Here is a 57,038-nt window from a genome sequence, read left to right on the forward strand (position 1 = left end):
GCGTAGGGTCCGGCCGTGGATCTGCTCCGGCACCTGCGGCACTTCGTGGTGGTCGCACACGAGTTGCACTTCGGCCGGGCCGCGGAGCTGCTCGGGATGGCCCAGCCGCCGCTGAGCCAGTCGATCCAGCGCCTGGAACGGGAGCTGACCGTCGAGTTGTTCGACAGGTCCCGCCGCCAGGTACGCCTCACCACCGCCGGTGAGCTGCTCCTCGGCGAGGCGGAGGAGCTGCTCGCCGGTGCGGGCCGGCTGCGCAGCCTGATGGGGCAGATCCGGGCCGGTGAGCTGGGCGTACTCCGGGCGGGTGTGCCGCCGGAGACGCCCGCGGTGACGCTGCGCGCGTTGCTGGACCGGCTCACCACCCGGGCGGCCGGCCTGGACGTGGAGCTGCACGAGCTGACCACCGCCGAGCAGACCCGGATGCTCACCGAGCGGACCCTGGACGTGGGGCTGGTGCACCACCCGGTGGCGGCGGACGGGCTGCGGTTCGGCGCACCTGTCGACGTACCCCTCGGGGTGTTGCTGCCGCGCGCCTCGCCGCTGGCCCGCGGCCGTGACGTGGCGCTGGCGTCGCTGGCGGGGCTGGATCTGGTGGCCGCGCCCCGGGCGACCGCGCCCGGGTGGCACGACCACCTGCTGACGGTGTGCCGGCAGCACGGTTGGCGTCCGGCCCGGGTGCGGCCGGCCCGCAACCCGGAGTTCCTCTTCGGGCTCGTGCTCGCCGGAGGTGCGGTGGCCGTGGAACCGGCGGCGGTGGCGCGTCGCGAACCCCGGATCGCCTGGCGACCGCTCTCCGACACCTCGCTGGTCAGACGCACCTCGGCGGCCTGGCCGGCCCGGTCGGCACACCCGGCGGCGTCGATGTTCGGGCAGCTCGCCGCCGAGGTGCTGGCCGATGCCGAGCCCGTCGCGCCCGTGCCGGCGTCGGTGCCGGCGGCCCGGCCCTGGCCGGTGCTCTTCGACACGACCGGGTGAACGTCTCGACCGTTGCGCTCGTCACCAGAGGTCGTGCGGTGAACGACACGTCCCCGCGGGTAAGGATGGAAGATCGAACACGAAGACGCGAAGGAGCCGCAGTGCCCAACACGATTCCCGACATCAGCCTGAACGACGGCACCACCATTCCGCAGCTCGGCTTCGGGGTGTTCCAGATCGAGCCGAAGGACACCGTCGCGGCGGTGACGACGGCCCTCGAGACGGGCTACCGGCACATCGACACCGCCGAGATGTACGGCAACGAGGCCGAGGTCGGCGAGGCGGTCCGCGTGTCCGGCCTCGACCGGGGCTCGGTGTACGTGACGAGCAAGCTGAACAACGGCTTCCACCGCCCCGACGACGCCCGCCGGGCGTTCGACTCGACGCTCGCGGCGCTGAAGATGGACTACATCGACCTCTTCCTGATCCACTGGCCGCTGCCGACCCTGTACGACGGCGACTACGTCTCGACCTGGAAGGTGCTGGAGGAGTTCCAGCGCGACGGCCGCGCCCGCTCGATCGGCGTGTCGAACTTCCAGGTGCCGCACCTGGAGCGGCTGGCCGACGAGGCGAGCGTCGTGCCGGCGGTCAACCAGATCGAGGCGCACCCGTACTTCACCAACGACGAGGTCCGCGCCTACGGCCGCGCGCACAACATCCCCACCGAGGCGTGGTCGCCGATCGCGCAGGGCAAGGTGCTCGACGACCCGACAGTTGTCGACATCGCCGAGCAGGTCGGCCGCACCCCGGCGCAGGTGGTGCTCCGCTGGCACGTGCAGCGCGGCGACATCATCTTCCCGAAGTCGACAACTCCGAAGCGGATCGAGGAGAACACCCGGATCTTCGACTTCGAGCTGGACGACGCGGCGATGGAGCGGATCACCAATCTGAACAAGGGCGAGGCCGGGCGGACCGGCCCGAACCCGGACACCTTCGCCTACGTACCCAAGTGACCTGAGCCGCCGGCCGCAGGCGGGCAGGTCCCCGGTGAGCGTGATGCCTCAGGGTCATCATGATGACCCTGAGGCATCACGCTGTTGCGGGCGCTCATGACCCGACGCGCTCGGCGATCCGGCGGAACACCGCGTGGGTCGGCGATCCGGGCTCGGCAACGTAGACGATCATCCGCTGGTCGGTCTCCGGCACCAGCAGGACGCGGCACTCGAACTCCAACTGCCCCAGGTCGGGATGCGGCACCCGCTTGACGACGGGGCGGCGTTCCGCGACGTCGTGCTCCGCCCAGAGCTGGGCGAACCGGGGTGCGGTGCCGAGCAACTCGGTGACCAGGTCGCGGATCGCCGGATCGGCCGGGTAGCGGCCGTAGGCGGCCCGCAGGTCCGCGACCGTGCCGCGCACGAATCGGATCACCTCGGCATCGGCCCAGTGCGCGCTGGTCGCCGGCTGCCGGAACGTCCAGCGGATCATGTTGCGGTCCGCGTCGGGCACCGCCGCGAGATCCCCCACGAAGTACGTGGCCAGGCGGTTCCAGGCCAACACGTGGTACGCGGCGTCGACGAGGTACGCCGGGGTCTCGGTCATGGCGTCGAGCAGGTGCCGCAGCCCGGAGGGCACCTCCCGGCTCGGGCCGGCGGTCGGTGGCGGATTCTCCCCGGCGATCCGGAACAGGTACTCGCGCTCGTCCCGGCTCAGCAGCAGCGCCCGCGCCATCGAGGCCAGCACCTGCCGGGACGGATGCGGCCCACGGCCCTGCTCCAGCCGGATGTAGTAGTCGATCGACATGCCGGCGAGCTGGGCGACCTCCTGCCGACGCAGCCCGGGGGTGCGCCTGCGTACCCCGTCCGGGAGGCCGACCTCGGCGGGGCTCAGGCGGGCGCGGCGGGTGCGCAGGAACGCTGCCAGTTCGTCCCGCCGCAGGCCGCTGCTCGTCATACCTCCAGCATGCCCCGGACCTGGCTCGCGAGGGTGGTACCGCCGGTCCCAGCCTCGGGCAGGCTCTCCCCCGGGGCCGCCGGCGCGGACAGGCTCGACGGCATGACGAACATGATCGCCCTGATCACCGGGGCCAACAAGGGGATCGGCTTCGCCACCGCCCGTCAGCTCGGCGCCCTCGGGATGACCGTGCTGGTCGGTGCCCGCGACGCCGAACGCGGTCGGGCAGCCGAGCGGGAGCTGCGCGACGGCGGCGCGGACGCCCGCTTCGTGCCGCTGGACGTCACCGACGCCGAGTCGGTGGCGGCAGCCGCGAAACTGGTGGAGACGGAGTACGGCCGGCTGGACGTGCTCGTCAACAACGCCGGCATCATCCTCGTCGACGGAGAGCGGGGGCTGCCCAGCGAGACGACTGTGGCGACACTGCGCGGGGTGTACGAGACGAACGTGTTCGGGGTGGCGACGGTGACCAACGCGCTGCTGCCACTGCTGCGCCGGGCACCCGCGGCCCGGATCGTCAACGTCTCCAGCGAGGTCGGCTCGATCGCGGTGATGACCGACCCGGCGAGCGCGCTGTTCGCGTTGACCTCCGTGCCGTACCCGTCGTCGAAGGCGGCGCTGAACATGCTCACCGCGATGTACGCGAAGGAGCTGCGGGACACCCCGATCAAGGTGAACGCGGCGAACCCCGGCTACTGCGCCACCGACTTCAACAGCCACCACGGCTTCCGCACCGCCGAGCAGGGCGCCGAGGTCAGCGTGCACCTGGCGACGCTGCCCGCCGACGGGCCGAGCGGGCTGCTCTGGGGCTTCCAGATGGACACCGGCGGCGGGTACGGGGTGCTGCCCTGGTGACTCAGCGCTTGACCTGGAGCGCACTCCAGCCTGCAGAGTGACCGGTACGCCCACCGGCAGGGCGCACGAGAGGAGATCCCATGCGGTACCGCACGATCGGCACCGACCCGGCGACCCGGCGCGAGGTAAGCGTGCTCAGCCTCGGCGCGATGCTCTTCGGCAGCGCCACCGACGAGGCCACCTCGTACGCGATCCTCGACCGGTACGTCGAGGCGGGTGGCACGTTCATCGACACGTCGGACAACTACGCGTTCTGGGTCGACGGCTCGCAGGGCGGGCAGAGCGAGGAGTTGCTCGGACGGTGGCGGCGCAGCCGGGGCGTCGGCACCGAGATCGTCATCGCCACCAAGCTGGGGGCCCGGCCACTGGCCCCGGGGACCAGCTACCTGGACAACGCCGAAGGCCTGTCGGCGAAGGTGATCCGCGAGTCGGCCGAGCGCAGCCGGGACCGGCTCGGTGTGCAACGGCTGGACCTGCTCTACGCACACATCGAGGACCGGACGGTGCCGCTCGCGGAGACCGTCGAAGGCTTCGCCGAGCTGGTCGCCGAGGGGACGGTGGGCCTACTGGGCGCGAGCAACCACCGAGCCTGGCGGGTGGAGCGGGCCCGCGCACTGGCCGCCGCCGCCGGCCTGCCGGGGTACGAGGTGCTCCAGTACCACCGCAGTTACCTGCCGAACCGCACCGACCTGGTCAGCGAGCTGGATCCGGACGGTGAGCCGGGCGGTGTCGGCGGTGACCTGCTCAGTTACCTGCGGGCCGAGCCCGAGCTGACCCTGGTGGCGTACTCGCCACTGCTCAAGGGGGCGTTCACCCGGGCGGACAAGCCGCTGGGCGCCGCGTACGACCTGCCCAGCGCGCCCCGGCGACTGGACGCGTTGCGGGACGTGGCCAGGCAGACCGGCGCGACTGTCAACCAGGTGGTGCTGGCCTGGTTGCTGGGCGGTGAGCTGCCGTCCATCCCGCTGGTGGGTGCCTCCTCGGTGGCACAACTGGAGGAGAGCCTGGCAGCGGTGGACCTGGAGTTGACCGCCGAGCAGCGGCACCGCCTCGACACCACCTGGTGACCCGCACCAGCCGCCCCGTCGACCTCAGCCCTCGGTCGGCGGGGCGGTCAGGTCGAGCTGCCAGTCGTTGGCACGCATCAGCCGCCCCGGCGGGTACTCGAAATCCGTCTCGCCGAGCAGCGTGAACCCGGCCTTGCGGCAGACCGCGTTCGAGGCGGGGTTGTCCACCGAGGGGTAGGCGTGGGCGTAGCGCCGGTCCCGTCGGGTGCGGGCCACGTCGACGACCGCACGCACCGCCGCGCTGGCCAGCCCCTGCCCCCGGTACGCGGGCAGCACCGCCCAGCCCATCTCGTACACCTGTTGCTCCCGCCACTGCCGGGCCCAGTACGCGACGCTGCCCACCCGTGACCCGTCCGGCAGGACCATGACGAACATGCAACCCTGGCCGTCGTCGGCGAAGTGCACGTAACGCTCGTGCCGGGCGAGCACCTGCTCGTCGCTCTCCGGGCCACCGGTGTGCTTGCGCGTCTGCGGGGTGTTGAGCCGCCGCAGCAGGTCGAGGTCCTCCTCGCGCCACGGGTCGATACGTACCTGAACCATCCCATCCCCTGTTCGTCGACCACAGTCAAGCCGATCCCGACCGACATTCCACCCCGAAACGCCGCCCGCTAGATCGGATCTAGCGGGCGGCTGGCCGCTGTCTCGCGCCTTGTGGGTGAAAGGGGGTGGCGATGATGACACCGTTACGGGTCACCGTGATCATCGGCAGCACCCGGGAGGGGCGGGCCGGCGACCGGGTCGCCCGCTGGTTCGTCGACCAGGCCGTGCGGCACGACGACCTGGCGGTGACTGTCGTTGACCTGACCGAGTACGACTTTCCGGGCCGTTACCCCGCCGAGCCGACCGCGTCCATCCGGGCGTTCGTCAGCGAGGTGGGGCGGGCGGAGGCGTTCGTCGTGGTCACCCCCGAGTACAACCACAGCTTCCCGGCGCCCCTGAAGCAGGCCATCGACTACGCGTACGACGAGTGGCAGGCCAAACCGGTCGGCTTCGTGGCGTACGGCTGTCGATCCACCGGCCGGCACGCGGTCGACCAGCTACGCACGGTCTTCACCGCCCTGCACGCGATGACGGTGCGCGACGTCGTCGGGATCGACCTGCTCGCCGGCGAGCCGACATCGCAGGACACTGACCAGGTGGGCCGCGACGCCAGCGTCCTGCTCGACCAACTCCGCTGGTGGGGTCTGGCCCTGCGCGAGGGCCGTGCCGCCCGCCCCTACGCCTCCTGACGACAACTGACGAAAGGCACGAATCATGAGTAGACGCAGCACCGGCCTGGCCATCGAGGCCGAGGGGCTCACCCGCTCGTTCGGGGAGACCCGGGCGTTGGCCGGGATCGACCTCCAGGTGCCCGCCGGCACCGTCTACGGCCTGCTCGGCCCGAACGGGGCGGGCAAGACCACAGCGGTCCGGGTGCTCGCCACGTTGCTGCGCCCCGACGGAGGCTCGGCACGGGTGTTCGGGCACGACGTGGTCACCGCCGCCGACCAGGTCCGTTCCCGGGTCAGCCTCACCGGCCAGTACGCCTCGGTCGACGAGGACCTGACCGGTACGGAGAACCTGGTGCTCCTCGCCCGCCTGCTCGGCCTGCGCAAGCCGGCCGCCCGGGAGCGCGCGGCGGCCCTGCTCGCCGCGTTCGGCCTGACCGAGGCGAGCGACCGCCAGGTGAAGAAGTACTCGGGTGGGATGCGGCGGCGCATCGACATCGCCGCGAGCATCCTCAACACCCCCGATCTGCTCTTCCTCGACGAGCCGACGACCGGCCTCGACCCGCGCAGCCGCAACCAGGTATGGGAGATCATCCGGGCGGTGGTGTCGCACGGCACGACGGTGCTGCTGACCACGCAGTACCTCGACGAGGCCGACCAGCTCGCCGGGCGGATCGCGGTCGTCGACCACGGGCGGGTGATCGCCGAGGGCACCCCGGGTGAGCTGAAGTCGTCGATCGGCTCCGGCACCGTTCACCTGCGACTTCGGGATCCCGGTCAACGGCCCCAGGCGGAGAAGCTGCTCCGGGAGGCACTCGACGTGCCGGTGCAGCTCGCCGCCGACCCGGTGGCGTTGACGGCCCGGGTCGGCGAGGCCGGCACCGACCTCGACGCCAGCGCCCAGGCCGCTCGTGCGCTCGGCGACCTGGCCCGTGCCGGCATCGTCGTCGACGACTTCTCCCTCGGTCAGCCGAGCCTGGACGAGGTCTTCCTGGCCCTGACCGACCACCCCGCCGTGCCGGCCGACGAGCGCGACGACGAACTGGAGGCAGCCCGATGAGCAACGCCACGACAACCACGACCGAACGGGCACCGACGGTCTACGTCCCCTCCGCCGAGGCGCTGGCGACAGTGCTCGCGCCCAGTGCCCGGCCGCCCCGGCCCAGCGCGCTGAGCGCGTCGCTCACCTTCGGCTGGCGGGCCATGCTGAAGATCAAGCACGTGCCTGAGCAGCTCTTCGACGTGACCGCGTTCCCGGTCATCATGGTGCTGATGTTCACGTACCTGTTCGGTGGTGCGCTCGCCGGCAGCCCCCGTGAGTACCTACAGTTCTTCCTTCCCGGCATCATGGTGACAAGCGTCGTGATGATCACCATGTACACGGGTATCGGCCTCAACACCGACATCGAGAAGGGCATCTTCGACCGGTTCCGGACGCTGCCCGTCTGGCGCCCGGCGGCCCTGGTCGGCATGATCTTCGGCGATGTGCTGCGCTACATCCTCGCCGCCCTGGTGATCCTGGGCCTGGGGCTGGTGCTCGGGTTCCGCCCCGCCGGCGGGGTGGTCGGTGCCGCCGTGGGGATCGGGCTGCTGGTGGTCTTCTCGTTCGCGTTCTCCTGGGTGTGGACGTTCTTCGGGCTGATCCTGCGCAGCGAGAAGTCGGTGATGGGGGTCAGCATGATGGTGCTGTTCCCGTTGACGTTCCTGAGCAACGTCTTCGTCGACCCGAGCACCATGCCCGGCTGGCTCCAGGCGTTCGTGAAGGTCAACCCGGTGACGCAGTTGGTGGCCGCGATCCGCGGGGCGATGAGCGGCGAGTCGGACCCGACGGCCACGATGTGGCTGCTGGTGTGGAGCGCCGGCTTCCTCCTCGTCTTCGGCACCCTGACCATGTACCGCTACAACCGCCGCTAACAGCCCCGCCACCCCGCCCCGCCCCCGCGATGGGGGTGGGGTGGGCAGCGCGGGGGTGGGGTCAGAGCCGCCAGGGCAGCGGCTCGGGCGGCAGGTATCGGCAGGTGCTGCCGGTGGAGACGGAGTCGCGCAGGTGGCTGGCGAGGGCCGGGTGCCGACCGTCGAGTTTGCGGAGCGTGTCCCGGATCCGCGCGGTCACCGTCTTGCGGGCCCGCTCGGCCTCGTCGCCCAGGCGGCGACTCCGCCCGGCCAGCCCCGCGGCGGCACGCAGCTCGTCGAGCAACGCACCCCGTTCGGCGTCCAGCGCGGCCACCTTCCGGTCGTCGTCGCGTGCGGCGGCCCGATCGATCTCCTCGTCGAGACGTGCCAGGTGCCGCCGATAGCGGGCCTTCGCCTCGTCGTCGAGGACCGGGTCGGCACCCATCCGCCGGGCGGCGACCAACTCCGGCCCGGCGGCCGGGTCGAGCAACTCCACGGCCGGCACGTCACTGCCCGGCCGACTCAACAGCAGGTGCAGGTCGTGCAGGCCCTTGGCGTCGGGCAGGTGCACCACGACACCGGCGTACGCGAGCTGCCAGACCGGCCCGTCGCGCCGAAACTCGTACCCCTCGACGGCTGACGCGGCTTGACCGGACGCGAAAGCCTGGCCTGGCGCGACGCCCTGGTGTGCGGTGGCGGTGGGCCCGGCCGCAGCGGTCGAGGTCGTGGCGAGTTGGCGGAGCACCTGCGTCATGCCGAGAGCTGTTGCTTCCTGGGCGGTGGTGGCACGCAGCGCGGCCAGCGTCGCGGCGTCGCCCGGGTGTCCCCGCCCGGCGATGGCATTCGCGAGGCCGACGCGGGCGATGAGCGACCAGGGGCGCGAGCCCAGCCGGTCGGCGGAGTCCCGGGCGGCCGTGAAGCCGGCGACGGCGTCGTCCCAGCGCTCCTGGGCGGCGTCGATCAGCGCCAGCCAGTGGTCCACGGGCCCGCTGATGTCGCAGCCGAAGAGCCCCACCGTCCACTCTCCACGGTGCGGGGTGAGCTCGGCCCGCGCGGCGTCGCAGCGCTCCGGGTCGGCGGACGCGGCGGCGACCTGCGCACGTAACCGCAGCCAGAGTGGCGACACCGGACGCGGGTACCGGATGGCGGCGGCCTCGATACCCGCGGTCAGCCGGAGTGCCGTGGCGTCGTCGCCACGCTCCGCCGCGGTGATGGCCCGCAGCAACTCCCGGTAGGGGTAGTCCATCGGGGCCAGGCCGTCCAGCAGGGTGTCGGCCTCGTCGTGCCGGCCCTGGAGCAGCAGCCGGGACCAGCGCAGGTGATGCCCCATGAACCCGAACTCGGCATGGCTCGGGTGGGTGAGGTCGGCGAACCTCGTGTCGGCCTCGACGAAGTCACCGCGGAAGGCCGCGATGATCCCGCTGTCGACGGCTACCGCGATCCGGTGCCGAGCGAAATCGTCCCGCCGGTCCACGCTGACGAAGGCGGTGAACTCCTCGTTGAAGCGAGGGTCGCCCAACTCCAGCAGCGCCACCCAGCGCAGCGAGGTGGCCCACAGCTCGGTCTCCCGGTCTGCCGTACGGCGGGCCACATCCCGGATCTCGGCGGTCAGCGCGGCGCGGGCCGCCGCGGTGCCCAGGCCCCAGGTGGTGTCGTGGCGGGCCCAGAGGCTGAACGTCAGCGCCTCGTCGTCCTGCCCTCGGCGGGCGATCGTCTCGGTGGCGGTGATCAGGTCGGCGATCAGTGTGCCGACCGTCGCCTCGGTGTCCGGTTCGCCGATCAGTTTCCGGTACGCGTCGTGCACCAACTCCGCCGCGTCGGCCGAGTCGACGGTCTCCACCTGGCGGGAGCGATTGACGATGAGGGCGACGCGGGCCAGCAACACCGGGTTGTCGAGTGTACGAGCCAGCGCCCCGGCCTCGGTGAGCAGTTGCCCGGCCTCCTCCCGGACGGCGTGGTGATATTGCGCCTCGCCGAACTCGACGAGGATCCGCACCCGTTGCTCCCGGTCCTCGACGACCTCCAGCGCTCGGCGGAAGTGCACCGCCGCCTCGTCGGTGCCGAGCCGGGCGAACGCGTCGCGCCCGGCGGCGACCAGCAGCGTGGCCCGCCGGGCCCGGTCGAGCGTGGGGCCGGCGAGGTAGGCGTGCCGGGCGAGGTCGGCGGGGATCAGCAGATCGGTCAGCTCCCGCAGGTCGTCGACCGCCCGGACGACAGTGCCGTGCCGGGCCTGCCGGTCGTCGTCGGCCAGACCGTCGTAGAGCGTCTCGCGGACCAGATCGTGGGCGAAGGCGAACCGGCCGCCACCCCTGGCGACCACCAGCCGGGCGGTCAACGCACGGTCGAGCAGCCTGTCGACCTGCGCCACGGGGGCGGTCACGCACGCCGCGAGGACCTGGCGGTGGAACTCCCGACCCAGGACGGCGGCGACGGTGAGCGCCTCGACCACGGGCGGGGGCAGTTGGGCCAGGCGACGTCGCACCGCCTCCCGTACGCCGGGCGCGATCGTGTCCGCGGCCTCGTCGGCATGCCACAGCCGGGCGGTCTGCTCGATGAAGAACGGGTTGCCGCCGGTACGCCGGTGCACCTCGTCGACGAGGTCGGCGTCGGGCTCCCGCCCGGCGGTCCGGGCCATCAGCGCGGCCACCTCGTCCCGGGAGAGGCCGGTGAGGGTGATGGTGGTGGCCTTCGCGACAAGCGGCATCAGCAGCGGGCGCAGCGGGTGCTCACCCGACTCGACCTCGGCGTCGCGGTAGGTGCCGATCAGCAGCAGGCGCTCGAACCAGGTGTGCTGGGCCGCGAAGCTCAGCAGCCGCAGTGAGGCCGGGTCGGCCCAGTGCAGGTCGTCGAGGATGACCACGACCGGCCGATGCTGGGAGACGGCGACCAGGGCGGCGGTCACCCCGTCGTACAGCGCGAACGTCTCCTGGTCGGTGCTGTCCCCACCCGGTTCGCCGCCGGCCCAGCCGGTGCGGCGGCCGGCCTGCTCCTTGCCGGTGTCGTTCTCGCCGAGCAGGGCCGCGAGGGCCGGTTCGGCGTCCGGTCGCGCCACCGCCCAGTCGTCGGCGGAGCGCCGCAGACCGCGCAGCACCTGCACCCACGGCCAGTAGCCGGGGGCACTGTCGGAATCCCAGCAGGCGGCACCGAGCACCAACGCGCCACGCTGCCGGGCCTCCCGCGCCGCCGACGTGACGAGGGTCGTCTTGCCGATGCCGGGCTCGCCGGTGACCAGGGCGAGGCCACCGTGGCTGGTGGCGGCCCGGTCCAGCTCGGCGCGCAGCAGAGCCGCGGGGTGATCCCGTCCGATGATGGCGTCGCCGCGCCGCACGTCCATGGTTTCCAGACGGTACTGGAACCCTCCGACGCCGAACGTCGAGATTTGACAGGGTTATAGCTAGCCGTTATCTATTAGCTGTCGATTCGAGGGGTGTGTCTGGGTGCAGGACGTGGTGCTGGCCATGCTGGCCAAGGAGCCGGCGCACGGCTACGAGCTGCGCAGCCGGATGCGCGACGCGCTCGGCCCGCTCGGCGAGGCGATGAACGCGGGTCAGATCTACGTGACGCTGGCCCGGCTGGCGAAGGCCGGGCTGGTGACCTCGGAGCGAGCCGAGGGCCTGCCGGACCGGCCCGACCGACGGGTCTACGCGTTGACCCCGGCCGGGCAGCAGCGGGTCGCCGGCTGGCTGACCGAGGTGAGCTGGCCGAAGCCCGACCTCACGGAGTTCCACCTGAAGCTGGTCGCCGCCGCGGCTGCCCGGCTGGCCGATCCGGTGGCTTTGGTGGACGCGCAGCGGCGTGAGGTGCTGCGCCGTCTGCGCGACGCGCAACGGGCGGCGTTGGAGCGGTCGGTGGATCCGGTCGCCGGGTTGCTGTTGGAGGGCGTCGTGCTGCGGCTGCGGGCTGATCTGGAGTGGCTGGAGGCGTGCGAGCGCACGTGGTCCGAGCGTGTTCGAGCGGGACGGAAGGCGGGGGCATGAGCGGGTCGACGGCGTTGCGGACGCGGGGGTTGTCCAAGTGGTACGGCTGGGACGACGCGCTGGTACGCGCGGTCGACGAGGTCGACCTGGAGGTGCCCGCCGGCCAGTCCCTGGCCATCATGGGGCCCAGTGGCTGCGGCAAGTCCACGCTGCTGCACCTGCTCGGCGGGTTGCAGCGCCCCACCGACGGTGAGGTGTGGCTCGCCGGTCGCCGGATCGACACGATGAGTGAACGGGCACTGTCGCGGCTGCGGCGCGACACCGTCGGTCTCGTCTTCCAGTCCTTCCACCTCATGGACGAACTCACCGCCGTGGAGAACGTGGAGATGGCCGCGCTGCTGGCCGGTCGGTCGCCCGGCCGTGCACGCCGCCGAGCCCTGCACCTGCTCGACCAGGTCGGGTTGGCCGACCGCGCCGCGCACCTGCCCTCGGCTCTCTCCGGAGGCCAGCGCCAGCGCGTCGCCATCGCCCGCGCGTTGAGCAACGAGCCGCAGGTGGTGTTGGCCGACGAACCGACCGGCAACCTGGACAGTGCCGCCACTCTGGAGGTGCTGCGGCTGTTCGAGGAGCTGCGCGACACCGGGCAGACCCTCGTGGTGGTCACGCACGACGCCCGCATCGCGGCGGTCGCCGACCGGATGATCTCCATGCGGGACGGGGCCTTCGCCGACGACAGCCTGTTCGCCAGCACCGGCACCGTCTACGGCGAGGCGCGCTGACGTGGCGGGCCGCCTGCTGCTCATGTGTCGACTGCTGACGCGGCACCTGCGTCGACACCGGGCCGAGAACGTCCTGCTGCTGGTCGCCATCACCGCCGCGACCGCGACGATGACCCTCGGCCTCACCCTCACCGAGCTCGTCACCCGCCCGTACGAGCGGACCCGGGCCGCCACCGCCGGACCCGACCTCGTGGTGGAGCCGGGCTTCACCGGTCCGCAGGCCCTCGACGCGCTCGCCCCGCTGGCGACCCTGCCCGGCGTCACCGAGCACAGTGGGCCGTACCCACTGGTCTTCCTGGCGTTGACCGCCCGCGACACGACGGTCCGGGTCATCGTCGAGGGCCGCGACCAGGCACCGGCCGCGGTCAACCGGCCGGCGGTGACCGACGGCACCTGGGTACGCCCCGGCGGCGTGGTCGTCGAACGCACCTTCGCCGACGCCCTCGGCATACACCTCGGCGACACGGTCAGCGTCGACGGCCACCCGCTGCACGTGACCGGGTTCGCGGTCACCGCCGCCCGGCCGGTGTACCCGCAGGTCCACTGGCACCTGCCGGGCGGGAACCTGGTGGAGAAGGGCGGCCTGGTCTGGGTCGACCACGGCGACATCGCCACCCTCGCCGGGGGCCAGCCGCTGTCGTACACCCTGAACCTCAAACTGGTCGACCGCGATGCCGGCGCCGGGGCCATCCGCCCGTCGGGCGGCGATCCCCGCTTCCGCGGCTGGAGCTTCCGGTCCGCGCAGGACATCGCCCACAGCAGCGGACGACAGAACCGGCAGGCCGAGACGGCGCTGGTGGTCGGCGCGTGGCTGCTGACCGGCCTCGCGGTGGTCGGCATCGCCGGCATCGTCGCGGGCCGGGTCATCGCCCGGCGTCGCCGGGTGGGGCTGCTCAAGGCCATCGGTGCCGGGCCTGGCGTGATCGCCGCCGTCCACCTGGCCGAGTACCTCGTGATCGGGCTCGCCGCCGCCGGGGCCGGGCTGGCCATCGGCTGGTTCGCAGCGCCCGTGCTGTTCCGTTCCAGCGCCGGATTCGTCGGCTCGGTCGGCGTGAACCCGCCGCTGCACGTGGTGGTCACCGCCACCGCGCTCGCCCTCGCGCTCGCCGTCGCGGCGAGCCTGGGGCCGGTGTTACGCGCCGCCGCCACCAGCACCATCGAGGCGTTGGCCGACGTTCCCACCCCACCGCGTCGCCGGCGGTGGACGATCTGGTTGTCGCGCCGGCTGCCCACCGCGCTGCTGATCGGGGTACGCATCAACGCGCGCCGGCCGCACCGCGCCCGCCTCGTCACCGTGAACACTCTGATCACCACGGCGGCGCTCGCCGCCGTCCTCACGATCCTGGCGCAGGACGACGATCCGTTGAACCTGGGCTACTCGGAGCTGCCCGACCCCCGCAACGAACGAACCCTCCAGGCCATGCTGATCGTCGCCGGGGTGGCCTGCTTCCTCGCGCTGCTCAACACCGTCGTGAGCACCTGGACCGCGGTCCTCGACACCCGACACCCACTGGCGGTCGCCCGCGCGCTGGGCGCGACCCCCGCCCAGGCCGGCCTGGGGCTGGCCGTGGCGCAACTGCTCCCCGCCATCCCCGGCGTCGCCGTCGGGATCCCCTTCGGCATCGGGCTGTACCTCTTCTTCGACGGCGAGCGATACCCGCCCGTCTCCTGGACGCTCAGCACAGCCGTTGGCGTCCTGGTCGCGGTCGCCACGCTCACCGCCGTCCCCGCTCTGGCCGCCGCACGTCGCCCGGTGGCGGACACCCTCCGGTCCACGGCGACCTGACCGGCAGATCGTCGCGACTGTCACACGAGCCACGCATCGCACCTCAACGTTACCTAACCATCCCTATTCAGCTAGGATAGGGAACGATGACGGAGGAAATGTTTTCAGTTGAGCAGGTGGCCGACCGGCTCGGCCTGCACGTCCGCACGGTGCGCGGCTACATCCGCTCCGGTCGGCTGCGGGCGGTGCGGATCGGCAAGCAGTACCGGATCGCCGCCCGGGATCTCGACGCGCTCACCGGACAGGCGTCCGCGCCCGCGAGCGTCCGCGGGCAGGCGGAGGTGTCGAGCATCGTTCAGGTCGACGGCGTCGACCGGGCCGCCGCCGACCGGCTTGGCACGCTCGTGCTCACCAGCGCCAACACCGGCCACGACCAAGCCAACCCACTGCGGGTGCAGACGGTGTACGACGAGCAACGCCACCGCATGAAGATCATCATCTTGGGCGACCCGGCCGCCACCGCAGAGCTGCTGCACCTGCTCGACGCCGTCCTCAATGCCGACAACGGCCTACTCGACCGGGAGGTCCACCATGCCTGACGAGATCCAGGAACGCGCCGGCGTACAGGTGCTGGTCTGCGACCCGACCGGCCCGACCGTCGCCACCGAGCAGGACGCACTGGACCTGATCGGCGCGGCCTTCCTCGGCGCCCGGGTGGTCGCCGTGCCAGCCAACCGACTCGACGAACGCTTCTTCTCGCTGGGCACCCGCTTCGCCGGCGACGTGATGCAGAAGTTCGTCAACTACCAGGTGCGGCTTGTCGTGGTCGGGGACATCTCCGCGCAGCTGGAGGGCAGCTCGGCGCTGCGCGCCCTGGTGCACGAGTCGAACCGGGCCGACCACATCTGGTTCGTCCCCGACCTCGACACCCTCGACGACCGCCTGCGTGCCGTGGCGTAGCCCTTCACCAGTCCTGGGCGACGGCCATTTCCACCGCGTCCGGCTCCACGCCCCGCGCCTGCGCCTGCTCGGCTGCCCAGCGCAGATAGGCCAGCCACTCCTCGGCTGACCACCCGTTCCGGCGGCCGACACCGGCCACGGCGGGGAGCAGGCTGGCCACGACACGGTCGAGGATCAGTGGCTGCACGCCGCCCACCCCACGCCGGTAGCCGACGAAATAGAGAACCTTCGTGACCAGGCCCGGCCCCAACCACGGCAGCCGCGCCTGGTCGGGGTTGCCGAAGCGACGGTACGCCGTGCGCAGCGCGGCCTCGTCGGGCGCTGGCGTGGACACCTCTTCCAGCGCGTACGCCAGGCGCTTGCCGTCCGGGTCGGCGTGAGCCCGCTCCCCCGGTAACCCCACACCTTCGGTCGCCTGCATGGTCGCCTCCCGCAGATCTCGCGCTCGCGGAACTCCGTGGTTCGGACGCTATGCACGGGCGCTCCCACCTGCCGCCCGCCGACGGCATATCGCGGTATCGATTGCCTGGGCGGGCCGCCAACAGCGACACCGCATCTCGGCAGGGTCAGGGGACGTCGCAGCATTGATCTACGGTGTTGGCGTGCTTCCCAGAAACGAGAAGATTCTCGATCAGGTCCGCGCCGAGGCGCTGCGCCGCGACATCCCCGCCGCCGAGGTGGAGCGTTGGCTGGGGCTCGCCCGCCCGTCTGCGCTCCTGACACAGCAGGGTGACGGGCCGGTCGTGGGCGCCATCCGTGGGCCCGTGCTGCTCCCAGCCGACGCGCAGGACCCCACGTTCCCCCTGATCGCCACCATCGACTGCGCTGCCCTTCCGGCAGACGTGACAGACCTTCCGCTACCGGCCGACGGCCAACTGCTGCTGTTCGGTTGGCCCGAGGAGGACGGCTACGGCCAGGTGATGTACGTGCCGGCGGGCGTGGCCGTCGATGAGCGAGAGCAGTATCCGCCGGGGTTCTCTCCGGACGACGAGGAGTGCGCCGAGGTCTACGCGGAAATCCCGCAGGGCGACCTGCACCTCACCGTCGACATCTCCCTGCCCTACGTCAAGACGATCCCGGGGCCGCCGTGGTCTCCGCCGTTGCCGGGCGATCCTCCGTTCGAGGAGCTGACCAAGGTGTGGCAGGACGTCCTGGGCGACGTGCCGGACGGCGCCTTCTCCTACCCGGGCCATACGACGCCGCTGCTGCTGGGCGGCTACGGCACTGACTGCAACGGTTTCAACCCCGCCTGGTTGGGCGCCAACCGCTCGGGCAGCTCCGGCGAGGACGGGCCACCCGACCATGGTGACTGGGTTCTGCTGGCCGAGTTTCACGGCGGCAGACAGGGCGGCGCGAGCATCCACTGGGTGATCCAGCGTGCCGACCTGAAGGAACGACGCTTCGACCAGGCTAGCGTCTTCGTCTACTGGAACCCGTGAGGCCGGACGAGCGCGGGCGGCCCTGGCCTGACGAGCGTGATGCCTGTGAGTCATCAAGATGGCTCACAGGCATCACGCCTGTCGGGGCGGCCGGCCGTTCGACGGGACGGCCTGCCGGCTACGCCGTGGCGCAGATGGCGTACGCCGTGTCGGACCAGTTACCGGCGAACGCGTCCTCCTCGTAGGCACCCGAGTCGACTGTCGTCGGGGCGGTCGCCGGGCCTCCGTTGGGCCGGAAGTCGTCCACGACGCCCTCGCCGGTGACACCGTTCAGCTCGTAGCCGGCGCCGGTCATCACCTTGCCGACCGGGCAGCCCGCGACGACGCTGCGGAAGTCGAGGGAGTTGTTGGCACCCACGGTGGTCGCACGCATCAGGCCCGCAAGCGGGTTGGCGCAGATCGCGTACGCGGTCACCGACCAGTTGAGCGCTGTGGCGTCGGCTTCGTAGGCGCCGAGGCTGACCGCGGTCGGTGCCGCGGCTACGCCGCCGTTGGGGCGGAAGTCGTCGACGACACCCTCACCGGTGACGCCGTTCAGCTCGTAACCGGTGCCGGTCAGCACCTTGCCGATCGGGCAGGCCGCCGTGGTGGAGTGGAAGTCGGCCGAGTCGCTGACGCTGACCGCGGAGATCCGCACCAGGCCGGGCAGCGGGTTGGCGCAGATCGCGTAGGCCGTCACCGACCAGTTACCGGCGAACGCCTCCGCCTCGTACGCGCCCACGGTGACGGACGTCGGTGCGGTGGCCGGGCCCCCGTTGGGGCGCAGGTCGTCGACGATGCCCTCGCCGGTGACGCCGTTCAGCTCGTAGCCCGTTCCGGTCAGCACCTTGCCGACCGGGCAGGTCGCCGTGGCGCTGTGGAAGTCGGCCGAGTCGCTGACGCTGACCGCGGCGATCCGCACCAGGCCGGGGACCGCGGCGGACGCCGGGCTCGCCGGGACGAGCACCGCCCCGACCGCGACGAGACCGAGCACGAGTACGGACGCTCGGGCTTGTTTCTTGGTACGCATGGTGTTTCTCCCGTCTGAGACCCCGGGCGGCGGGCGTGACGACGCCGTCGTCGAGGCCGTTGGTGATGACGGGTTCACGGTAGGTAGTCGCCTGACCAGGCATTATCTACAAACCGACTACGTCGCGTAACGGACCGATCGGCCTGCCGTCCACGTCGTGGCCGTTCCGACGATCGAGGGACAGACGTGATTGCCCGCGCTCGATAGCCTGGGGTCGAATCGTGCCAGTCGGCTCGGGAGGCCGCGTTGACCATGGAATCCGCGTCCACGACCGTCGACGCGTCGGAGTTCGTGGTGGGGTTGGCCCGACAGGTGAGCGGGCGACTGGCCCCGGACGAGTCAGAGGTCTTCGACGAGGTGGCCGAGTTGTGGCGCGCCGGGGCGGCGCGGGGTCGCACGCCCGGCAGCGCGGTCGGCTTCGGCATCGACGAGGCACTGGTGAGCGCGATCGTCCTCGAAGCGGTGGCGATGGCAATCCGGGAGATCCTGGGCCTCGGGGCCGAGGTGGCGAGGTCGCGGTGGCGGCGGTGGCGCGGCACCGAGCGGCGCGCCACGTCGGGTCGCGAGCTGGCCGGTACCGCACTGCCGGCGGTCGAGGGCCGGATCGTGGTGCCGGCGGCGCAGGTGGCCCGACTACGGGAGGTGTCGCGGCGGCACGCGACGGCCCTCGGGCTCGACGACGCCGCCGCCGCCCTCCTCGCCGACGCCCTCGTCGGGGCCATCCACCTGCCGGAGGCATCCTCGGATGACGACCGCTCCTGACGGCCGACCTCCACTCTGGACATCACGGATTGCGTTGCCCCGCAAGCGGAAAGTAGCCGTCTATTACTTTTGGGTAGGTGCGGGGGATGCTGCGAATAAATACCGCGTTCGCCCGAAAGTTGCGGTAGCTTGAGCCTCGCGCCCACCCGCGCATCCCTCACTCGGACGTGCCACCCCCGCCCGTCCGCGTCCACTTTCACCCCTCGTGGAAGGTCCAACGGCGGACATGGGCGACGGCCCCGTTGACGAGTTCGAACGGTACATACAGGATGTGACGGTTTCGACCGCGCTGCGGGACTGGGCGGCCGGGCGGGACGCCACCATCCGCCCCCCGAGCCATGGCACCCCGCTGCGGGGGCGCGGCGGCGGGCGGTTGATCCCGGTGGTCGTGGAGCAGAGCGACGGCCGGGACCCCGAGCAGCTGTACGTGAAGGTGTTGTCGGCCGGGCAGGCGAGCGAGGAGGCCGCCCGGCACCGCAGGGCGGTCGGCGTCGACGCGGGCTTCGCGGAGCGCCACCTGGTCCGCCAGCCGTACCCGCGATACCCGGTCGGCGACGGCCGGCACCTGATGTTCCAGGACGTCGCGCGCGGGGCGGAACGGGTCGTCCCGCTCGCCGAGGTGAGCGACGACCAGCTCAGGGACGCCTACCGCGCACTGCTCGACGGGGTGTGGGGGTGGCACCGCCCGGGGCGTCGGATCAGCCAGACAAGTGTCGGCCAGTTCGTGCGACAGGAGCTGACCGACGCCGGTGCCGAGGCCGAGGTGTCCGGGGCCGTCTCGGCACTGGGCCTCGGCGACCTCGCCGCCGACTGGTTATACGACCCGGCGCTCGGCCTGGTGCTGCCGAACCCACTCCGGTTCGCCGACGCCGGCGCGCTCTTCCACGACCACAAGATCGACAGGCTCAGTGGGGCGTCGCACGGCGACCTGCACGGGCGCAACGTGCTCTTCCCGTGTTCCTCGTCCGACCGGGTACAGGTCCGGAAGTTCTGCCTGGTCGACACGGACCGGTTCGCCGTCGACGCACCACTCACCCGCGACCTGGTCACCCTGCTCCTGGATTTCGTCCTCCCCGAGGTGGCCGGCGCGCCCCGCACCGCCCAGGCCGACGCGCTCCTCGCCCTGCTCGTCGACCCGAGCGGTCGTGCCTCGGACCGGCTGCCCGCGCTGGCGACGAAGGTGATCAAGGCCAGCCACACGGTGGGGTCGACGGTCGCCACGAAGGGCAACTGGGGGACGATCTGGCGCGCGCAGTACCTGCTCTCCCTGCTGAGCCACGCGCTGATCTGCTGCACCTACGAGGATGCCGGCCCCACCGGACGAGCCTGGTACTTCCGACTGGCCGCCCACGCGGCGCACGCCTACCGACAGGAGTTCCGGCCGGGGGTGGTGCCGCCACCGGCGGCCGGCCTGCCCACCCTGCCGGGCGCGGCACCGCACCTGGCGTCCCCGGCCAACGACAGGTCGGCCCGCTTCGACGCGGCGGGACCGCAGCCGAGCCAGCAGAACCGCGCGGCACCACTGGACCGGACGCCACTGGACCAGACGCGGCCTCCGCCCGCCCCGGAGGCACCGGCGTGGCCCTGGGGGTCGATCCCGATTCAGCAACGGCCGAGCCTCGGCGGCTGGCACGGTGCGCCGCGGCGTCCGACGGCACCCCCGATCTCCCGCCCCGGCGACGGCGGAAACCCGCCACGCTTTGCGTCCGGGGCGCTGTCGACGAGTGGGAACGCCCCCATCAGCAGCCGGCCGGGCGCGGCGACAGGGAACGCGGCAGGTGCCACCCGGGCCGGCGCGTCGGGATGGCCGCCGATCCGCGACGGCGAACGGCCCGTCAACCGACCGGCCCCGCGCTACGTCGACTCCGCCCGCACGAACGCGATTCCCCGGCCCCGCCGCCCCGCTGGTGAAGGCTCCACCGGGGTGCCGGCGGGCCCCGGCCGGATCAGCCGACTGCCGCCCAAGCTGCGGGCCGTCCTGGCGATCCTGCTCGGTGGGGTGTCGCTGACACCGCTGGTGGCGGTCTACGGCTCCGGGATCCGGGGGCGCGACGAGACCCCGGTCGCCCCGACGAGCGAGGCGTCACCCGGGGCCGTGCCGTCGGCCGGCAGCACCCCCACGTACGCCGGCAGCACCCGGCGTCTCGCGGATCTCGCGCTGACGGCCGCGGGGATCACGCCCACGGCCACCGAAGGGGCGTACACAGTGTCCTGTCTTCGGGTCTGGGCACCGGAGGACCTCGCGCCGGGCCTCGATCGCCGCAGGTACCGCGACGAGCAGTTGTGGTGGACCGCGGCACTGTCCGGGCACCGGATCGTCACCCTGGTCACCAGCGGTCGCCGCTCCGGCCAGCCCACGTCGTTCCGCTACGGCCTGGGCGAGCTGTCCGAGATTCCGCCGGTGCCCTCGGTGGACCCGGTGGAGTTGCGCCGGCAGCTCGCCGCGCAGTTGGGCGAGTTGCCACCGGAGCTGCGCAACGCGGCCGGGATGCTCAACGTGGTCGTGCGGATCTTCCGCTACCACCTGCTGAGCCCGCGTCAGATCTCGGCGCTGTTGTTCGAGTTGGCGGCGACGCCGGGCATCCAGGACCGGGGCGCGTACCCGGACTGGAACGACCGACCCGGGCTGGCGTTCAGCGCCGACGACAGCGAGGACCGCCGGGAGACCGTGCAGTTCGACGCGCACACCGGTGAGCTGCTCAGCCACGAGACGACCACGGTGACCGACAACCGGACCCTCGACTACGTGCTGTTCCTACACAAGGAACGGACCAACCGGACCACCGGCCCCGGCTGCGCCTGATCGTCACCCGCAGCGGCGCTGCACGTAGTTCGGCCAGTTGCGGTAGGGCGACGCGTCGCTGCGGACCCGGTTGCCCGCACCGACGTCGAAGAGCCGGGTGTCGTAGTAGTAGAACGAGACCGACCCACTCGTGAGGTTGTAGTGCGCCGACTCGATACGGTACTGCCAGTACCAGGTGGCGAGGCTCTGCCGGCCGCAGTCGGAGAGCCGACCCCGGGGATAGCCGTAGTTGGGCCACTCGTAGAAGCAGTACCAACCCGAGGGACAGTCGGCGGCGGCGAGCGCCCCGATCGGCCGCCGCAGGGTCACGACGAAGGCACCATCGTCGTAGCTGATCTCGTTGTCGTTGATCGCCTTACCGCCCGGGTGGGTAGCCAGATAATCCGCTATTTCCTGACTCCCGGCCGGAGCGGCTCCGGCCGGGCCGGGTGCCGGAAAAAGGATCAAAAGCCAGCAGAGTACGACCGCAAGCACGGCGAAAATGGGACGTGGAATGACCATTCGACACCTCGCGATGGATGGAACGCCCGTTCAGCGTATTGAGAGTCCTTGATTGATCGCCAGTTCTGATCTGTGCAGAATCCTGACAATGGTCTTTCGGGGCACCATCGAGCGGCCACCGCCAACACGTGAGACATCGCATTGACTTTGATGCATTGCCGCTAGCATTCGGGTATGCCTGCTCGCCGCTTCACCGCCGCTGTCGTCCTCGCCGCACTGGCGAGCCTGCTCGCCATCGACGCCGCCCGCGCCGACGGCCCGGCCATCAGCACCCCCGGCACCCCCACGGTGGTGGCCAACCAACCGCACCAGCTCACCCTCAGTTGGGCGCCCTCCACCTGGGTCGGCGATCCGGCCGCCGAACAGCCGATCAACTACGAGGTGCAGGTTCCGCTGGGCCCGCACTCGTACCGCTGGCTCGGTACGTCCACCGACACCACGATCACGCTGACCGACCTGGCACCCGGCACGACGTACCGGATCGCGGTTGCCGCCCGCGCACTCGGCGGCTACTCCGACACCTCGGCCGCCACGACAGTGCGCACCGCCAACGGCCGCGCGACGGTCAGCTACCTCAACCTCGACTGGTCCCCCACCAACAACCAGATCCAGCACGCCGTGAACGTCACCAACACCGGCACCGGGCCACTCGACCTGAGCACCGTGCGGGTGCGCTACCACCTGCGCTTCGAGGGCGCCAACACCTCACTGGTGGCCAACTGCGACTGGGCCGCCCTGGGCTGCGACCGGATTCGGCAGGCCGTGCAGTTCTTCGTCCCGCCGGCCGGGCCGCCCGCGTCGACCACACCCACGCCACCGGGCTACCCCATCCCGGGCACGCCGATCTACGGCTGGGTCGAGCTGACCTTCACCGACGGCACGCTGGAGCCGGGCGAGTCGACAGGCCCGATCCAGCTACGGCACCACCGGCACAGTTGGAGCGACATCGACGAGCGCGACGACCCGAGTTGGCTCGCCGCCACCGGCCAGTGGGCCGTCAACGAACGGATCACCGTGGACGTCGACGGCGTACGCGAGTTCGGCGACGTCTCCTGACAGCGAGCCGAGTCCGGCGGCCCTGTCCCGACGACCGTGATGCCGGTGAGTCATCAATATGACTCACCGGCATCAGCCATCCTGGCGACCCTCGCCTCAACCCGCGTACCTCATCTACCGCGCGATGCGGGCGGGCAGGCATCGCGCCCCCGACGGCGGCCGGCGAGGACGGCGGCAGCTCCCAGCACGACTCCGACCGCGAACACTGTGGCGCGACCCTTTACGGCCTCCCGCCCAGGCAACGACTCGGGGCCGGTGATCGGCACAGCCGCAGCGGGCTCGTTCATCGCCGGTCCTGCCGCGACTGCCAAGAGATATCGGCGATCAACGATCGCTGTGAAGCGCCGCGCGCGCCGGGACGTCTCAGCCTTCCTTCGCGGCCCACGCGCCTCCGCCCAGAATCGACGCCCCACCTGGCCCTTGAAGAACTGATCGGCGAGTGCCTCCAGGTGCGGCGCGCTGAGAACGTCCACCTCCCACATCAGCTGCCAGTGGGACACGATGAGGTTCGCGTAGACGTGCTTACGGAACCATTCCAGGTTGGTGGCGTCCTCGATCGGCCCCCAGCATTCGAGAAGCGCGGGTTCGTCGATGGCCATCTTGAGCAGATCGGTATGCAGGGCACGCAGTGCCACGATGTGCCGACGAGAGCAGCATGCCATTAGCGGGTGAACCGTTCGGGCAGGTGAATGCGATCGGCGGGGATGCCGTGGGCCAGCAGCCGTGACCGGGCACCGGCCAGCATCGCGGGTGGGCCGCACAGGTAGATGTCCTGGTCGGGTAGGTGGTGATCGAGGGCGATGGTCAGGGCGTCGCCCTGCTCGGCCGGCTCGGCGCAGGGGTCGGCGGAGAACGCCGGCACGACGGTGAGCCAGTCGTGGGCGCACTGCAGCTTGTCCAGGGCAATCGCGTCGTACAGGTCGAGGAAGGCGCGGGCGCCGACGACAAGCGTCACCCGCCGACCATCAGGTGCGGCGGCGACCTGCTCGACCAGGGCGCGCAGCGGCGCCAGCCCGGTGCCACCGGCGACGAGCAGCAGATCATCGGTACGCGCCGGATCGAGACTCAGCCCAACGTCGCCGGGTGGGCCGAGCCAGAGCTGCTCGTCGGGGCGTACCTCGTGGACCAGGTCGTGGGAGACGGTGCCGGCGGGTACCGCGCGGACGTGCAGCTCGACGGTGCCGTCCGCGCGTGGGGCGTTGGCCGGTGACAGCCAGCGCCACTGCCCCGGCTGGCGCGGCGTGCACACCGGGACCGCCTGACCTGGCTGGAAGGGCAGTCGTCGCCAGGGACGTACCGTCAGGATGGCGATGTCGGGCGACGGCCGCTCGTGGCCGATCACCTGGACGTGCCACCAGGCCGGGCCGTCGCCGACCTGCGCGGCAGCCTCGCGAATGGCCTGCGTGGCGCGCCCCAGGGCGGCCCTCCACGGAGCGGGCGGGCCGTGCCGAGCGACGGTGGCGAGCAGGGCGTCACCGACGGTGGTGGCATGCGGGAGCAGGTCAAAGTGACGGTACGCGCGGCCGAGCACCAGGAGCAGCGCCGCCCGGTGCGCCGGGTCGTCGACACCGACCGTGAGCTGGCCCAACGCGGTGAAGAACAGGGGCGCGTCACGGTGCCGGAGCAGGCCGGATCGGCGGTCTTCGAGGCTGCACCAGAAGTCGCCGGCGGCCCGCACGTCGACCGACGCCCAGGCGGCAGCCAGGCTCCGGTGTGTCGAGTAGTCGTCGTCGATCGAGGTGGGCATGCCGGCTCCGAGACGTTGACGGATCGAGGGGCACCGGGGCGGGCGGGGGACGGAGGTGCGCCGTTGAGGGCCGGCGCAACTCCGGGACAAGGCACCCGCCCCGGGCCATGCGTCCACCCTCGCGGGTTGGGGCAATCACGAGCTACAGCGTTCGAGCCGCCGAAATGGCGCATCAATGAGGCACGCACGTACCCGCTCCGTAGTCGCTCGGTTACTACAGTGGCAGCAAGCGGGAGGGAGCATCGTCGTGGCCTTGAAGCGGCACCGACTCTGTCATCGGCGCAAGGCAATGGGGCTCAGCCAGGAGCGGTTGGCCGGAATCCTCGGCGTCGAACGATCCGCTGTCGTCCGGTGGGAGAGCGCCGAGACGGACCCTCAGCCGTGGCATCGGAGCCGGATCGCCGACGCATTGCGAGTTACGCTCGAACAGCTTGACGAGATGCTCGTGGATGTGTCAGTGGCAACGCGCAGGGGGCGGATCATGGGAGAGGACACCCGCGATCCCGCAGCCGGGGTGGTTCCCTCAGACCTCCTGGCCGGGTTACGCACGTTCTTGACCAGCTACCTGCCTGACCGACCCTCTGAGCCAATCCGGCCACTGGTTGATGTGCGGCGCAGTGTCGGCAGAGTCCACAACCTCTACCAGCGCGCAAGCTACAGCTCTGCGGCAAGACTGCTGCCGAGCGTCCTCGCGCAGGCGACGGACCTGGCAACGAACGCACCTGGGGCGCACCGAGACCGAGCGTTTCAGTTGCTCTCCGCCGCATACATCGCGGCCTCGAAGCTCGCCGCGAAAGTGGGCGACGGCGAGAGTGCACTCATGGCGGCCGACCGGGCATCGACAGCAGCAGGACTCGCCGGGAATCGAGCACTGCTAGCAGTCGCCGCCTATCAGGCGGCCTGTGGACTTCTTCGTATTCCGGGACGGACGGACCAGACAGTAGAGGTGCTGGCAAGCAGCATCGATCGGTTGTCCTCCGAAGGGCCGGCGACTGATCCGGATCTCATCTCTGCGCACGGAGCACTACTTCTCCTGGCCGCTGTCGTAGCTGCCGGCACCGGCGAACAGAAGACAGCCGCTCGGCTCCTGAGTCAGGCCGAGGGGTTTGCCGCTGAGCTGGGATCGGACCGCAACCGCCTGTGGACCGCGTTCGGACCCACAAATGTCGCCATCCACACCGTCTCCGCTGCCGTGCGGGCGGGTAACCCGGACCAAGCCGTCGATGTGGCGCTGCGGCTCGACACTTCACGCCTGCCAGCCGTGCTCGTCGGCCGGCGGGCGCAGGTGCACGTCGACCTGGCGGCGGCTTCGCTGATGGGCGCCGCGGATCGGTCGGCTGCCGTATTGCACCTGCTCGAAGCGGAGAGGACAGCCCCAGAGGTGGTACAGGCCAACATCCAAGCTCGCGAACTCCTTCGCGATCTGCTCTCGAAGGAGCGGCGAGTCGCGACACCAGGGTTACGGCCGTTGGCCGAGCGAGCTGGCCTGCTGGTGTGAGCGAGCGCCCTGTGCTCCCGCCTGTGATTACGGCCGCACCACCTGTGCTGCGGATCAGTGAGCTGGCCGACCTCCTGATTGCCTACGACCGGGCGGTGAGTGTGTGATCGAGGGCTTGCAACTTCACCATCACAGCGCCGACGAGGCCGCAGGGATCCTCGATCAGCTTGTGGCCCTCTACCTTGAGGTCTACGCGCGTGGCGGCGAGTTCTACAGCGAGAATCGCTACCGCCGTCAGCTCGACCTCCACATGCAGCGGATCGGATGGGAGCTGGTCGCCGCCACAGTCGATGGCGCTTTGGTCGGCTACATCTACGGCTTCCCGCTACCTCCGGAGACGCGATGGTGGGAAGGCATCCACGAGCCTGTGCCGCCCGGGTTCACCGACGAGGACGGCACCCGCACCTTCGCGCTCAGCGAGCTGCTGGTCCACCCCGCCTGGCGCCGTAGGGGCATCGCTGCCGCACTGCATGACGAACTGGTCGCGGCCCGAGGTGAGCCACGAACCACGCTCCTGGCGCGTCCCGACAATGCTCCCGCTCACGCCGCGTACCGCTCCTGGGGTTGGACCAAGGTGACCACGCTCCAGCCGAGCTGGGAGAACGCGCCGATCTTCGATGTCCTGGTCCGAACACCCGCCCACAAAACCTCGGCCCTGGGCGGCAGAGTCGACACATGAGCGAGACGCGTGCCGCCCTGATCGTTATCGACATGCAGAACGGCTTCATCAACGACCGCAGCCGAGCCGTCATCCCAAAGGTCGTTGAGCTGGTCGAGCATTGGGAGGCGACCGGGCGGCCGGTGGTGTTCACCCGCTATCACAACTACCCCGGTAGCCCATTCCAGCGTTTGATCGGCTGGTCCTCGGTGCAGCACGCACCCGAGACGGAGATCGTGCCCGAGCTGGCGCACCATGCCGACCGTGCCCGAGCGGTAATCGACAAGCAGATCTACTCGTACTTCTCCTCCGAGGGTGCCGCGTTGACGGAACAGGAGGGGTGGACCGACCTGGTGTTCTGCGGCGTAGCCACGGAGAGTTGCGTGCTGAAGTCGGCGGTTGACGCCTTCGAGCGTGATCTCACGCCGTGGCTCGTGACCGACGCGTCCGCCAGCCATGGCGGACAACCCGCACACGATGCCGGCCTCCTGGTTGCGCGTCGGTTCATCGGTGCCGGGCAGCTCATCAAGATCGACGACGTTGGCGTCAAGCTCTGACAGGTGCAGCGCCGATGCGCTCGACTGCATGTGGTCCGACTCGGGCAGACTGCTGGCATGACGGAACGCCCGGTGTTGTATCTGGTCGTGAGCGCCGCAGGTCCGGCGGAACACATCGACGAGTTGGTCGACCTGCTGATCGCCGACGGGTGGCGGGTGTGCATGATCGTCAGCCCCACCGCCGCCGCGTGGCTCGACCGGGCGGCGTTGCAAGACAAGACCGGCTATCTGGTACGCGTCGAGTGGCGGATGCCCGGCGACCCTGAGCCGCACCCACCGGCCGATGTGGTGGTGGCCGCGCCTGTCACGTTCAACACGGTGACGAAGTGGGCGTTGGGCATCAACGACACGTTGGCGCTCGGTGTCCTCAACGAGTCAACGGGCGCGGGCCTACCGATCCTTGCATTTCCGCACGTCAAGGCGGAGCTGGCCGCGCATCCGGCGTATGCGGGTCACATGGCGGTGCTGCGCGGCGCCGGCATTGTCGTGGCCGAGGGGATGCCGCTGAACGCGGCCCACACGTCCGACCGTTGGGGTGTGGTCATCAAGGCGCTGCGGTTGCTTCGTCCAGCATGAGCGGACGGTTCTCCGAGGCGGCGATGACGGCGGCCATGCGGGACATCGCCAGCACCCTGGGCGTCTCGGCCGACGACGCCCAGTTGCTGCGACTGACCAACAACGCCGTCTTCGCGCTGCCCCGGGCCGGAGTCGTCATCCGGATCGCGCGGACCCATCAACTTCAGGACAGAGTGCGGAAGGTGGTCCGGCTTGCGCGCTGGTTCGCCGAGATCGACGCGCCGACGATCCGCCTGGCGCGAGACGTCGAGCAGCCAATCGAAGTTGGGGATCTCGTCGCTTCGGTGTGGCAATACGTCCCGCCGCAACCACCTACCCTCACGGCGGAGGACCTTGGCACGGTCCTGCGTAAATTTCACGCCCTCGGCGTGCCACCCTTCCCGCTGCCCGTCTGGGACCCGATTGGCGACGCAAGAAGACGGCTGGCCGACGCCGACGGGCTCAGCGAGCCCGACCGGAACTTCCTGGCCGACTGGTGTGACTGCCTGGAGCCGCAAGTCACCGCCCTCATCGAGCGCGGGACGCAGACGCTTATCCACGGGGACGCCCACGCAGGCAACCTGCTCAGAGAGACGTCGGGTCGAACGGTCCTCTGTGACTTCGACGCGACCTGCATCGGCCCCTGGCAGGTTGACCTAGCGGCGGTTGCGGTCGGCGAGGCACGGTTCGGAGGAACAGGGGGACACCACTCGTTGGCCACCGCGTACGGCTTCGACGTCACCTCGGACCCGTCCTGGCCGCTTCTCCGGCAAGCACGCGAGTTGAAGATGATCGCAGCCGCCGTGCCACTCCTGACGACCTCGGCGGCCGTGGCTGCGGAATTTGCCAACCGCCTTCACTCGGTGCAAGAAGAGAGCCATGCCAGGCCCTGGCAGCCATTCGCCGACCTCGTCACGCCTCAGCCCGAGCGGAAATCTCCCAAAACCACCACCTGAGGGCGAAGACCATAGCACTGGACGTCCTGCCGGCAGCCAGTCAGATCAACTCGGGGCGCATAAGCCGGCAGCTTTCACAGGTGCGCTCGAGCCTAGCCGCGTCACGGCACCCGACCGCGGCAACGCGGCAGTTCGTTCACGCCTACGACCGGGCGGTGAGTGTGTGATCAAGGGCCTTCGACTCCGCTATCACCGCGCCGACGAGGCCAACGGGATCCTCGATCAGCTTGTGGACCTCTACCTGGAGGTCTACGCGGGTCGCGGCGAGTTCTACAGCGAGGACCGCTACCGGCGTCAGCTCGACCTCCACATGCAGCGAGCTGGGTGGGAAGTGGTCACCGCAACTGTCGACGGGGCTTTGGTCGGCTACATCTATGGCTTCCCACTTCCTCCACAGACACGGTGGTGGGAGGGCATCCACGAGCCCGTACCACCCGGGTTCACCGAGGAAGACGGAACGCGCACCTTCGCGGTCAGCGAGCTGCTGGTGCATCCCGCTTGGCGGCGTCGGGGCATCGCGAGGGCGCTGCACGATGAGCTAGTCGGCAGCAGGGAAGAGCCTCGAACGACGCTCCTGGCCCGTTCTGACAATGTCGCCGCCCAGACCGCGTACCGCTCCTGGGGCTGGAACAAGATCAGCAAGCTGCAGCCGAGCTGGGAAAATGCCCCGATCTTCGACGTCTTGGTTCGCGACGACGCAGGGAGCCACACGTTTTGAAGTGAGCATCGGGGTGGTCCGGGCATCGAGGGTGCAGCGCAGGAGAAGGTTCAGCAATCGATCTCGAGTAGCACCCTTACCCAACACCACCTGACAGCTCTCTTGAGCATGGAGGTTAGCTCCGGCCAGGTGCACCAACCGGAGTTGATCCGCCGCAGCGCATTGATGATTCTGTCCGAGATCTGACACTGGGAACACCAATGAAAACGAACAAGGCAGGACGTAAGGTGCTCCAAGAATCGGGAGTGCAGCCGCGCAGTGGGTGTCCGGATGCTCGATTGCTGGCTATGGTGTTCGGACCGCAGTCGTCGCGACCTTAGGAATGGCGTGGGGATTCTCAAAGAAATGCAGCGGGCGCAGGCTCGCCAGGAGCGCGCCCAAAGGCAGGCTCAAGCCGCCGCTTACCGGCATCATCAGCACCTTCACCGCGAGGCAGATCGCGCCAGGAAGGCCGCAGAGCGCGCGTCAGCCGCGAATGAACGAGAGCGCAAGCGACTCTACGCCGAGGCGCGCATTGCCGAGGTCGCGGCAAACAACTCGGACCTGCAGGCGCGCATAGACGAACTCGACGGCTTGCTGTTGGCCACGCTTGACGTCGACGATCACATTGATTTTCGGCGGCTTCGTAAATCTGTGAAGCACCCACCCTTCCAGCCTGGACCCCTCGGCACTCCTCTGCCACCACCGGATTGGCGACGCTTCGAACCGATTGCTCCGTCTGGCATCGGGAAGCTATTCGGCGGCCAGGCCAAATATCAGCAGCAGCTCGCTCAGGCGCAACATGCCTTCGGGCAGGCTCAGGCGCAGTATGCAGCCGCAGAGGCCGAACGCCAGCGCCGGCTGGCCGTTGCACACCAGGAATACCAACAGGGACGAGCGAAAGTCGAAGCCGAGACCAAGGCACACAACGCCGAGGTTGATCGCTTTGCGGCCGCAGTGGCTGCCGGAGACCCCGCAGCGGTGGTGGATTATTTTGGGATGGTGCTCGGCAACTCGGTCTACCCCGACGACTTCCCCCAGCACTACCGCCTAGCTTACGTGCCCGAATCCCGGCAGCTCGTGGTGGAATATTACCTTCCAACGTTGGACGTGATTCCAGCTGTACGGGAGTACCGCTACGTCAAAGCGCGCGATGAGATCAGCACTGCGGCGCGTCCAGCGAAGGAAGTGAAGGAACGTTACGCAAGCACCGTGAGCCAAGTGACTCTACGGACCATCCACGAACTCTTCGAGTCCGACCGCACTGGGTTGGTAGACACAATCGTCTTCAACGGCATCGTCGACACAACCGACCCGCGCACCGGCACTTCCGTCCAGCCCTGCCTTGTGACACTCCGCACGACCCGAGAGGTATTCACTGCCTTGACTCTGCGCAGTGTCGAGCCAGCCGCTTGCCTGCAACACCTTAACGCCTCGGTGTCGAAGCGTCCCGAGGCCCTTGCGCCAGTTCGCCCGGTGCTTGAGTTCGACATGGTAGATAAGCGATTTATCGATGAAGTTGACGTGCTCGCCGACCTCGACCAGCGGCCAAACCTTTTACGGCTGACGCCGAGTGAGTTCGAGAGCCTCATACAAAACCTATTCGCCAAGATGGGCCTAGACACTAAACAAACGCGCGCGTCGCGGGACGGCGGCGTGGATTGCGTGGCCTTCGATCCTCGACCTATTTTCGGTGGCAAGGTCGTCATTCAGGCGAAGCGCTACCGCAATACGGTAGACGTTTCCTCCGTCCGCGACCTATTTGGGACCCTTCAGAACGAAGGCGCGTCTAAAGGCATCTTGGTTACAACAAGCGGATTCGGTCCAGCCTCATACGAGTTCGCCTCCGGCAAGCCACTAGAGTTGATCGACGGCTCGAACCTGCTCTATCTACTCGCCGAACACGGGGACGTCAAGGCCCGCATCGATCCAACCGACCTGGACTGATCCATGCCGGGACCATCCGGTCAGCCAAGCCAAACTAGGATTTTGCACTTCACTCACATCGAGAACTTGCCAGCCGTCCTCGCCGCGGGCCGGCTCTTCGCCGACAGCATGGTTGGCACCAGGCTGGCCAGGAACGTGGGCGCTTCCGATATCAAAGCCAGCCGCCGTCGACGAGCCGTCCCATGCCCTCCCGGTGGGGCGGTGGCCGACTACGTCCCCTTCTACTTCGCTCCGCGTTCACCGATGATGTTTCGTATCGCGCGGGAGCATCAGGATGGAACGCCGGGTTGCTACCCAGACGGGGACGATCCGCTGGTCTACCTCGTGAGCTCGCTCGAGAAGGTGCATCACGCCCAGTTGAGGTGGGTCGCAAGCGACGGCAACTGTGCCGCAACCTTGACAAGGTTCTCAGGAGTTCTGGACGACCTTGCTGAACTCGTCGACTGGGCGTTGATGAGCGAGCGGATCTGGAAGAACCTACCCGAAGACCCCGACCGAGTCCGGCGGCGGATGGCCGAGCTGCTGGTCTACCGTGAGTTCCCTCTCGATCTACTGGCGGGCTACGTCGTACGGACGCCGGCGCGACAGGAACAGCTGAGGCAGGTCTTACGGGATGCTGGCATTATCGACGCGTACGTTGATGTCAGACCCAGCTGGTACTACGGGTTCCGACGGGGGGAGGCACGCGAATGATCGTCATTGCGCACGGCAACCTGCTGACCGCTGACGTCGAGGCCCTGGTCAACACCGTCAACACCGTGGGTGTGATGGGCAAGGGGATAGCTCTGCAGTTCAAGCGTGCCTACCCGGCGAACTACGCCGCCTACCGGGCAGCCTGCACCGCCGGGGAGGTCAAACTAGGTCAGATGTTCCTGTTCGATTCGGCTCTCCTCGGCCCTAGACGCTACGTGATCAACTTCCCGACCAAGGGTCACTGGCGCACCAGTTCGAAGCTGACGGACATCAAGGACGGCCTCGACGACCTCGTTCGCGTCGTCCGTGACCATGGGATCTCCTCGCTCGCTGTGCCCGCGCTGGGATGCGGTAACGGAGGGCTGGACTGGGAAAAAATCCGCCCGTTGATCGAGCGGAGCTTCGCTGACCTACCGGAGGTTCGGGTTCTACTGTTTCCGCCGGAAGGTGCTCCCAACCCTGCGGATATGCCGGTGGCAACGACTAAACCTCCGCTGACTCCTGGCCGCGCCACCCTCCTCTGCGCCATCGACCGCTACCTCGATCGGGCAGGCGCGCTGGAGCCCCGGGATGGGGTGACCGTGCTGGAAATCCAGAAGATCGCCTACTTCCTTCAGGTTCTGGGGCAGCCGCTCCGGCTGAAGTTCAGCCGGGGACGGTATGGGCCTTATGCCGACAACCTGAACCAGGTTCTCGACCGACTTGAAGGGCATTACCTAACCGGCTTTGGCGACCGCAGCGCCCGGGTCGAAGAATTCCAGCCAATCCGCCTGACAGCCGGAACGACGGAGGCTGTGTCAGCATGGTTGGAACCGCACGGCTCACCAACAAGGCATTCGTTAGAGCGACTGGCTAGCTTGGTTGAAGGCTTCGAGGCGCCATACAGTCTCGAATTGTTGGCCACCGTGCACTACGCCGCTGAACTGACTCCTCCAACCAGCGAACTCAGTGAGTTAATCGAGCGAGTCCAGGCTTGGAGTGGCCGCAAGGCGCGGTTGTTCACCCCAGCACATATCCGGATGGCGTATGAACGCCTGCAGTCAGCAGGATTGCTCCCAGTGTTGGCCAGCAGCTAAGCAACTCGTGTTTCGGGTCCACTCCCCGGCGCCGTAGCTGCTTAGCTATGAGGATGACGGATCTTGAGCAGGGCGTCTACGAGCACCTCATCACCCGTGAGCTGGCCGACCGCCTTCAGCACGTCGATCCCGCCCTGGTCCAACACCACAGGCTCGACCCCGCCGACGCCCACCACACCCTCGCCCGCCACATAGCGGCCCTGGCCGCCCGCGCCTTGCAAGCCGTCCCGAGCGGCGACGACAAACTCCACCACCAGATCGAGCTGGCGAACCAGATCGCCAAGGCCATCGCCACCCTCAGCCCAAAGGCAGCGACAGCACAGGACCAGGTCACCGACGCCAAACACCTGCTCCACGCCATCGCCGCCCCACCAACCCCGCCCGCGCCACCTGCCTTCCCGCAGCGCCCCACCACTCCCCTCTCCACCGGCGCGCTGCTGGTCAACGGCCGGCACCAGCCCCGCATCGGTCACGAGGTCAACCACGAGATGGCCTCCGCCGAGAGCGTCGACCTGCTCTGCGCGTTCATCAAGTGGTACGGCCTGCGCATTGTCGAGCCGGCCATCCGTGAGCTGATCGCCCGTGGTGGCAGGGTCCGCGTCATCACCACCACCTACCTCGGTGCCACCGATCAGCGAGCGCTGGACCGGCTGATGGAGCTTGGCGCCGAGGTCAAGGTGTCGTACGAGACGAGGACGACAAGGCTGCACGCCAAGGCGTGGCTGTTCCGCAGAGCTAACGGCACCACCACCGCGTACGTCGGCTCGTCGAACCTGTCGAAGACCGCGCTTGTGGACGGCGTGGAGTGGAACGTCCGCATCTCGAACATGGAGCAGCCGCACGTCATCGACACGTTCACGGCGACGTTCGAGGACTACTGGAACGACCCGGCGTTCGAGGCGTACGACGCGACCCGGGACGCCGAGCGGCTTCGGCACGCGTTGAGCGGGGAGCGCCGCGACCAGGCGCCCACCGAGATCTCGAACCTGGACGTGCGCCCGTACCCCTACCAGGCCGAGATCCTTGCCGACCTGGACGCGGAGCGGTTGGTGCACGGCCGATGGCGCAACCTGGTGGTGATGGCGACCGGCACCGGCAAGACGGTGGTCGCCGCCCTCGACTACCGCCGGCTGCAACGCAACAACAGGGTGGATTCACTGCTCTTCGTCGCTCACCAGGAGCAGATCCTGCGGCAGAGCCTGTCGACGTTCCGGCAGGTGATGGGGGACGGCAGCTTCGGCGAGACGCTTGTCGCGGGTGAGAAGCCGAACGGCTGGAAGCATGTCTTCGCCTCCATCCAGTCGCTGCACCGCCGGGAGGTGGACCCCGAGGCGTACGACATGGTGATCGTCGACGAGTTCCACCACGCGGAGGCCCCGACGTACGCGCGGCTGTTGGAGCGACTGCGTCCGCGCGTACTCCTGGGGCTGACGGCGACCCCCGACCGGGCCGACGGCGGCGACGTGCGCCGGTGGTTCGACGGCCGTGCGGCAGTTGAGCTGCACCTGTGGGAGGCGTTGGAGCGGCAGTTGCTGGCGCCGTTCCAGTATTTCGGGCTGCACGACGACGTGGATCTGTCGCAGGTCACCTGGAAGCGCGGGCAGGGCTACGACCTGGCGGAACTCAACGTTCTCTACACCGGCAACCACGCTCGGGCGCGGTCGGTGCTGCGTGCGGTCGACGACAAGGTGGACGTCGGGCGGATGCGGGCGCTCGGGTTCTGCGTGAGCATCGGGCACGCGGAGTTCATGGCCGATTGGTTCCGACGGCACGGCGTCGCGGCGGCGGCGGTGACGTCAGGTGTCGACCGGGCGGCGCAGCAGGGGATGCTGCGGGACTTCAGGGCCGGCAAGCTGCGGGTGCTCTTCACTGTGGACCTGTTCAACGAGGGCGTCGACCTGCCGATGGTCGACACGATCCTGCTGCTGCGACCCACCGAGAGCGCCACGATCTTCCTGCAACAGCTCGGCCGTGGCCTGCGCCTGGACGACGACAAGCCCTGCCTGACCGTGCTCGACTTCATCGGCGGGCAGCACGCCAACTTCCGGTTCGACATGCGCTGGCGTGCCCTGACCGGGGTGAGTCGACGGGCGATCATCGAGGCGGTTCGCGACGACTTCCCGAGCCTGCCCAGCGGTTGCCACGTCGAGCTGGACCGGGTGGCAAAGGAGGTGGTGCTCGCCAACCTGAAGAGCGCGCTGCCCACCTCAAAGGCCGGCCTGGTGTCTGAGCTGCGGCAACTCGGCGACGTCAGCCTGGCGACGTTCCTGCACGAGACCGGTCTGGAGATCGAGGACGTCTACCGGTCGGCCAGCATCGGCGGCTGGACCGGGCTGCGGCGGCTCGCCGGCCTTGAGACGTCCGCGCCCGGCCCGGATGACCGGGAGCTGGGCCGGGCCATCTGTCGCATGCTGCACACCGATGACACCGACCGGCTGGAGCTACTGACCCAGGTCGCGGCCGGACCGCCCGCGCCAGGTCAGCAGGTGTACGCGGGCAACGGCCGCCTGCTGGACATGCTGCACTTCAGCCTCTGGGGGCCGAACGCACCCCTGGCCGGGCGCGACGAGCGGTTGACGCAACTGTGGAAGAACCCGGCGCGCTGCACCGAGTTGCGGCAGGTCGCCGAGGTGCTGCGGGACCGCATCCACCGGGTCACGCCGACCACCGCCCCGGGTGCCGTGCCGTTGCGGGTGCACGCCCGGTACAGCCGCAACGAGGCGTGTGCCGCCTTCGGGATGACCAACCCGGGCTCGCTGCGCGAGGGGGTGAAGTGGCTGCCCGACGCGGGTGCCGACCTGTTCTTCGTCACCCTGGTCAAGTCGGAGGCGCACTACTCCCCCACCACGATGTATGCCGACCGGGCGATCACCGACAGCCTGTTCCAGTGGGAGTCGCAGAGCACCACCTCGGCGGCGTCGGCGACCGGGCAGCGCTACACGTCCGGCGGCTCGTCGGTGCACCTGTTCGTCCGGGAGACCCGCATCGCCGACCGCGACCTGGGCGCACCGCCGTACCTCTACGCCGGCACCATGACGTACGAGTCGCACACCGGCGACCGTCCCATGCGCATCCTGTGGCAACTCCACCACGCCCTACCTGCCGACGTGTACGCCACCGCGCGGACGATCGCCGCCTGAGCCTTCCGCGCCACGCTGAACGCGCCCGGCCCGACGAAGCATCGAGCCGGGCGCGTCGAACGAGCTATGCGACGAAGCGTGCCCGGCGTCGGCGTCCGATCACGTAGACCACGCCGCCGATGAGCAGAAGCGCAGCGCCAATGCCGGCCACGGTCGCGGTTTGGGCACCGGTCACCGGCAGCCCGCCGTCGCCGCCGCCCGCGCCCGCGGGGGTGGTGGAAGAGGCAGGGGTCGGCACGACGGTCGTCGTGGCGCTGGGCGAGACGCTCGGTGAGACGCTCGGCGTGGCAGTCGGCGTCGCGGTGGGCCGAGACGTCGGGGTCGCCGTCGGCTGAGACTTGCAGTCAAGCGCACGCGCGGCGTACAGACCGTCGTTCAGGTATGCCAGGTAGGCATCGACGGCTTGCTCGTCGAGCACCTTCTGTGCGGCCGCTTTCACGTTGGGGCCAGCGCCCGTCATCGTCTGGCCCACCGAGATCCGCAGAGCAGTCAGCCAGTCTGTCTGCAAATCCTTCTTGAGGTACGCACGGAGCTCGTCCGGCGTGCCCTTCAGCCGCGCCTGGATCCTGTCCGGCAGGACGGGCAACGAGTCGGTCGCGGCCAGGATATCGGCGCTCAGTATCCGCAGCTGCTGATTCGTGGCGGTGTCCAGGTCGATGGTGACAAGCTCGCGAATGTCCTTGTACACCGTGCGCTCGACCGCCTGGCAGGCCGCGTTCAGGCCGGGCGCTTTGGTTTGTGCCATCGCCGGTGCCGCCGGAACCAGAAAAGCCAGCGCTATGAGGGCACCGGCCGTGAACTTCCGTCGCATGTGGATTTTCCTCCCCGTGTTGATCAAAGCATGGCGATATTACAGTCAGCCGGCGGAGAGGGATGCCCCACGGATCAGAGGAGTCGGGTAGGTCACCGGCACCCCGCCCGTCCAGCAGTCGCCGTTGAACGCCACCGTCTCCTCAATGGAGGCAGCGAACCCAGGTGGACCTGTCGACAGAACGGGCGGCTCGTCGGTGCACCTGTTCGTCCGGGAGACCGGGTCCCCGACCGGGACCTGGGCGCTCCGGCGTACCTGTACGCCGGCACCATGACGTACGAGTCGCACACCGGCGACCGGCCCATCCGGATTCTCTGGCGGCTCCACCACGCCCTGCCCGCCGACGTCTACGCCACCGCCTGCACGATCGCCGCCTAGTGCTGCTCTTGGAGTGGGTCAGGGACAGCGGTGTCGAATTGACTCGCCTCCTGCTGGCGCAGTGCGACTAGCTCGGTTGGTCGACGGCGCGGGCGTGTCGCCCGCCGGCCGGCCGCTCGTCCGCGTGGCCCGGCCACCACGCCTTGTGCCCGATCAGCGCGGTCAGCGCCGGGACGAGGAACATCGACATGACGAACGCCGACAGCACGATGCCGATCGCCACCGCGAAGCCCATCTGCTGAAGGAAGGAGATCGGCGCGAGCAGCAGCACCGCGAACGTGCCGGCCAGGATCAGTCCGGCTGCCGCGACGGTTGGGCCGGCGTGTTGCACACCGATGGCGGCGGCCTCGTGTGGTGCGTTGCCCTCCCGCGCTTCCTCGCGTAGTCGGGCGATCATCAGGATGTTGTAGTCGGTCCCGATCGCCACCACGAAGAGGTAGAGGATGATCGGCAACTGGAAGGTGACACCGGGCTCGCCCTGAAGCCCTTGGAAGAGGTAGACGGTCGCGCCCAGTGTGGCGGCGAAGTTGAGCAGCACCGCGATCACCAGATAGATCGGCGCGACCAGGCTGCGCAGCAGCAGCGCGAGGATGAGCGCGATCAGGCCGGCTGCGACCGGCAGGATCACCGAGAGGTCGCGGTTGTTCGCCGAGTTGATGTCCGCGAAGATCGCGGTGGTCCCGCCCACCAGCGCCCGGGTGCCGGGCGGCGCCGACGCGTGCACGGCATCGCGCAGGTCCTCGCGGACGAGGGTGATCGCCTTGTTGGCGACCGGGTTCTCGTTGAGCAGCAGATTGACTCGGGCCACACTCGGGTCGGTGCTGCGCTCCGGCGGCTGCGCCTGGCCCACACCCGGGGCTTTCGCTATGGCCGCGGCGAACTCGTTGACCTGCTGCTCGGTCAGTTGTGACCCGTTACTGGTGGTCAGGTAGACCTCGGTGGGGGCGAGCGCACCGGCGGCGAAGCCGCGCTGGAGGTCCTGCGCGGCCTTTGCCGACTCGGTGTCCTGCGGGAAGCCGGCGCTGAAGTCGTAGTCGGCCTTGTAGCTCAGCACGCCTGCGGCGAGCGCGACCAGGATGATGCCGGAGATCGCCGCGACAAGTGCCGGCCGGCGCCCGACGGTGCTGCCGAGCCGGTGCGAGATGGTGGCCTTGGGCGTACGCTGCCAGGCCTTCGACGGCCAGAAGACGTACCGGCCGAGCAGCGAGACGACCGCCGGGACGAGGGTGAGCGAGGTGACGAGCATGACGCCGACCGCGATCGCGAGCGCCGGGCCGAGCGAGCCGAAGAAGCCCAGGGAGGCGAGGAGCAGCACGAGGAACGCGACGATTACCGCTCCGGCGGCCGAGGTGATGACCTCGCCGACCCGCTGGACGGTGACGATCATCGCGGTGCGCTTGTCGTCGCCTGCGCGCAGCCGTTCCCGGTAGCGGAAGAGCAGGAACAGGATGTAGTCGGTGCCGATGCCGAACAGCACGATCAGCAGGATCGTCTGGAGGTCCTGACTGACACTGAGGTCGAATGCCTTGCCGGCGGCGGCGACGAGACCCGTCGTGATGCTCAGGACGACGCCGACGACCACCACGGGCAGCAGCGCGGCGACGGGGCTGCGGAAGATGATCAGGATCAGTCCGATGATCAGGATGATCGTCGCGATGCCGACCACGGCGAAGGCGTTGTTGAAGGTGTCCTCGTTGTCGACGAAGCTCGCCACGTCGCCGGCCACGCCCGCGGTCAGTCCGCTGTTCGCCAACTCCGGGCCGATGTTCGCTCGCAGATCGCGGACGGCGTCGAGCAGCGTTGGGTCGTCGGGGGTGGGGGCGTCGAGCCCGACGTTGACGATCTGCACCGACCTGTCCGGTGCCACTGCCTGCGGACCGGTCTGGTAGCCGGACGTGTCCGGGATGTTCTTGGCCTTGAGCGCCTGGGCGAGCTTGCCCACCGTCGACTCGTCCGCCGGCGTCAGCTTCTGCCCGTCGGCGCGCTTGACCACGATGACCGCGGTCGCGGTGGCCTGCTGTGGAAACGCCTTCTGCCCGAGTTCGGTAGCCTGCACGGACTCGTACGAGCGGGGCAGGAAGCTTTCCTGATCCGCTGAGGTGATGTCGCTGAGCGATGGTGTGGTGAGGATGATGGCTGCCGCCACCACCACCCACCCGGCAATCACCCACCACGCTCTGCCCACAACGAATCTGCCCAGCCGCTCGAACATGGTTCCCCCCGTGCGTTCGACACCACAGTCGTCTGGCCTGGAGCGCCCAGGGCGCGCGCCCCATCACTCTTCCGGATGGTCTTCGCTACCCGCTGTGCAGACTACAGTCGCCCGCCAAACCTTTCCGGATACTTGGCCGTCGAGGGTGGCGGGAGTTTCAGATGTCGGGGTGCGCGAGCACCGCGGGCATCAGCGATAAACGTGCCGACGTTGGACACCCGGCCCTCGATCAGGTAGCCGACTCACCCGCTGCGGTCGGCGAGGAGTTCGCGGGCGTACAGCTGCTCGACATGTCGGGACAACACGAGGATCGGCAGCCCAGGCAGCTACGTCCGGGCCGCCAGGGCCGGCGGCCGAGCTGGCCCGCGCTGTCGCCGGCGCGCTCATCGTTGCAGCGTCGCGGTAGCGTAGCCGTCCGGGTAGAACTGGTAGTAGTCGCGGTACCGGACCGTGAAGATGGTGGTGCCGCGCGGCAGCGAGTAGGTGAGGGTGTATCTGCCGGTGGCGTCCAGCTTGCCGCGCCAGAACTCCCGCTCGGCCCCGCCGTTGGTCGACGCGGTGATCCACCAGTAGTTGTCGTCACCGATGGGCGAACTCCACGTCACGGTGAGCTGCGCGGTCTGCTTGTCCTTGCCGCCCCCGAGCTGGGCGGTGACGGCCAGGTCGGTGACCGGCGGCGTCGGCGGGTGCGCCGGCCCGAAGGAGTGCAGCAGCTGAGTTTCCTGGTAGGGATCGGTCGAGGTGACCGCCCAGGCCCGGGTGCCGTCCCGGTTCACCAGCAGCGTGCCCGCCCAGAGGCTGTCGTCGCTGCGGAAGTCGACGGCGTACGTCGGGACCGTGCTGCCCTTGGCGTAGAGGTAGACATCGGCGGCACCGGAGGCGGTCAGGGCGCGGCCGATGGCGACGGTCGAGCCGTCCCCGGACCAGGCGGCGTCCTGCGGATAGACGCCGCTCGGATAGACGTTGGCGTCGGCGAGATCCGGCAGCCGGTACGAGTGGTGCTCGTACGGGCTGCCCACCGTCTCCACCACTTCGGTGCCGTCCGGGCTCACGGCGTAGTCGATGAGGTTGCTGCCGGTGTAGTCCCGCTGTGCGACGATCGTCGGGCTGTCACCGGAGACATCGATGACATACGTGGTGACGGGCGAGTACCCGGTGTCGCCGGCGACGAGGAGACCGGGCGCGCCGGGGCTGGCGTCGATGATCGGATGGTAGTTGGGACCCGCGGTGTAAACCACTGGCGAGGTTCCGGGCGCGGACCAGACCAGCAGACCGCCGGAGCCGATACCGGCGTCGATGAACCCGCCGACGACCTTCTCGCCAGTCGGTTCGACCGTGTACAGGTGGGCGCCGACGGGTGCGGGATAGCTGGCGATGATGGTGAGCGTGGCGGCATCCAACGCGATGATCCGGTTGAAGCCCTGGGCCGCGTACAGGAAGCGTCCGTCGGCACTGAGGACGAGGTCGGAAATGTCAGCGACCGCGGTGACCCGGGACAGCAGGCGGCCGTCGAGATCGGTCACCACCAGCGGCAGTGCGCCACCAACCCCCTGTGCGATGTATAGGCGGCCGCGCGCTTCGTCGAGCTCGATCGCCCGCAGGTCGTCCACCGGCAGCTGGACGCCGACGCTCTTCAGCACGGCCGGCTCGGCGGCGGCCGGGGCAGCTCTCAACAGCTCCCCAGCGCTGAGCCCGATCGCCGCGAGCACCCCGGACGCCAGCAGTTGGCGACGCCGCATGACACCTCCCCGTGTCGGCCAGCCGCATGCTGACGGCAAGGCGAGATCTTAGTACCGGGCTCCCTGCTGGCACTGTCCCGCACCGCTCGGCCCGCCCTACCGCAGCCGTCCACGGTGGGCGGAAGGGCGCACGAGCCGCCGCGCCCTCGACGCTGGCGTCGCATGACGCTGGCCGGGGGCGCGGCGATCGACAGGTGGGCTCCGATCGGAGCCGCACGACTCGCGGTTACGTCCTGCGGCTGGTCACGGGCTGGCGCAGGTCGGTGACGTGGTGGCTGGCGTGCCGGAGCCGAGGAAGCCGAAGCTCGTCGTCGCACCCGCGGCGAGCGAGCCGTTGTAGGAGACGTTGCGCACCGTCGCGGTTGACCCGCTGGTGCTCAGGGTGCCGCTCCAGACCTGGCTGATGCTCTGGCCGTTGTTCAGCTCCCACCTGACGGTCCATCCGTCGATGGCTGCGGTGCCGGCGGTCACTGTCACCTCACCCTGGAAACCGCCGGACCACGCGTTGACGGTGCGGTAGGTCGCGGTGCAGGTGGGACCGGCGGGTGGTGGCGTGGTGGGCGTACCCGTGGTTGGTGGGGCGGACGTGGGCGGTGCCGGCGGGCCGTCCGGCGGCACCAGGGGGCAGGTGGCGTTGTACCGCGAAACGCCGGTGCTGTCCGCCAGTGGGCAGAGGAACTGGGTGTAGCGGGTGTCGTTGTCCAGGAAGATCTTGAGCCAGGGGATCAGGAGTCGCATCTCGGTGGGGTTCGGCCTGGTGAACGAGAGGTGGTCGTTGCCGGCCAGTTCCGCCCAGGCATGTTCCACGCCGGCCGGCAGGGTGTTGTAGATGCCCTGCACGTAGGAGGGCGTGACCGTGCCGTCGTTCTGCCCCGACAGGAGCATGGTGGGGACCTGGGTGGTGGACATGTTCAGGTTGTTGCCGGGCGTACCGGGTGCGAGGCCGACCGCCGCCTTCAGGGTCGGCCTCCGGAGGGCGGCGAGGAGGGTTCCGGCGCCGCCCGCCGAGTGGCCCATGACGCCCAGCCGGTCGGCGTCGACCCGGTTGCGCAGCGGGCTGGTTCGGGTGAGGTAGTCCAGTGCGGCGAGCAGCTGGGTGGCGCGGGCGTCCGCGCCGTCGGTGCGGCTGTTGGTCTCGATGCCGATCACCACGAACCCGAAGGACGCCAGCCAGGGGCCCATCCAGGCTTCCTCGTTGGCGAACAGGGCGGAGTAGCCGGGAACGATCGCGACCGCGCCCCAGGTGCCCTGGCTGGTGTCGGTCGGGTAGTAGACGTACCCGCCGTTGAAGCCGTTGCCCGCGGGCACTGTCGCCTGCGCCGTGGCGAACGGGCCGCGGGTGGCGGCGACGCTGGCCGGGGTCGGATCCGGACCCCGTTGGTACGGGCTGTCGGCGGCGGCCGCATCCCGGGTCGTTGTGGCCAGCGCCAGGCCGAGGACCACCGCGAGCGCGGCCGTCAGCCATCGTGTGGGCTGCTTCATCGGCGACTGAACTGCTGGTTGGCCTGGCCGGTGCAGGTCCAGAGGACGAGCTTCGTGCCGTTGGCGGTGCCCTGGTTGTACGGGTCCAGGCAGAGGCCGGACTGCACGCCGGTGATGGTGCCGTTCGCGTTGACGTTCCACTGCTGGTTCGTCCCGCCGTGGCAGTCGTAGATGGTGACCTGGGTGCCCGGTGCGGTGCTGTTGCCGGCGGCGTCGAGGCACTTGTTGCCGTAGACGGTCAGCGCCTTGCTGGACGTGTACGTCCACTGTTGGTTCGTGCCGCCGTGGCAGTCCCACAGGTTCACCTGGGTGCTGTTGGTGGTGGAGTAGCCGGGGACGTCGACGCACCTGCCGGAGCGGGTGCCCACGAGCGTGGTGGTCTGTCCGCCGCCGCTGCCCGGGTTGCCGATGCTGCCGGGCACCGACTGCAACGCGCCGTACCAGCGGGCGGCCATCTTGTCGTAGCCGCCGGCGGTGGGGTGGACGCCGTCGATCAGGTCGGCGGTGGTGAGAGCGCTGTGCATGTCGACCAGGTGCACCCGCTTGCCGGCGTTCACCTTGCTCTGCACGATGCCGGGGATCGCCGCGTTGAAGGTGCGGTTGGCCGCCTCCTGGCCGCTGTTGGAGAGCGGAATGAGCTGCGCCACGAACACCTCGGCGGTGGGCACGGTGGTGGTGATCTTGTCGATCAGGGTGGAGAGCCGGTTCGGTGCGGTGCTCACGTTGTAGTTCTGCAGGATGTCGTTGGTGCCGATGTGCAGCAGGACGGTCTGCGGTCGTTGGGTGTTCAGCCAGCCGACGATGTTCGCGTCGATCTGGTCGATGCGCCAGCCGGGATGCCCCTGGTGGTCGTGGTCACCGAGGCTGGCCGGCCCGTTGAACTGCGACCCGACGAAGTCCACCGTGTACCGGGCGCTGGCGAGGCGCTGCCACAACCCGATGCGGTACCCGCCGGGCACCTGGGTGCCCTCGGTGATGGAGTCGCCGAGCGGCATCACCCGCACCCCGCCGTTGGATTCCGCGTTGGCCGGCCCGGTGGGTGTCACCACTCCGGCGACCACGACACCGAGCGCGGCGAGCGTCGCGAGCCATCGTGCCCTCGTTCGCATAGCTTTCTCCCCTGGATTGGTCGAGCTGGCCGAGGGCATGGGCCGACCGGGAGGGCCGCCACGGGCAGCCGGCAACCGTCTGAGAGCGGGGCCGGCCGGACCGAGCAGCCGCCGGCTGCCGGGTGTTTCACCCGGCGGGCGCCGATCGTCACATCGGCATGGCGTTACTGCCTCAGCACTGGGACGAGTGTGAGCGTTAACAGAGAAGAGTGTAGATTCCTCGGATTGATCTGGTCTACTGTCTGCCGCGCCCTCCGCTTGACCGCGCGTTAGGTTACGAGGATGGAGCAGCGGATCAGTCTGATCACCCTCGGCGTCTCGGACCTGGCGCGCGCCACAGCGTTCTACCAGCACCTCGGCTGGCAGGGCCAGGAGGTCGAGGAGACGGTCTTCCTCCAGGCCGGCGGCCTGGCCCTCGTGCTCTGGGGTCGCGACAAACTCGCCGCCGACGCCGGCATCGACGATCCGGGCACCGACGGCTTCCGCGGGGTGACCCTGGCCCAGAACGTCCGCTCCCGGGCCGAGGTCGACGAGGTGATCGCCACCGCGACCGAGGCCGGTGCCACGGTGACCAAGCCGGCTGCGGAGACCTTCTACGGCGGCTACGCCGGCTATTTCGCCGATCCGGACGGTCACCTGTGGGAGATCTCCTGGAACCCCGGCTTCACCCTCGCCGCGGACGGCACCCTGACCGTGCCCGACTTCAGCGCGATGGACTGAACACGCCGCGCGATAGCACGCCGCACGGAAGCACGCCGCACGGAAGCACGGAGCCACAGCCGGACGGAAGCACAGCCGATCAGGGCGCCGGTGACGGACAGAGCAACGGGTCCAGCAACAGAGGTTGCAGCGGATCCAGGCAGACGAGCACCAGCGCAGGCGAGGGCGAGGGCGACGCGGGCACGGTCGGTGAGACCGGTGCGGCCGGCGGGCTCGGGGCGGTGGACGGGTCCATCGTGGCCTCCGGGTCGGGCGTCGGACCAGCCGACGAGTCCGGAGCGACAGATGGCGTGGCGACCGGCGGCAGGGCCAGCACGATTGACGGCCCCACAACCGCGGAGACAGCCGCCCGCACCGCCGGCCGAGCAGGCGACGCGGTGGACGGCCGGCGCGGTGCGTCACGGTCGATCACCGCAACGCCGGCCTCGGGTGCCAGCGGCCCGACCGGACCTACCGGAATGAGGACCGCGCCCAGGGCGAAGACCTCCGCCCGCCGCACCGGGCCGGCCTGCACCGATTCCGCCGCACGAGGCCCCATGGCGCGAGGCCCCATACCGCCGGACCCCACGGCGGCGGGCCCCAGCGCACCGGGACCCAGCGTCGCGAACACCACCGCCGCGACGGCGGCAGCGCCGAGTGCCCGGCGGTCGGGGCGGACCGCGGTCCGTGGTGCCTCCTCCGGCCCCACCACTGGCAACGGCACGGGCCGGGCGTCGCGATGGGCGGTCCGTAACGCGTCGACCCGCGCGGCGACGTCGGCGCGCTCCCCGGCGGCCACGGCGACGGCAAGAGTGAGATAGAAGCGGAAGTTCACCACGGCATTGGCCGGGACCAGCAGCCCCGACAGTCGACGGTGATCGGGCAGCAGGGTGACCGGGACGTCGGGGTGGTGGGCGGGGCCGCCCAGGTCCGCGTACCGCCACTCGCGTCGGTGCGCACGACCGGCGATGGCGACCCGGTGGCTGGTCACGACGGCCAGGCCCGTGTCGACCGCCCGCAGGCCGGCCGGCAGCGCCTCGGCCGAGGCGGGGGCGAAGTCGCACGGGCCCGGCGTGGGCAGCCCGGGTACGTGCCGCGCCTCGGCCTCGACGAGGGTGGCGACGGGGAGGACACGGAAGACGAGTTCGTCGTGGTCGAGATCCACTGGCAGGCCGCTGCGGGGCTGCGTACAGCCGAGGAAGCCGGCGGCTTCGATGCGCAGCCGGGCCAGGTGGTCGTCGCGGCGCAGCCAGGCGTCGGTGGCGTCGCGGTACGCGCGCTGCCGGCGCTCGTTCTCGCGCTCGGCCCAGGCGATCCGCCAGGGGGCGCAGGCCACGGAGGTCACGGTCACACGCGATACAACCGCTCGTGTACGTGACAGGGAACGCGACCACGATCGATGTATCCCGTTGCGCCCGAAAGGAGATAATTTCAGCCGGCGCGGCGCGGGTGGCGCACCGGGCCGGGCGGGTTCTCGGCGGGAAACCTCGACCGGGTCCGTGGCGGGTACGCCTCGCAGTGCTCGGCCCACTGCTCGGCGGCGGCGGCGAGGGCGTCCGCCGAGACGGTGAGGATCAGCGGGTAGATCGCCCCGGAGGGGCGGCGCATCCACGGCGGCAGCGACTCGGCGGAGAACTCCACGATCAGCTCCAGCCGGCGGCGACGGAGCACCCGGCTGCGCAGGGCCAGGTTGGGTTCGGTGAAGCGGACCATCGCCGGTGGTGCGTTCGACCCGAGGGCCGCGGTGGCCTGCCCGTGCAGCCAGCCGCCGAACGCCCGGGCCTCCTCGACCATGAGACTCGGGTAGTGGTGCGACCAGGTCTGACCGTCGGCGGTGCGGGCGTCCACCTCGATGAGCAGCCAGTCGTGCCAGCCGGGTGCGGCCCGGTCGGGGTCGTCGGGCGGGTCGATGCCAGGCTGGTAGCCGACGGGGCGTATCCGCACCCGCGCGCCATCGTCAGACCGGATCTCCACTCGATCATTGTGGCCGACCGAAAAGGGCTTAAACCACCAAACCGGTCACTTGGTGATCGTTCGCCGCACGCCCCGGTGCTCGGCGCAGGCGTCGGACCGGCCGCCGGCCAGGCTGACCGAGCCGTCCCGGCACTGCACGAGGTAGCCCCGCCCGGCCCAGAACTGCGGCACGCAGTCGAACCAGTCGCACACCTCGGTGGCGGGCTTGCGGATCCGGGTGCCGCCGCAGAAGCCGTACCCCAGGGGGTTCTGTGGCGCCCCGCAGCGCGGGTCACCGGTCGTGCTGGGTGCCGCGCGGGGTGGCTTCGCCGGCTTCGGCGCCGGGGTGCCGCGGGTGAGCGCCGGGGGCGCCGGACGGATCAGCACCGGCTCGCCGCTCGGGGTGGCGGCGGCGGCGACCTCCGGGCCGCCGGTCGGGTCGGACGGGTCCGACTCGATGAGCGCCGCCGGCACCAGCAGCGCCAGAGCGGCAGCCACCGCGATGGTCCGGCGACCACCGGGGACGAACGACGATAGTCGGGCCTGCCCGGGAGTGGCCACGGCCGGCCGGAACGGCTTGAGCTGGGCGTGCTCCGCGATCAGCTCGTCGAGTTGGGCGAGCACCGCGGCGCGCTGTTCGATCGCGTCGGCGAAGGCCAGGGTCAGCTTGAACCGGAAGTCCGGTGCCGCGTCGGTGGGCAACAGCAACCCGGCGGTACGCCGGTGGTCCAGCACCTGGATCAGGGTGACCGGCGACGCGGGGTCGTGGGCCAGGCCGGTCATCCGACCGTACGCCCAGTCGCGCCGGCCGCGCCCGCCGAGCAGCACCAACCGGCGGCTGGTGATCACGGCCATACCGGCGTCGGTGACGCGCACGCCGTCCGGGCGACGCGGGCGTAGCGGCCCGGCCGGCAGGGCGACCGTGAGATCCGGGGCGGGCAGCACCGCCGTGTGTCGTACCTCGACCAACTGCGCGGCGGGCAGCGCCCAGAGCACCACCTCGTCGGCGGTCAACTCCATGGGCAGGCCCGCACCGGCCGCGGCGGAACCGTGGAAGTCGGCGGCCAGGGCACGTAGTCGCCGTAACTCGTCGTCGCGGCGTCGCCAGGCCTTCTCGGCCCCCCGGTACGTGCTCACCCGCCGCACGTTCTGCCGGTGCGCCCACCGGTAACGCCATGTGGAACCCGTCGAATCAGTCTTCGCCACGCCGACTCCTTCGCCGCGTAGGCCACCAATCTGGGTGTCTCCTCGTTCAACAGGCACGGCGTGGCACCCGGAAACGCCGAAACGGGCGAGATACCCGATTGGCCAGTAAAACGACCCAATCGGCCGATACTGCCGCGTCGACGTTCCACCTTTGCGCGGGTCGTGCGGGGGCGGCCGTCGTCTCGGTAACGTCAGCCGCAGCCGGGTGGCGTCGCCGCCGCACCGCCGCACGAAGGGGGTGAGCGTCATGCCACAGGAGACCCGGTCCGGCGTGGTCATCGGCGTCGACATCGGCACCACGAGCACCAAGGCCGTCGCGTACGACACCGACGGGCGGCAACTCGGCAGGCACTCGGTCGGCTACCCGCTGAACGACCCGCAACCCGGCTACGCCGAGCAGGACCCGCACCTCATCCTCGACGCGGTGCTCAAGTCGGTGAGCGTGGTCGTGGCCGAGCTGGTCCAGCCGGTGGCCGGGCTGTCGTTCAGCTCCGCCATGCACAGCCTGATCGGGCTGGACCCGGACGGCAATCCGCTCACCCCGTCGGTGACCTGGGCCGACTCACGCTCGACCCAGCAGGCCGAGCGGCTCCGGGCGGTCCCGTCCGGGCTGGCCCTGCACCGGCGCACCGGCACGCCGATGCATCCGATGTCGCCGCTGCCCAAGCTGCTCTGGTTCGCCGAGCAGGAGCCGAAGCTCTTCGAGCGCGTCGCGCACTGGGTGGGCATCAAGGACTGGGTGCTGCTGCGGCTCTGCGACGCGCTGGTCACCGACCACTCGATCGCCTCGGCCAGCGGCCTGCTGGACATCCACCGACTGGCGTGGGACGACGAGGCGCTGGCCATCGCCGGCATCACCGAGGAGCAACTCCCCCAACTGGTCGCCACCACCGCCGTACTGCCCGGCCTCACCCCGCAGGCCGCGGCCGAGACCGGTCTGCCGGAACGCACCCCGGTGGTGGTCGGCGCCGGGGACGGGCCGCTCGCGAACCTGGGCCTGGGGGCGGTGCACCCCGGCATGGTGGCCTGCTCGATCGGCACCAGCGGCGCGATGCGGGTGATGGTCGAGCGACCCGGCGTGGACCCGCTCGGCGGCGTGTTCTGCTACGCGCTGACCGAGCACCGCTGGGCGGTCGGCGGCGCGATCAACAACGGCGGCATCGTCCTCAAGTGGGCAGGCGCCGCGCTCGCCCCGGACCTGGGCGAGCACGCCGAGGAGGACCTGGTCGCCCTGGCGGCCCGCGCGCCGGCCGGCTCGGGCGGGCTCATCATGCTGCCGTACCTGCACAGCGAACGGGCACCACACTGGAGCGCGCTGCCGCGCGGCGCGTACGTGGGGTTGACCCACAACCACCGTCGCGAGCATCTGATCCGCGCCGCGCTGGAGGGGGTCTGCCAGCAGCTCGCGCTGGTGCTCAGCTCGGTGCGGGCGGCCGGCAACGAGGTCCGCGAGATCCGTGCCGGTGGCGGCTTCGCCCGCAGCGGCCTGTGGCGGCAGATGCTCGCCGACGTGCTCGGCCTGCCGGTGAGCTTCCCGGCCGCACACGAGGGGTCCAGCTTCGGCGCGGCGCTGCTCGGCATGCAGGCGCTCGGGCTGATCCCCAGCATCGACGTCGCCGCCGACCTCGTCCGGATCGAGGAGACGATCCGCCCCGACCCGGCCGCCGCCGCCACGTACGCGGCGTTGCTGCCGCTCTTCGCCGAACTGTACGAGGCGCTGACACCCACGTTCACCTCGATCCGCCGGATGGCACCCGGCCTGCCCGCGGAACCCGAGCCGGCGACCGGACCCCCGATGTGACGGCTCGGCCGGCCCGCCTCGGGTCGACCCCGCTCCGGCTCGACCTGCCGTCGCGGCGAGCGGGTCAGGGGGCCTCCACGCCGGCGATCAGGTAGCGCTGCACGTCGGCGTCGAGGATGGCCGCCTCCTGCGCGTCACTCGGCCCGGAACCACGGAACGCCGCCAACTGCTCCGCGGACTCCCAGCGCTCGTAGACGTGGATCCGGCCGGGCTCCAACGGGTCGGCCGCGAGCAGGAAGTCGAGGCAGCCGGCGGCGGCACGCGCCTGCGTGATCACCTCTTCGCAGCCGGACAGGTAGGCCTCGCGCGTGGCCGGCTCGACCTGCAAACTGCCCGCGATGATCAACATGCTGTGCCTCCAGGGGTTGGTGTGGCTGATGAGCCCGATGCCGCTGAGTCATTTCTATACCTGTGTGTCATCACGCTCGTCGCGACATCGCCGCCCGGACGGGTGACGCCAGCCCCGTCGACCCCACCCGCCCCCGGCGCTTCATATCGTACAAACGTGAAAAAAAGCGACAAGAGGCGTTCATCTTCCCTACGGGGAGCCGCTGTCCGCGTACCCCGGAAAGGGCTGGCGGCGGCGGTCGCGCTCGCCGTGCTGGCCACGACCGGGCCGGCCACCGCGGAGGGCACCGGGCCCGGCGCGGAGCCGACGCCGGAGCGGGCGCCCACCAGCGAGGTGTCCTGGTTGTCGTTTCCCGGTGGGGTGTTCGCGGTGGACTCGCTCGGACACACCGTGCGCTACCGCGCCTGCGACGGTGACACCGGCCGGGTCGCCGACCCGGGCATGCGGGTCGCCGCGGGGGTGGCCAGCGGTGCGGTCGTCGTCGGGGGCACGGCCTACCGCTACCGGGTGCCGTTGACCGGCCGCAGCGACGGCACGCTGGAGGTGATCCAGCGGCACCGCCCGCCGACGACGCTCACCGGCGTGGTGGTCACCAGCCCGCAGCCGCCCACCGACCCGGTCGCGGGCGCCCGACTGTTCCCCCTCAGCGGGCAACTCGCCCGGGTGGTCGCCGACGCGAGCCTCAACCCGGCCGGGGTCACCGTTCGCGACCTGTCCGGCCGCTACGGCGACCAGCAGATCGCCGTCAACGGCGCGCTGCGCCCCAAGGCGGCAAGCGTGATCAAACTGTGGATCCTCGTCGAGCTGCTCCGCCGAGTCGACTGTGGACAGGTCTCGCTCGACGACGGCGTGCTGGTCACCCCGCAGGACGTGGTCGGCGGCACCGGCCAGCTCCAGTTCGAGACGTTCCCGCAGGTGGTCACCCTGCGTCGGCTCGCCCAATACCTGATCAAGTACAGCGACAACGTGGCCGCGAACGTGCTGATCACCTACCTGGGTGGGTTCGCCCCGGTCAACGCGCTCATCGACTCGATGAACCAACGATCCACCATCCTGGCCCGCCGGATGCTCGACAGCGCGGCCGCGCAGCGCGGCGAGGAGAACTACACCAGCCCGGACGACGTGGTGTCCCTGCTCAGCGCGGTCTGGGACGGCGAGATCCTCACCCCCGCCTCCCGCGACCTGATGATCGGGTTCATGCGGGAACAGACCCTCAACACCAAGATCCCGGCGGCGCTGCCACCCGGGGTGCCGGTGGCCCACAAGACCGGTGACCTGCCGGACGCCTCCCACGACGTCGGCTACTACCTGATCCCCGGCACCGAGACCGCCGTCGCGTTCCTCACCGCCGGGCCGATGGCCACCGGTGACGAGACGGTCCGCCGGATGGCCCGGACCGTCTACGACTTCCTGGTCACCCCCACCGCCGGAGGGGTCGAGGAGTGAGCAGGCGTCAGGCGCCGGGAATGTTCGCCGGCGGGTCCTCGCCGACCAGGCCGGCCGCCGGCGGCTCGGCCGACACCGACAGCCCGAAATCCGAGTACGTCAGGTCGAGCTGGGCGGTCTGCGACTGCTCGCTGGCCAACTCGATGCGGTAGCGGACCAGCCGACCCTGCTCGTCCACGGCCGCGGTGAACGGCACCGCGCCGGCCCGGGCACCCAGCACGTTACCGACCCCGTTGCCCAGCACCGCGCCGCTCTCGCGCAGGTCCAGTGTGCCGGCGTACTCCCGCGCACCGGTCTGCCGCACGGTCGTCGCCGCGGCGAGCGTGCCGGCCAGCTTGGTGTTGTCCAGGCCCTGCTGGGCGGGCGGCGACCCCGGGGCGCCGACGTGCCACCAGGTCTTGCCGTCCCAGACCGGGACGCGGCGGTCCGGAGCGCTGATCCGCACGTAGACGTCCGGCCCGGTGGTGAGCCGTTCGATCTTCACCGCACCGGTGGGCACCTTGAGCGAGGTGGTCTCCAGACCACGCTTCGCCAACGGGTCCCAGAGCACCACCGTGCTGTCCCCGCCCGCTGTCCCGCCGGTGTCCAACGTCAACTTGTAGGCCTGCTTGTCGACCTTCGCGGCGGCCGCCGACAGGACCCCGGCCGGGTCGGTCGGGGCGGGCGACGCCCCGGCGCGACCCGCGTCGGGTTCGTCACCGGTGACCACCAGCAGTGTCCACACCCCGGCGGCGACCGCCACGGCCAGGACGGCACCAGCGGCGATCAGCTTCGGTTTCTGCACGGTCATCTCCCCGGGGGCGCTGCGGTCCGGCCAGAGTAGCCGGACCGCACGCGCCGCTGCTCCCGGTCGGGCGCTGCTCCCGGTCGACCTGCCGATCAGGCGCGGCTGATCGCGTTGGCGTGGATGGCCTCGTTCAGGTAGACGGCCAGCCCCGGGGCGATGTTCTCGAAGTACGCGGTGAACCGCTCGTCGGCCAGGTACATGTCGGCCAACCCGGTGTGCATCTCGTACGAGCACTCGTAGAACCAGCGGCCGATGAGCTGCCGGTGCTCCTCGGCCAGGTCCATCGCCTCCGGGCTGTCCGCCGGCGCGCCCGAGTCCAGCAGCGCGACGATCCGCCGGCCCCAGTCCTCGTTCTCCGTCTTGTTACGCAGCCAGTCTTCCTTGGTGTAACGGGAGACCCGCCGGTTCGACTCCCGGTACGCGTCGGTGTCACCCCACCGCTGCTTCACCTCGGCCTCGTACTGCTCCGGGTCGGCGTCACCGAAGACCTCGAACCGCTCCTCCGGGGTGAGTTGGATGTTCATCTTGCTTGCCTCCATCGCGAACTCGATCGCCTCGACCATCTCCTGCAACCGCTTCACCCGTCCCGTCAGCAACTCGTGCTGGCGGCGCAGGTGCGCGGCCGGGTCGGCCGCCGGGTCGTCGATGATCGCGGTGATCTCCTCAAGCGGGAAACCCAGCTCCCGGTAGTACAGGACGAGTTGCAGCCGTTGCAGGTCCGCGTCGTCGTAGCGGCGGTAACCCGCCGGGGTCCGCCCGCTGGGCGAGAGCAGGCCGATCTCGTCGTAGTGGTGCAGCGTCCGCACCGTCACGCGAGCGACCTTCGCCACCTGACCCACCGTGTACGCCATGGTTCCCCTCCCTTCCGGAAACCAGGCTCCCGCCTGCCGCTACGTCAGGGTCAAGCCCGATTCTGGCCCACCATGGCGGGCGCGTCCGGCCGCCCGTACAGATAGCCCTGACCGCGTGGGCACCCGATCGCGGCGACCGCCTCGTGCTGGCGCTGGGTCTCCACCCCCTCGGCGACGACCGTCAGATCGAACGCGCCGGCCAACCGGGTGACCATCTCCACGGTGGCGTACGCACGGTCGTCCGACCCGAGCCGGGTCACGAACGACCTGTCGATCTTCAGCTCGGTCGCCGGGATGCGGTGCAGGTAGCTCAGTGACGAGTAACCCGTACCGAAGTCGTCGATGGCGATCTTGATGCCCAGCTCCCGGAGCTGGTGCAGGCGCTCCAGCACCGCCTCGGTGCCCTCGATCAGCGCCGACTCGGTCAGCTCCAGGGTCAACGCCCGCGGCGCCAGCCCGGCGGCACTGGTGGCAGCGGTGACCGTCGCGATCAGGTCCGGACGGCGCAGGTGCGCGGCGGCGATGTTCACCGCCACTGTCGCGTCCGGCACCCGGCCCCGCCAGGTCGCCGCGGCCCGGCACGCCTCGTGGATCACCCACCTGTCGATGGGCAGGATCAACCCGGTCTCCTCAGCCAACGGCAGGAACTTCGACGGCGGCAGCATCCCCAGCCGGGGGTGCCGCCACCGCACCAGCGCCTCGGCACTGCGTACCGCGCCGGTGGCCAGATCCACGATGGGTTGGAACTCCAGACGCAGTTGGTCCTCGTCGACCGCGCGGCGCAGATCGGCGATCAGCTCGGCCCGCGACACGGCCGACTCGCGCAGCGCCGACGTGCACGTCCGGTACGCGGACTTCCCGGCGGCCTTGGCCGCGTACATGGCGATGTCGGCGTCGCGCAGCAGATCGGTGTGCGAGGCGTGCTGCGGGCCGAACTCGGCGATGCCGATGCTCGCCGACGGGTGCACCCCGACGTCGTCCTCACCGTCGGAGGGCCGCAGCGCGTCCAGCAACCGCTCGGCGAGCCGCTCGGGTGAGACCGGTCGGTCACCGTCGACAAGCACCGCGAACTCGTCCCCGCCGAGCCGGGCGATGATGCCGTCGCCGTCCACGACGGCCCGCATCCGGGCCGCCAGCCCGGTCAGCAGGGTGTCGCCGGTGGCGTGCCCGAAACGGTCGTTGACCTGCTTGAACCCGTCCAGATCGAGCAACAGCACGGCCACCGGCCGCCCCTTGCGCAGGGCCAGGCGCAGCCGCCTGTTGAACAGCAGCCGGTTGGGCAGCCCGGTGAGCTGGTCCCCGTACGCGAGACGGCGCAGCCGGACCACCAGCCGCAGGTTCTCGTTGGCGGCCAGCCCCTGCCGCACGGCGAGAGCCGCGAGCAGGACCATCATGGTCACGAAGATCAGGTGCGGGGTCTGCCCGGTGGGTCGGCGGGCCAGCACCACCGCGACGATCGCTCCACCCACCGGCAGGTACGGCAACGCCACCCGCCACCAGGGCGGCAGCGGCGACTCGGCGGTGTCGTCGGTGCCGTCGCAGTCCGGCGGCGGCGGATTGCGGGAGGCCAGGCCGATCAGCAGATAACTCACCGGCCAGCACAGGTCGATCGGGTGACCGGCGGCGTAGTCGGCACGCGCGACGAGCGAGACGTAGACGACGTCGGCGACGACCCGCAGGGTCAGGCTCGCCGCGAGCAGACTCATCGGCCGCCACATCGGCCGAGCCGGCCCGGCCACCGCGACCAGGATGGTGAGCTGCATCAGGTCGAACATCGGGTAGAGCAGGCCCAGCGTGCGCGCCGGATCGGCCAGCTCGGCGGAGGCGACGCCCCGAAACACCAGCACCCAGGCGATCGGCACCAGGGCCAGGGCGACGATCACCCCGTCCAGCAGCGTGCGGGCCCGTCCCACCGCGGTCCGTGGCGCGGACGGCGAGCTGAGCAGCGCGGCCGTGCCGGTGAGGATCCCGGCGGTGAAGACCACCCCGACCACCGGTGTGTGCGGCAGGTCGCCGCCGACGAGACGCTGCACCGTCCAGATGGCCCGCCCCAGCGCGGCGAGCGCCATGGTGACGGCGAGCAGCGTCCAGAACCGGCGCAACGGCACCGGGTGCCGGCGGGCCACCCCGACGCACGCCACCGTGGCCCAACCGGCCACCAGCATCCCGCCGACGTCACTGACCAGGGCGGCACCCGGCAACGCGGCGAACAGCCAGCACGCCTCCACGAGGATGACCGCGGCCGCCAGGAACGCACCGACGGGGTTGGGTTTCCCCACAGCCTGCTTCACGTCCTGACGGGACACGGGTGCTCCGGCTTCGTCGTGCGTGCACCCTCGGAAGGACCGGTCCACGGCAAACCCCGAAAGCCTAACCAGCGCCCAGGTACGCCGCCAGAGCCGAACGTCCGCGCCGGTCGAGCCAGCCCCGGCCCCGCGAACCCGCGGCCCAGCCCCGGGCCTCGACCTCGATCAACTGCGGCCGCCGGAGCGGTTCCAGGGTGAGCGGGGCAGCGCGGTGCCGGCCAGCGGGCGGCGAGGCCGTCGGCGTTTGCGTCGCCCAGGGGTACAGGACGGGCGGGCGACGGTGTGAACCGCCACGTCGGCCGGGGGCATCGGTCGGCCGATCAACCAGAACAGGAGGCGATCCATCCCGGGTCAGCCGACCGGGAGGCGTTCGGCGTCGGACTTGGAGATCTCGTACTGCGCCGCGCAGAAGGTGCACTGCTGCGCGTACCTGGTGCGGATCGGGATGAGGGGGATGAAGAAGAGGGAGAACTTCGTCGACCGGCGGGTGATCACCTGTGCGGCGTGGTTGCCGCAGTGGCGGCACACCTGCTGCACGACACCGGACCGGTAGACCTTGGTACGCAGACCAAAGATGAGGAACATCGCCCGCCAGTACCCACCCAACCGCGAAAAGTCACCCCGCAGCGCCGACGAACGCGCCGCGAGCGCCGACCTCTGCTGGGTCGACGCTCGCGGCGGGGTGTCAGTGACTCAGCTGGCCGGTGCCGGCTCCAGGCCGGGGACCTCCTCGGCGAGCCAGATCGGCTGCCAGTCCGGCACCTCGTGGAAGCGGCGCAGCTCGAACAGCCCGGCAACCGACCCACTCCAGGCCCCGTACGGGGGGTTGGCCTCGTCGAAGCCGCTCTGCACGAAGGTCAGCGTGGTCCGGCCAGCGGACTCGGCCAGCTCCCAGCTCGTCACGCCGGTCGGCCCCCAGTCGACGGACATCCGTCGGCCGGGCTCCAGGTCGACGATCTTCGCCGCGTAGCCGTGCTCGAAGCCACCCATGGCGTACCGGCCGCCGACCCAGGGCTCGATGCCGATCGGGTAGCCGAACCAGGCGCTGGCCTGCTCGGAGTCGGTCAGCGACTCCCACACCTTGTCGGCCGGGGCGGCGATGACCAGCTCACCCCGCAGGTCGGCGGAGGTGAAGTCGGTGCGGGGCAGCAGTGGCTTGCCCTCCAGGTGGGCGGCCAGGTTGGCGATGGACAGCGCCCAGTACGTCTGGAGCACGCCCCGGATGCTGGAGCCGCTCATCGCCTCGGCGAAGTCGAAGTGGCTCTGGGTCAGCGTCAGCACGGTGCTGTCCGGGCCCTCGGCGGTGAGCTGCAACTCGCTTGTGGTCTCCACCCCGTCGAGCAGCCAGGCGAAGCGCAGCGTGTCGTCGTCGGCGTGCAACAGCCGCTGGTGCGGGGCGTCCCCCTCGGGCGTGTAGCGGCCCCAGAACTCGTACCGCTGGGGCAGCTCGACCTCGGCGTGCTCGGCCAGCCAGAGACGCAGCTCCGCCGGGTCGGTCAGGGCCTGGCGGACACGCCCGACCGGCGCGGAGAGACGGGCCTGCAC

At 70.2% G+C, this 57,038-nt stretch carries 51 protein-coding genes and 1 pseudogene (1 of these 52 cut by a window edge); 29 read left to right on the forward strand and 23 right to left on the reverse strand.

What is annotated here, in order from left to right; translation table 11 throughout:
- Nucleotides 1-15: 15 nt before the first annotated feature.
- Both ACGFIQ_RS03785 and ACGFIQ_RS03790 read left to right on the forward strand, forming a co-directional pair.
- On the forward strand, nt 16-975 hold the full coding sequence (locus ACGFIQ_RS03785) for a LysR family transcriptional regulator (RefSeq protein ID WP_393238686.1): 960 nt from the start codon (nt 16-18) through the stop codon (nt 973-975).
- 101 nt (nt 976-1,076) lie between these two features.
- A complete protein-coding gene (locus tag ACGFIQ_RS03790; RefSeq protein WP_393238688.1) occupies nt 1,077-1,928 on the forward strand; it encodes an aldo/keto reductase in 852 nt (283 codons plus the stop codon).
- 94 nt (nt 1,929-2,022) lie between these two features.
- Here ACGFIQ_RS03790 and ACGFIQ_RS03795 read toward each other — a convergent pair whose 3' ends face one another.
- Complete coding sequence (locus tag ACGFIQ_RS03795; protein ID WP_393238691.1) at nt 2,023-2,865, reverse strand: helix-turn-helix transcriptional regulator; 843 nt, start codon at nt 2,863-2,865, stop codon at nt 2,023-2,025.
- 102 nt (nt 2,866-2,967) lie between these two features.
- Here ACGFIQ_RS03795 and ACGFIQ_RS03800 point away from each other — a divergent pair, with 102 nt between their 5' ends.
- Both ACGFIQ_RS03800 and ACGFIQ_RS03805 read left to right on the forward strand, forming a co-directional pair.
- Nucleotides 2,968-3,720, forward strand: a complete 753-nt coding sequence (locus tag ACGFIQ_RS03800) for an SDR family oxidoreductase (RefSeq protein ID WP_393238694.1) — start codon at nt 2,968-2,970, stop codon at nt 3,718-3,720.
- A gap of 80 nt (nt 3,721-3,800) precedes the next feature.
- Nucleotides 3,801-4,787, forward strand: a complete 987-nt coding sequence (locus ACGFIQ_RS03805) for an aldo/keto reductase (protein WP_393238696.1) — start codon at nt 3,801-3,803, stop codon at nt 4,785-4,787.
- A 24-nt stretch (nt 4,788-4,811) separates the two neighbouring features.
- Here ACGFIQ_RS03805 and ACGFIQ_RS03810 read toward each other — a convergent pair whose 3' ends face one another.
- Entirely contained in the window at nt 4,812-5,327 is a 516-nt protein-coding gene (locus ACGFIQ_RS03810) for a GNAT family N-acetyltransferase (RefSeq protein WP_393238699.1), read from the reverse strand.
- A gap of 131 nt (nt 5,328-5,458) precedes the next feature.
- Between ACGFIQ_RS03810 and ACGFIQ_RS03815 the strand changes: the two genes are divergently transcribed.
- From ACGFIQ_RS03815 to ACGFIQ_RS03825, 3 genes are read left to right on the forward strand one after another with little or no spacing between them, the layout of a single operon-like run.
- Complete coding sequence (locus tag ACGFIQ_RS03815; RefSeq protein ID WP_393238703.1) at nt 5,459-6,016, forward strand: NADPH-dependent FMN reductase; 558 nt, start codon at nt 5,459-5,461, stop codon at nt 6,014-6,016.
- 25 nt (nt 6,017-6,041) lie between these two features.
- Complete coding sequence (locus tag ACGFIQ_RS03820; RefSeq protein WP_393238706.1) at nt 6,042-7,055, forward strand: ATP-binding cassette domain-containing protein; 1,014 nt, start codon at nt 6,042-6,044, stop codon at nt 7,053-7,055.
- A complete protein-coding gene (locus ACGFIQ_RS03825; RefSeq protein WP_393238709.1) occupies nt 7,052-7,909 on the forward strand; it encodes an ABC transporter permease in 858 nt (285 codons plus the stop codon). The genes ACGFIQ_RS03820 and ACGFIQ_RS03825 overlap by 4 nt, the downstream gene beginning before the upstream one ends.
- Before the next feature lie 61 nt (nt 7,910-7,970).
- Here ACGFIQ_RS03825 and ACGFIQ_RS03830 read toward each other — a convergent pair whose 3' ends face one another.
- Nucleotides 7,971-11,222, reverse strand: a complete 3,252-nt coding sequence (locus ACGFIQ_RS03830; protein WP_393238712.1) for an ATP-binding protein — start codon at nt 11,220-11,222, stop codon at nt 7,971-7,973.
- 103 nt (nt 11,223-11,325) lie between these two features.
- Between ACGFIQ_RS03830 and ACGFIQ_RS03835 the strand changes: the two genes are divergently transcribed.
- From ACGFIQ_RS03835 to ACGFIQ_RS03855, 5 genes are all read left to right on the forward strand, one after another.
- Nucleotides 11,326-11,865, forward strand: a complete 540-nt coding sequence (locus ACGFIQ_RS03835; RefSeq protein ID WP_393238715.1) for a PadR family transcriptional regulator — start codon at nt 11,326-11,328, stop codon at nt 11,863-11,865.
- Nucleotides 11,862-12,584: an ABC transporter ATP-binding protein gene (locus ACGFIQ_RS03840; RefSeq protein WP_393238718.1), complete on the forward strand. Its 723-nt coding sequence runs from the start codon at nt 11,862-11,864 to the stop codon at nt 12,582-12,584. Before ACGFIQ_RS03835 ends, ACGFIQ_RS03840 begins: the two co-directional genes overlap by 4 nt.
- Before the next feature lies 1 nt (nt 12,585).
- Nucleotides 12,586-14,370 carry an FtsX-like permease family protein gene (locus tag ACGFIQ_RS03845; RefSeq protein ID WP_393238722.1) on the forward strand — a complete coding sequence of 595 codons (1,785 nt, stop codon included), beginning with the start codon at nt 12,586-12,588 and terminating at the stop codon, nt 14,368-14,370.
- Between the two features lie 86 nt (nt 14,371-14,456).
- Nucleotides 14,457-14,909 carry a helix-turn-helix domain-containing protein gene (locus ACGFIQ_RS03850; protein WP_393238725.1) on the forward strand — a complete coding sequence of 151 codons (453 nt, stop codon included), beginning with the start codon at nt 14,457-14,459 and terminating at the stop codon, nt 14,907-14,909.
- Nucleotides 14,902-15,270 (forward strand): DUF4180 domain-containing protein, encoded by a 369-nt coding sequence (locus tag ACGFIQ_RS03855; protein WP_393238727.1) that lies wholly within the window; start codon nt 14,902-14,904, stop codon nt 15,268-15,270. Before ACGFIQ_RS03850 ends, ACGFIQ_RS03855 begins: the two co-directional genes overlap by 8 nt.
- A gap of 4 nt (nt 15,271-15,274) precedes the next feature.
- Here the strand turns inward: ACGFIQ_RS03855 and ACGFIQ_RS03860 are convergent, their stop codons facing one another.
- Nucleotides 15,275-15,691, reverse strand: a complete 417-nt coding sequence (locus ACGFIQ_RS03860; protein ID WP_393238730.1) for a hypothetical protein — start codon at nt 15,689-15,691, stop codon at nt 15,275-15,277.
- 181 nt (nt 15,692-15,872) lie between these two features.
- Here ACGFIQ_RS03860 and ACGFIQ_RS03865 point away from each other — a divergent pair, with 181 nt between their 5' ends.
- A complete protein-coding gene (locus ACGFIQ_RS03865) occupies nt 15,873-16,709 on the forward strand; it encodes a hypothetical protein (RefSeq protein WP_393238733.1) in 837 nt (278 codons plus the stop codon).
- A gap of 118 nt (nt 16,710-16,827) precedes the next feature.
- On the opposite strand, the gene ACGFIQ_RS03870 is transcribed toward ACGFIQ_RS03865, so the two are convergent.
- Nucleotides 16,828-17,718 carry a hypothetical protein gene (locus tag ACGFIQ_RS03870; protein ID WP_393238736.1) on the reverse strand — a complete coding sequence of 297 codons (891 nt, stop codon included), beginning with the start codon at nt 17,716-17,718 and terminating at the stop codon, nt 16,828-16,830.
- A gap of 246 nt (nt 17,719-17,964) precedes the next feature.
- Between ACGFIQ_RS03870 and ACGFIQ_RS03875 the strand changes: the two genes are divergently transcribed.
- Nucleotides 17,965-18,480, forward strand: a complete 516-nt coding sequence (locus tag ACGFIQ_RS03875) for a hypothetical protein (RefSeq protein ID WP_393238739.1) — start codon at nt 17,965-17,967, stop codon at nt 18,478-18,480.
- Between the two features lie 271 nt (nt 18,481-18,751).
- Nucleotides 18,752-21,283, forward strand: coding sequence for a hypothetical protein (locus ACGFIQ_RS03880; protein ID WP_393238742.1), 2,532 nt, complete (start codon nt 18,752-18,754; stop codon nt 21,281-21,283).
- 3 nt (nt 21,284-21,286) lie between these two features.
- Here ACGFIQ_RS03880 and ACGFIQ_RS03885 read toward each other — a convergent pair whose 3' ends face one another.
- A complete protein-coding gene (locus ACGFIQ_RS03885; protein ID WP_393238745.1) occupies nt 21,287-21,757 on the reverse strand; it encodes a peptidase inhibitor family I36 protein in 471 nt (156 codons plus the stop codon).
- 201 nt (nt 21,758-21,958) lie between these two features.
- Here ACGFIQ_RS03885 and ACGFIQ_RS03890 point away from each other — a divergent pair, with 201 nt between their 5' ends.
- Nucleotides 21,959-22,840 (forward strand): fibronectin type III domain-containing protein, encoded by an 882-nt coding sequence (locus tag ACGFIQ_RS03890; RefSeq protein ID WP_393238748.1) that lies wholly within the window; start codon nt 21,959-21,961, stop codon nt 22,838-22,840.
- Nucleotides 22,841-22,950: 110 nt separating this feature from the next.
- Here ACGFIQ_RS03890 and ACGFIQ_RS03895 read toward each other — a convergent pair whose 3' ends face one another.
- Together ACGFIQ_RS03895 and ACGFIQ_RS03900 are read right to left on the reverse strand one after the other, a co-directional pair.
- A complete protein-coding gene (locus ACGFIQ_RS03895; RefSeq protein WP_393238751.1) occupies nt 22,951-23,475 on the reverse strand; it encodes a DUF6082 family protein in 525 nt (174 codons plus the stop codon).
- Between the two features lie 26 nt (nt 23,476-23,501).
- A complete protein-coding gene (locus ACGFIQ_RS03900; RefSeq protein ID WP_393238754.1) occupies nt 23,502-24,587 on the reverse strand; it encodes an FAD-binding oxidoreductase in 1,086 nt (361 codons plus the stop codon).
- A 247-nt stretch (nt 24,588-24,834) separates the two neighbouring features.
- Here ACGFIQ_RS03900 and ACGFIQ_RS03905 point away from each other — a divergent pair, with 247 nt between their 5' ends.
- The 10 genes from ACGFIQ_RS03905 to ACGFIQ_RS03950 all read left to right on the forward strand — a co-directional run bounded on the left by ACGFIQ_RS03905 (nt 24,835) and on the right by ACGFIQ_RS03950 (nt 36,364).
- On the forward strand, nt 24,835-26,085 hold the full coding sequence (locus tag ACGFIQ_RS03905; protein ID WP_393238757.1) for a helix-turn-helix transcriptional regulator: 1,251 nt from the start codon (nt 24,835-24,837) through the stop codon (nt 26,083-26,085).
- A gap of 103 nt (nt 26,086-26,188) precedes the next feature.
- The gene (locus tag ACGFIQ_RS03910; protein ID WP_393238760.1) at nt 26,189-26,764 is read left to right on the forward strand and encodes a GNAT family N-acetyltransferase; all 576 of its coding nucleotides are present in this window, start codon (nt 26,189-26,191) and stop codon (nt 26,762-26,764) included.
- A complete protein-coding gene (locus ACGFIQ_RS03915) occupies nt 26,761-27,300 on the forward strand; it encodes a cysteine hydrolase family protein (RefSeq protein WP_393238763.1) in 540 nt (179 codons plus the stop codon). Before ACGFIQ_RS03910 ends, ACGFIQ_RS03915 begins: the two co-directional genes overlap by 4 nt.
- A 57-nt stretch (nt 27,301-27,357) precedes the next feature.
- Nucleotides 27,358-27,876, forward strand: a complete 519-nt coding sequence (locus ACGFIQ_RS03920; protein WP_393238766.1) for a flavoprotein — start codon at nt 27,358-27,360, stop codon at nt 27,874-27,876.
- Nucleotides 27,873-28,811: an aminoglycoside phosphotransferase family protein gene (locus tag ACGFIQ_RS03925; RefSeq protein ID WP_393238769.1), complete on the forward strand. Its 939-nt coding sequence runs from the start codon at nt 27,873-27,875 to the stop codon at nt 28,809-28,811. The genes ACGFIQ_RS03920 and ACGFIQ_RS03925 overlap by 4 nt, the downstream gene beginning before the upstream one ends.
- Nucleotides 28,735-29,529 (forward strand): GNAT family N-acetyltransferase, encoded by a 795-nt coding sequence (locus ACGFIQ_RS03930; protein WP_393238772.1) that lies wholly within the window; start codon nt 28,735-28,737, stop codon nt 29,527-29,529. Before ACGFIQ_RS03925 ends, ACGFIQ_RS03930 begins: the two co-directional genes overlap by 77 nt.
- A gap of 327 nt (nt 29,530-29,856) precedes the next feature.
- Complete coding sequence (locus tag ACGFIQ_RS03935; RefSeq protein WP_393238775.1) at nt 29,857-31,455, forward strand: restriction endonuclease; 1,599 nt, start codon at nt 29,857-29,859, stop codon at nt 31,453-31,455.
- A gap of 42 nt (nt 31,456-31,497) precedes the next feature.
- The gene (locus ACGFIQ_RS03940) at nt 31,498-32,148 is read left to right on the forward strand and encodes a DUF4433 domain-containing protein (RefSeq protein WP_393238778.1); all 651 of its coding nucleotides are present in this window, start codon (nt 31,498-31,500) and stop codon (nt 32,146-32,148) included.
- Nucleotides 32,145-33,224, forward strand: a complete 1,080-nt coding sequence (locus ACGFIQ_RS03945; RefSeq protein ID WP_393238781.1) for a macro domain-containing protein — start codon at nt 32,145-32,147, stop codon at nt 33,222-33,224. Before ACGFIQ_RS03940 ends, ACGFIQ_RS03945 begins: the two co-directional genes overlap by 4 nt.
- A gap of 53 nt (nt 33,225-33,277) precedes the next feature.
- The gene (locus ACGFIQ_RS03950; RefSeq protein WP_393238783.1) at nt 33,278-36,364 is read left to right on the forward strand and encodes a DUF3427 domain-containing protein; all 3,087 of its coding nucleotides are present in this window, start codon (nt 33,278-33,280) and stop codon (nt 36,362-36,364) included.
- Between the two features lie 64 nt (nt 36,365-36,428).
- Here ACGFIQ_RS03950 and ACGFIQ_RS03955 read toward each other — a convergent pair whose 3' ends face one another.
- The 6 genes and pseudogenes from ACGFIQ_RS03955 to ACGFIQ_RS03980 form a co-directional block, all read right to left on the reverse strand.
- Nucleotides 36,429-37,175 carry an LPXTG cell wall anchor domain-containing protein gene (locus ACGFIQ_RS03955; protein ID WP_393238786.1) on the reverse strand — a complete coding sequence of 249 codons (747 nt, stop codon included), beginning with the start codon at nt 37,173-37,175 and terminating at the stop codon, nt 36,429-36,431.
- Nucleotides 37,176-37,620: 445 nt separating this feature from the next.
- The gene (locus ACGFIQ_RS03960) at nt 37,621-39,720 is read right to left on the reverse strand and encodes an MMPL family transporter (RefSeq protein WP_393238789.1); all 2,100 of its coding nucleotides are present in this window, start codon (nt 39,718-39,720) and stop codon (nt 37,621-37,623) included.
- Nucleotides 39,721-40,010: 290 nt separating this feature from the next.
- Nucleotides 40,011-40,088 (reverse strand): annotated as a pseudogene (locus ACGFIQ_RS03965) (DNA-binding response regulator); the annotation flags it as partial.
- Between the two features lie 60 nt (nt 40,089-40,148).
- Nucleotides 40,149-41,504 carry a hypothetical protein gene (locus ACGFIQ_RS03970; RefSeq protein WP_393238792.1) on the reverse strand — a complete coding sequence of 452 codons (1,356 nt, stop codon included), beginning with the start codon at nt 41,502-41,504 and terminating at the stop codon, nt 40,149-40,151.
- A gap of 243 nt (nt 41,505-41,747) precedes the next feature.
- A complete protein-coding gene (locus ACGFIQ_RS03975) occupies nt 41,748-42,986 on the reverse strand; it encodes a cellulose binding domain-containing protein (protein WP_393238795.1) in 1,239 nt (412 codons plus the stop codon).
- Entirely contained in the window at nt 42,983-44,095 is a 1,113-nt protein-coding gene (locus tag ACGFIQ_RS03980; RefSeq protein WP_393238798.1) for a ricin-type beta-trefoil lectin domain protein, read from the reverse strand. Before ACGFIQ_RS03980 ends, ACGFIQ_RS03975 begins: the two co-directional genes overlap by 4 nt.
- Before the next feature lie 282 nt (nt 44,096-44,377).
- Between ACGFIQ_RS03980 and ACGFIQ_RS03985 the strand changes: the two genes are divergently transcribed.
- Complete coding sequence (locus ACGFIQ_RS03985; RefSeq protein WP_393238801.1) at nt 44,378-44,815, forward strand: VOC family protein; 438 nt, start codon at nt 44,378-44,380, stop codon at nt 44,813-44,815.
- 79 nt (nt 44,816-44,894) lie between these two features.
- Here the strand turns inward: ACGFIQ_RS03985 and ACGFIQ_RS03990 are convergent, their stop codons facing one another.
- The 3 genes from ACGFIQ_RS03990 to ACGFIQ_RS04000 all read right to left on the reverse strand — a co-directional run bounded on the left by ACGFIQ_RS03990 (nt 44,895) and on the right by ACGFIQ_RS04000 (nt 47,953).
- Nucleotides 44,895-46,139, reverse strand: coding sequence for a hypothetical protein (locus ACGFIQ_RS03990; RefSeq protein WP_393238804.1), 1,245 nt, complete (start codon nt 46,137-46,139; stop codon nt 44,895-44,897).
- An 86-nt stretch (nt 46,140-46,225) separates the two neighbouring features.
- Entirely contained in the window at nt 46,226-46,768 is a 543-nt protein-coding gene (locus tag ACGFIQ_RS03995; RefSeq protein WP_393238807.1) for a hypothetical protein, read from the reverse strand.
- Nucleotides 46,769-46,813: 45 nt separating this feature from the next.
- On the reverse strand, nt 46,814-47,953 hold the full coding sequence (locus ACGFIQ_RS04000; RefSeq protein ID WP_393238810.1) for a hypothetical protein: 1,140 nt from the start codon (nt 47,951-47,953) through the stop codon (nt 46,814-46,816).
- Between the two features lie 247 nt (nt 47,954-48,200).
- Here ACGFIQ_RS04000 and ACGFIQ_RS04005 point away from each other — a divergent pair, with 247 nt between their 5' ends.
- On the forward strand, nt 48,201-49,754 hold the full coding sequence (locus ACGFIQ_RS04005) for a gluconokinase (RefSeq protein WP_393238813.1): 1,554 nt from the start codon (nt 48,201-48,203) through the stop codon (nt 49,752-49,754).
- Between the two features lie 64 nt (nt 49,755-49,818).
- On the opposite strand, the gene ACGFIQ_RS04010 is transcribed toward ACGFIQ_RS04005, so the two are convergent.
- Nucleotides 49,819-50,103 (reverse strand): antibiotic biosynthesis monooxygenase, encoded by a 285-nt coding sequence (locus tag ACGFIQ_RS04010; RefSeq protein WP_357557748.1) that lies wholly within the window; start codon nt 50,101-50,103, stop codon nt 49,819-49,821.
- A 156-nt stretch (nt 50,104-50,259) separates the two neighbouring features.
- On the opposite strand from ACGFIQ_RS04010, the gene ACGFIQ_RS04015 reads away from it, so the two are divergent.
- Nucleotides 50,260-51,549: a serine hydrolase gene (locus ACGFIQ_RS04015; protein WP_393238816.1), complete on the forward strand. Its 1,290-nt coding sequence runs from the start codon at nt 50,260-50,262 to the stop codon at nt 51,547-51,549.
- Nucleotides 51,550-51,556: 7 nt separating this feature from the next.
- On the opposite strand, the gene ACGFIQ_RS04020 is transcribed toward ACGFIQ_RS04015, so the two are convergent.
- The 5 genes from ACGFIQ_RS04020 to ACGFIQ_RS04040 all read right to left on the reverse strand — a co-directional run.
- Nucleotides 51,557-52,333 carry a hypothetical protein gene (locus ACGFIQ_RS04020; RefSeq protein ID WP_393238818.1) on the reverse strand — a complete coding sequence of 259 codons (777 nt, stop codon included), beginning with the start codon at nt 52,331-52,333 and terminating at the stop codon, nt 51,557-51,559.
- Between the two features lie 95 nt (nt 52,334-52,428).
- Nucleotides 52,429-53,187, reverse strand: a complete 759-nt coding sequence (locus tag ACGFIQ_RS04025; protein ID WP_393238820.1) for a MerR family transcriptional regulator — start codon at nt 53,185-53,187, stop codon at nt 52,429-52,431.
- A gap of 50 nt (nt 53,188-53,237) precedes the next feature.
- A complete protein-coding gene (locus ACGFIQ_RS04030) occupies nt 53,238-55,478 on the reverse strand; it encodes a putative bifunctional diguanylate cyclase/phosphodiesterase (protein ID WP_393238823.1) in 2,241 nt (746 codons plus the stop codon).
- Nucleotides 55,479-55,844: 366 nt separating this feature from the next.
- Nucleotides 55,845-56,078 (reverse strand): zinc-ribbon domain-containing protein, encoded by a 234-nt coding sequence (locus ACGFIQ_RS04035; protein WP_393238826.1) that lies wholly within the window; start codon nt 56,076-56,078, stop codon nt 55,845-55,847.
- 108 nt (nt 56,079-56,186) lie between these two features.
- On the reverse strand, nt 56,187-57,038 hold the 3' portion of the coding sequence (locus ACGFIQ_RS04040) for an SRPBCC family protein (RefSeq protein ID WP_393238829.1). The gene runs 18 nt beyond the window's last position; only the last 852 of its 870 coding nucleotides appear in the window; the start codon falls outside the window, past its right edge; its stop codon occupies nt 56,187-56,189.

The organism is Micromonospora sp. NPDC048898, from assembly GCF_043198035.1.
Taxonomy (GTDB): domain Bacteria; phylum Actinomycetota; class Actinomycetes; order Mycobacteriales; family Micromonosporaceae; genus Micromonospora.

Excerpts from the sequence above, each read along its gene's own strand:
- ACGFIQ_RS03795 (WP_393238691.1), bottom strand. The coding sequence starts at position 2,865 with ATGACGAGCAGCGGCCTGCGGCGGGACGAACTGGCAGCGTTCCTGCGC.
- ACGFIQ_RS03800 (WP_393238694.1), top strand. The coding sequence starts at position 2,968 with ATGACGAACATGATCGCCCTGATCACCGGGGCCAACAAGGGGATCGGC.
- ACGFIQ_RS03805 (WP_393238696.1), top strand. The coding sequence starts at position 3,801 with ATGCGGTACCGCACGATCGGCACCGACCCGGCGACCCGGCGCGAGGTA.
- ACGFIQ_RS03810 (WP_393238699.1), bottom strand. The coding sequence starts at position 5,327 with ATGGTTCAGGTACGTATCGACCCGTGGCGCGAGGAGGACCTCGACCTG.
- ACGFIQ_RS03815 (WP_393238703.1), top strand. The coding sequence starts at position 5,459 with ATGATGACACCGTTACGGGTCACCGTGATCATCGGCAGCACCCGGGAG.
- ACGFIQ_RS03820 (WP_393238706.1), top strand. The coding sequence starts at position 6,042 with ATGAGTAGACGCAGCACCGGCCTGGCCATCGAGGCCGAGGGGCTCACC.
- ACGFIQ_RS03825 (WP_393238709.1), top strand. The coding sequence starts at position 7,052 with ATGAGCAACGCCACGACAACCACGACCGAACGGGCACCGACGGTCTAC.
- ACGFIQ_RS03830 (WP_393238712.1), bottom strand. The coding sequence starts at position 11,222 with ATGGACGTGCGGCGCGGCGACGCCATCATCGGACGGGATCACCCCGCG.
- ACGFIQ_RS03840 (WP_393238718.1), top strand. The coding sequence starts at position 11,862 with ATGAGCGGGTCGACGGCGTTGCGGACGCGGGGGTTGTCCAAGTGGTAC.
- ACGFIQ_RS03850 (WP_393238725.1), top strand. The coding sequence starts at position 14,457 with ATGACGGAGGAAATGTTTTCAGTTGAGCAGGTGGCCGACCGGCTCGGC.
- ACGFIQ_RS03855 (WP_393238727.1), top strand. The coding sequence starts at position 14,902 with ATGCCTGACGAGATCCAGGAACGCGCCGGCGTACAGGTGCTGGTCTGC.
- ACGFIQ_RS03860 (WP_393238730.1), bottom strand. The coding sequence starts at position 15,691 with ATGCAGGCGACCGAAGGTGTGGGGTTACCGGGGGAGCGGGCTCACGCC.
- ACGFIQ_RS03870 (WP_393238736.1), bottom strand. The coding sequence starts at position 17,718 with ATGCGTACCAAGAAACAAGCCCGAGCGTCCGTACTCGTGCTCGGTCTC.
- ACGFIQ_RS03890 (WP_393238748.1), top strand. The coding sequence starts at position 21,959 with ATGCCTGCTCGCCGCTTCACCGCCGCTGTCGTCCTCGCCGCACTGGCG.
- ACGFIQ_RS03900 (WP_393238754.1), bottom strand. The coding sequence starts at position 24,587 with ATGCCCACCTCGATCGACGACGACTACTCGACACACCGGAGCCTGGCT.
- ACGFIQ_RS03915 (WP_393238763.1), top strand. The coding sequence starts at position 26,761 with ATGAGCGAGACGCGTGCCGCCCTGATCGTTATCGACATGCAGAACGGC.
- ACGFIQ_RS03920 (WP_393238766.1), top strand. The coding sequence starts at position 27,358 with ATGACGGAACGCCCGGTGTTGTATCTGGTCGTGAGCGCCGCAGGTCCG.
- ACGFIQ_RS03925 (WP_393238769.1), top strand. The coding sequence starts at position 27,873 with ATGAGCGGACGGTTCTCCGAGGCGGCGATGACGGCGGCCATGCGGGAC.
- ACGFIQ_RS03930 (WP_393238772.1), top strand. The coding sequence starts at position 28,735 with ATGCCAGGCCCTGGCAGCCATTCGCCGACCTCGTCACGCCTCAGCCCG.
- ACGFIQ_RS03945 (WP_393238781.1), top strand. The coding sequence starts at position 32,145 with ATGATCGTCATTGCGCACGGCAACCTGCTGACCGCTGACGTCGAGGCC.
- ACGFIQ_RS03950 (WP_393238783.1), top strand. The coding sequence starts at position 33,278 with ATGACGGATCTTGAGCAGGGCGTCTACGAGCACCTCATCACCCGTGAG.
- ACGFIQ_RS03955 (WP_393238786.1), bottom strand. The coding sequence starts at position 37,175 with ATGCGACGGAAGTTCACGGCCGGTGCCCTCATAGCGCTGGCTTTTCTG.
- ACGFIQ_RS03970 (WP_393238792.1), bottom strand. The coding sequence starts at position 41,504 with ATGCGGCGTCGCCAACTGCTGGCGTCCGGGGTGCTCGCGGCGATCGGG.
- ACGFIQ_RS03975 (WP_393238795.1), bottom strand. The coding sequence starts at position 42,986 with ATGAAGCAGCCCACACGATGGCTGACGGCCGCGCTCGCGGTGGTCCTC.
- ACGFIQ_RS03980 (WP_393238798.1), bottom strand. The coding sequence starts at position 44,095 with ATGCGAACGAGGGCACGATGGCTCGCGACGCTCGCCGCGCTCGGTGTC.
- ACGFIQ_RS03985 (WP_393238801.1), top strand. The coding sequence starts at position 44,378 with ATGGAGCAGCGGATCAGTCTGATCACCCTCGGCGTCTCGGACCTGGCG.
- ACGFIQ_RS04005 (WP_393238813.1), top strand. The coding sequence starts at position 48,201 with ATGCCACAGGAGACCCGGTCCGGCGTGGTCATCGGCGTCGACATCGGC.
- ACGFIQ_RS04010 (WP_357557748.1), bottom strand. The coding sequence starts at position 50,103 with ATGTTGATCATCGCGGGCAGTTTGCAGGTCGAGCCGGCCACGCGCGAG.
- ACGFIQ_RS04025 (WP_393238820.1), bottom strand. The coding sequence starts at position 53,187 with ATGGCGTACACGGTGGGTCAGGTGGCGAAGGTCGCTCGCGTGACGGTG.
- ACGFIQ_RS04035 (WP_393238826.1), bottom strand. The coding sequence starts at position 56,078 with ATGTTCCTCATCTTTGGTCTGCGTACCAAGGTCTACCGGTCCGGTGTC.